Origin of the sequence: Burkholderia sp. HI2714, from assembly GCF_002223085.1 — a bacterium.
GTDB lineage: Bacteria > Pseudomonadota > Gammaproteobacteria > Burkholderiales > Burkholderiaceae > Burkholderia > Burkholderia lata_D.
The window spans coordinates 57672-115342 of the sequence record NZ_NKFM01000062.1; the positions used below are offsets into that span (position 1 = coordinate 57672).

49 protein-coding genes and 2 pseudogenes (1 of these 51 only partly in view) are annotated in these 57671 nt (G+C 66.0%); 42 read left to right on the forward strand and 9 right to left on the reverse strand.

Annotation, left to right across the window (positions count from 1 at the left end; all coding sequences use genetic code 11):
• The 5 genes and pseudogenes from CFB82_RS33980 to CFB82_RS34000 form a co-directional block, all read left to right on the forward strand.
• A pseudogene (locus CFB82_RS33980) lies at nucleotides 1–385 on the forward strand (organic hydroperoxide resistance protein) (it extends 40 nt beyond the left edge of the window).
• Nucleotides 386–442: 57 nt separating this feature from the next.
• On the forward strand, nucleotides 443–1477 hold the full coding sequence (locus CFB82_RS33985) for an alpha/beta hydrolase (RefSeq protein WP_089448962.1): 1035 nt from the start codon (nucleotides 443–445) through the stop codon (nucleotides 1475–1477).
• A 267-nt stretch (nucleotides 1478–1744) separates the two neighbouring features.
• A complete protein-coding gene (locus CFB82_RS33990; protein ID WP_089448961.1) occupies nucleotides 1745–2116 on the forward strand; it encodes a CidA/LrgA family protein in 372 nt (123 codons plus the stop codon).
• Entirely contained in the window at nucleotides 2113–2847 is a 735-nt protein-coding gene (locus CFB82_RS33995; protein WP_089448960.1) for an LrgB family protein, read from the forward strand. Before CFB82_RS33990 ends, CFB82_RS33995 begins: the two co-directional genes overlap by 4 nt.
• 235 nt (nucleotides 2848–3082) lie before the next feature.
• A complete protein-coding gene (locus CFB82_RS34000; RefSeq protein ID WP_089448959.1) occupies nucleotides 3083–3388 on the forward strand; it encodes a hypothetical protein in 306 nt (101 codons plus the stop codon).
• Between the two features lie 91 nt (nucleotides 3389–3479).
• On the opposite strand, the gene wrbA is transcribed toward CFB82_RS34000, so the two are convergent.
• Nucleotides 3480–4082 (reverse strand): NAD(P)H:quinone oxidoreductase, encoded by a 603-nt coding sequence (wrbA, locus tag CFB82_RS34005; RefSeq protein ID WP_089448958.1) that lies wholly within the window; start codon nucleotides 4080–4082, stop codon nucleotides 3480–3482.
• Between the two features lie 61 nt (nucleotides 4083–4143).
• Nucleotides 4144–4869, reverse strand: coding sequence for a pirin family protein (locus tag CFB82_RS34010; RefSeq protein ID WP_069249852.1), 726 nt, complete (start codon nucleotides 4867–4869; stop codon nucleotides 4144–4146).
• A 128-nt stretch (nucleotides 4870–4997) separates the two neighbouring features.
• On the opposite strand from CFB82_RS34010, the gene CFB82_RS34015 reads away from it, so the two are divergent.
• The 7 genes from CFB82_RS34015 to CFB82_RS34045 all read left to right on the forward strand — a co-directional run bounded on the left by CFB82_RS34015 (nucleotide 4998) and on the right by CFB82_RS34045 (nucleotide 13007).
• A complete protein-coding gene (locus CFB82_RS34015; RefSeq protein WP_089486814.1) occupies nucleotides 4998–5915 on the forward strand; it encodes a LysR family transcriptional regulator in 918 nt (305 codons plus the stop codon).
• Nucleotides 5916–6009: 94 nt separating this feature from the next.
• Nucleotides 6010–7131 (forward strand): Fic family protein, encoded by a 1122-nt coding sequence (locus CFB82_RS34020; protein ID WP_089486815.1) that lies wholly within the window; start codon nucleotides 6010–6012, stop codon nucleotides 7129–7131.
• A gap of 259 nt (nucleotides 7132–7390) precedes the next feature.
• A complete protein-coding gene (locus tag CFB82_RS34025; protein WP_085040323.1) occupies nucleotides 7391–7588 on the forward strand; it encodes a DUF3311 domain-containing protein in 198 nt (65 codons plus the stop codon).
• Nucleotides 7589–7672: 84 nt separating this feature from the next.
• Nucleotides 7673–9067: a sodium:solute symporter family protein gene (locus CFB82_RS34030; protein ID WP_089486816.1), complete on the forward strand. Its 1395-nt coding sequence runs from the start codon at nucleotides 7673–7675 to the stop codon at nucleotides 9065–9067.
• 36 nt (nucleotides 9068–9103) lie between these two features.
• Nucleotides 9104–10771 (forward strand): amidohydrolase, encoded by a 1668-nt coding sequence (locus CFB82_RS34035; protein ID WP_089486817.1) that lies wholly within the window; start codon nucleotides 9104–9106, stop codon nucleotides 10769–10771.
• Nucleotides 10768–11805 (forward strand): CobW family GTP-binding protein, encoded by a 1038-nt coding sequence (locus CFB82_RS34040; protein ID WP_089487021.1) that lies wholly within the window; start codon nucleotides 10768–10770, stop codon nucleotides 11803–11805. Before CFB82_RS34035 ends, CFB82_RS34040 begins: the two co-directional genes overlap by 4 nt.
• 131 nt (nucleotides 11806–11936) lie before the next feature.
• Nucleotides 11937–13007: a lysozyme inhibitor LprI family protein gene (locus tag CFB82_RS34045; RefSeq protein WP_256990589.1), complete on the forward strand. Its 1071-nt coding sequence runs from the start codon at nucleotides 11937–11939 to the stop codon at nucleotides 13005–13007.
• Nucleotides 13008–13044: 37 nt separating this feature from the next.
• Here the strand turns inward: CFB82_RS34045 and CFB82_RS34050 are convergent, their stop codons facing one another.
• Nucleotides 13045–14130, reverse strand: coding sequence for a LacI family DNA-binding transcriptional regulator (locus CFB82_RS34050; protein WP_089486818.1), 1086 nt, complete (start codon nucleotides 14128–14130; stop codon nucleotides 13045–13047).
• 241 nt (nucleotides 14131–14371) lie between these two features.
• Here CFB82_RS34050 and rbsK point away from each other — a divergent pair, with 241 nt between their 5' ends.
• Genes rbsK through CFB82_RS34065 form a run of 3 tightly spaced genes read left to right on the forward strand, consistent with a single transcriptional unit; the run spans nucleotide 14372 to nucleotide 17667 of the window.
• On the forward strand, nucleotides 14372–15298 hold the full coding sequence (gene rbsK, locus CFB82_RS34055; protein ID WP_089486819.1) for a ribokinase: 927 nt from the start codon (nucleotides 14372–14374) through the stop codon (nucleotides 15296–15298).
• Between the two features lie 60 nt (nucleotides 15299–15358).
• Nucleotides 15359–16678 (forward strand): MFS transporter, encoded by a 1320-nt coding sequence (locus CFB82_RS34060; RefSeq protein WP_089486820.1) that lies wholly within the window; start codon nucleotides 15359–15361, stop codon nucleotides 16676–16678.
• Nucleotides 16679–16722: 44 nt separating this feature from the next.
• Nucleotides 16723–17667 carry a dihydrodipicolinate synthase family protein gene (locus CFB82_RS34065; protein ID WP_089486821.1) on the forward strand — a complete coding sequence of 315 codons (945 nt, stop codon included), beginning with the start codon at nucleotides 16723–16725 and terminating at the stop codon, nucleotides 17665–17667.
• A 180-nt stretch (nucleotides 17668–17847) separates the two neighbouring features.
• On the opposite strand, the gene fliD is transcribed toward CFB82_RS34065, so the two are convergent.
• A complete protein-coding gene (gene fliD, locus CFB82_RS34070; RefSeq protein ID WP_089486822.1) occupies nucleotides 17848–19350 on the reverse strand; it encodes a flagellar filament capping protein FliD in 1503 nt (500 codons plus the stop codon).
• A 222-nt stretch (nucleotides 19351–19572) separates the two neighbouring features.
• Entirely contained in the window at nucleotides 19573–19836 is a 264-nt protein-coding gene (locus CFB82_RS42615; RefSeq protein ID WP_143751005.1) for a hypothetical protein, read from the reverse strand.
• Nucleotides 19837–20346: 510 nt separating this feature from the next.
• On the opposite strand from CFB82_RS42615, the gene CFB82_RS34075 reads away from it, so the two are divergent.
• Together CFB82_RS34075 and tssF are read left to right on the forward strand one after the other, a co-directional pair.
• The gene (locus CFB82_RS34075; RefSeq protein WP_069249841.1) at nucleotides 20347–20760 is read left to right on the forward strand and encodes a DoxX family protein; all 414 of its coding nucleotides are present in this window, start codon (nucleotides 20347–20349) and stop codon (nucleotides 20758–20760) included.
• A gap of 384 nt (nucleotides 20761–21144) precedes the next feature.
• Nucleotides 21145–23007, forward strand: a complete 1863-nt coding sequence (gene tssF, locus CFB82_RS34080; protein WP_089486823.1) for a type VI secretion system baseplate subunit TssF — start codon at nucleotides 21145–21147, stop codon at nucleotides 23005–23007.
• Nucleotides 23008–23061: 54 nt separating this feature from the next.
• Here tssF and CFB82_RS34085 read toward each other — a convergent pair whose 3' ends face one another.
• Both CFB82_RS34085 and CFB82_RS34090 read right to left on the reverse strand, forming a co-directional pair.
• Complete coding sequence (locus CFB82_RS34085) at nucleotides 23062–24498, reverse strand: hypothetical protein (protein WP_089486824.1); 1437 nt, start codon at nucleotides 24496–24498, stop codon at nucleotides 23062–23064.
• Entirely contained in the window at nucleotides 24495–24755 is a 261-nt protein-coding gene (locus CFB82_RS34090; RefSeq protein WP_089486825.1) for a PAAR domain-containing protein, read from the reverse strand. Before CFB82_RS34090 ends, CFB82_RS34085 begins: the two co-directional genes overlap by 4 nt.
• A 416-nt stretch (nucleotides 24756–25171) precedes the next feature.
• Here CFB82_RS34090 and CFB82_RS34095 point away from each other — a divergent pair, with 416 nt between their 5' ends.
• The 14 genes from CFB82_RS34095 (at nucleotide 25172) to CFB82_RS34160 (ending at nucleotide 46172) form a co-directional block, all read left to right on the forward strand.
• Nucleotides 25172–28126 carry a type VI secretion system Vgr family protein gene (locus CFB82_RS34095; RefSeq protein WP_089486826.1) on the forward strand — a complete coding sequence of 985 codons (2955 nt, stop codon included), beginning with the start codon at nucleotides 25172–25174 and terminating at the stop codon, nucleotides 28124–28126.
• A 19-nt stretch (nucleotides 28127–28145) separates the two neighbouring features.
• Complete coding sequence (locus tag CFB82_RS34100; RefSeq protein ID WP_256990592.1) at nucleotides 28146–29363, forward strand: hypothetical protein; 1218 nt, start codon at nucleotides 28146–28148, stop codon at nucleotides 29361–29363.
• A 44-nt stretch (nucleotides 29364–29407) separates the two neighbouring features.
• Entirely contained in the window at nucleotides 29408–30145 is a 738-nt protein-coding gene (locus CFB82_RS34105) for a hypothetical protein (protein ID WP_256990594.1), read from the forward strand.
• 56 nt (nucleotides 30146–30201) lie between these two features.
• The gene (locus CFB82_RS34110) at nucleotides 30202–33543 is read left to right on the forward strand and encodes a type VI secretion system Vgr family protein (protein ID WP_089486829.1); all 3342 of its coding nucleotides are present in this window, start codon (nucleotides 30202–30204) and stop codon (nucleotides 33541–33543) included.
• An 86-nt stretch (nucleotides 33544–33629) separates the two neighbouring features.
• Nucleotides 33630–34127: a hypothetical protein gene (locus tag CFB82_RS34115; RefSeq protein ID WP_089486830.1), complete on the forward strand. Its 498-nt coding sequence runs from the start codon at nucleotides 33630–33632 to the stop codon at nucleotides 34125–34127.
• Between the two features lie 155 nt (nucleotides 34128–34282).
• Entirely contained in the window at nucleotides 34283–34777 is a 495-nt protein-coding gene (locus CFB82_RS34120) for a hypothetical protein (protein WP_089487023.1), read from the forward strand.
• An 86-nt stretch (nucleotides 34778–34863) separates the two neighbouring features.
• Nucleotides 34864–37710 (forward strand): type VI secretion system Vgr family protein, encoded by a 2847-nt coding sequence (locus CFB82_RS34125; protein WP_089486831.1) that lies wholly within the window; start codon nucleotides 34864–34866, stop codon nucleotides 37708–37710.
• Between the two features lie 2 nt (nucleotides 37711–37712).
• On the forward strand, nucleotides 37713–38618 hold the full coding sequence (locus tag CFB82_RS34130) for a DUF4123 domain-containing protein (protein WP_089486832.1): 906 nt from the start codon (nucleotides 37713–37715) through the stop codon (nucleotides 38616–38618).
• Nucleotides 38618–41299 carry a T6SS effector BTH_I2691 family protein gene (locus tag CFB82_RS34135; protein ID WP_143751006.1) on the forward strand — a complete coding sequence of 894 codons (2682 nt, stop codon included), beginning with the start codon at nucleotides 38618–38620 and terminating at the stop codon, nucleotides 41297–41299. The genes CFB82_RS34130 and CFB82_RS34135 overlap by 1 nt, the downstream gene beginning before the upstream one ends.
• A gap of 2 nt (nucleotides 41300–41301) precedes the next feature.
• Complete coding sequence (locus tag CFB82_RS34140; RefSeq protein ID WP_089486834.1) at nucleotides 41302–42390, forward strand: DUF6708 domain-containing protein; 1089 nt, start codon at nucleotides 41302–41304, stop codon at nucleotides 42388–42390.
• Nucleotides 42391–42447: 57 nt separating this feature from the next.
• Nucleotides 42448–43530, forward strand: coding sequence for a DUF6708 domain-containing protein (locus tag CFB82_RS34145; RefSeq protein WP_089487024.1), 1083 nt, complete (start codon nucleotides 42448–42450; stop codon nucleotides 43528–43530).
• Between the two features lie 99 nt (nucleotides 43531–43629).
• The gene (locus CFB82_RS34150; RefSeq protein ID WP_089486835.1) at nucleotides 43630–44574 is read left to right on the forward strand and encodes a dTDP-4-dehydrorhamnose reductase family protein; all 945 of its coding nucleotides are present in this window, start codon (nucleotides 43630–43632) and stop codon (nucleotides 44572–44574) included.
• A gap of 293 nt (nucleotides 44575–44867) precedes the next feature.
• On the forward strand, nucleotides 44868–45272 hold the full coding sequence (locus CFB82_RS34155; RefSeq protein ID WP_069249839.1) for an extradiol dioxygenase: 405 nt from the start codon (nucleotides 44868–44870) through the stop codon (nucleotides 45270–45272).
• 189 nt (nucleotides 45273–45461) lie between these two features.
• Nucleotides 45462–46172, forward strand: coding sequence for an SDR family oxidoreductase (locus CFB82_RS34160; RefSeq protein WP_039355220.1), 711 nt, complete (start codon nucleotides 45462–45464; stop codon nucleotides 46170–46172).
• A 281-nt stretch (nucleotides 46173–46453) separates the two neighbouring features.
• Here CFB82_RS34160 and CFB82_RS42620 read toward each other — a convergent pair whose 3' ends face one another.
• Entirely contained in the window at nucleotides 46454–46675 is a 222-nt protein-coding gene (locus CFB82_RS42620) for a hypothetical protein (protein ID WP_143751007.1), read from the reverse strand.
• Between the two features lie 102 nt (nucleotides 46676–46777).
• On the opposite strand from CFB82_RS42620, the gene CFB82_RS34165 reads away from it, so the two are divergent.
• The 6 genes and pseudogenes from CFB82_RS34165 (at nucleotide 46778) to CFB82_RS43480 (ending at nucleotide 51521) form a co-directional block, all read left to right on the forward strand.
• The gene (locus CFB82_RS34165; RefSeq protein ID WP_373558892.1) at nucleotides 46778–47818 is read left to right on the forward strand and encodes a polysaccharide deacetylase family protein; all 1041 of its coding nucleotides are present in this window, start codon (nucleotides 46778–46780) and stop codon (nucleotides 47816–47818) included.
• A 54-nt stretch (nucleotides 47819–47872) separates the two neighbouring features.
• Nucleotides 47873–48325: pseudogene (locus tag CFB82_RS34170) on the forward strand (LysR substrate-binding domain-containing protein); the annotation flags it as partial.
• A gap of 114 nt (nucleotides 48326–48439) precedes the next feature.
• Nucleotides 48440–49621, forward strand: coding sequence for an MFS transporter (locus CFB82_RS34175; protein WP_089486838.1), 1182 nt, complete (start codon nucleotides 48440–48442; stop codon nucleotides 49619–49621).
• Nucleotides 49622–49686: 65 nt separating this feature from the next.
• Nucleotides 49687–50244 carry an ester cyclase gene (locus CFB82_RS34180; RefSeq protein WP_069249834.1) on the forward strand — a complete coding sequence of 186 codons (558 nt, stop codon included), beginning with the start codon at nucleotides 49687–49689 and terminating at the stop codon, nucleotides 50242–50244.
• Nucleotides 50245–50367: 123 nt separating this feature from the next.
• On the forward strand, nucleotides 50368–51291 hold the full coding sequence (locus CFB82_RS34185; RefSeq protein ID WP_089486839.1) for a LysR family transcriptional regulator: 924 nt from the start codon (nucleotides 50368–50370) through the stop codon (nucleotides 51289–51291).
• Nucleotides 51292–51332: 41 nt separating this feature from the next.
• Nucleotides 51333–51521 (forward strand): hypothetical protein, encoded by a 189-nt coding sequence (locus tag CFB82_RS43480; RefSeq protein ID WP_069249832.1) that lies wholly within the window; start codon nucleotides 51333–51335, stop codon nucleotides 51519–51521.
• A gap of 100 nt (nucleotides 51522–51621) precedes the next feature.
• Here the strand turns inward: CFB82_RS43480 and CFB82_RS34195 are convergent, their stop codons facing one another.
• Entirely contained in the window at nucleotides 51622–51894 is a 273-nt protein-coding gene (locus CFB82_RS34195) for a hypothetical protein (RefSeq protein WP_089486841.1), read from the reverse strand.
• 660 nt (nucleotides 51895–52554) lie between these two features.
• On the opposite strand from CFB82_RS34195, the gene CFB82_RS34200 reads away from it, so the two are divergent.
• The 5 genes from CFB82_RS34200 (at nucleotide 52555) to CFB82_RS34225 (ending at nucleotide 57545) form a co-directional block, all read left to right on the forward strand.
• Nucleotides 52555–53127, forward strand: coding sequence for a plasmid fertility inhibition factor family protein (locus tag CFB82_RS34200; RefSeq protein ID WP_089486842.1), 573 nt, complete (start codon nucleotides 52555–52557; stop codon nucleotides 53125–53127).
• Between the two features lie 265 nt (nucleotides 53128–53392).
• Nucleotides 53393–54742, forward strand: a complete 1350-nt coding sequence (locus tag CFB82_RS34205) for a reverse transcriptase family protein (protein ID WP_089486843.1) — start codon at nucleotides 53393–53395, stop codon at nucleotides 54740–54742.
• Nucleotides 54743–55069: 327 nt separating this feature from the next.
• On the forward strand, nucleotides 55070–55399 hold the full coding sequence (locus CFB82_RS34215; protein ID WP_027792132.1) for an H-NS histone family protein: 330 nt from the start codon (nucleotides 55070–55072) through the stop codon (nucleotides 55397–55399).
• Nucleotides 55400–55694: 295 nt separating this feature from the next.
• Nucleotides 55695–56942 carry an MFS transporter gene (locus CFB82_RS34220; protein WP_089486844.1) on the forward strand — a complete coding sequence of 416 codons (1248 nt, stop codon included), beginning with the start codon at nucleotides 55695–55697 and terminating at the stop codon, nucleotides 56940–56942.
• A 51-nt stretch (nucleotides 56943–56993) separates the two neighbouring features.
• The gene (locus CFB82_RS34225; protein ID WP_089486845.1) at nucleotides 56994–57545 is read left to right on the forward strand and encodes a DNA-binding protein; all 552 of its coding nucleotides are present in this window, start codon (nucleotides 56994–56996) and stop codon (nucleotides 57543–57545) included.
• Nucleotides 57546–57671 lie beyond the last annotated feature (126 nt).

The window sequence follows — 57671 nt, forward strand, 5'->3', positions numbered from 1 at the left end:
CCACCGGCGGCCGTGACGGCCGTGCGACGGTGCCCGAAAGCGGCCTCGACCTGAAGCTGACCACGCCGCGCGAGCTCGGCGGCGCGGGCGGTGCGGGCGCGAACCCCGAGCAACTGTTCGCCGCCGGCTACAGCGCGTGCTTCATCGGCGCGATGAAGTTCGTCGCGGCGCGCGACAAGATCGCGATCCCGCGGACGCCGCGATTGAAGGCAGCGTCGGCATCGGCGCGATCCCGAACGGCTTCGGCATCGAAGTCGAACTGAAGATCTCGCTGCCGGGCCTCGATCGCGATGTCGCGCAAACGCTGATCGACCGCGCGCACGTCGTCTGCCCGTACTCGAACGCGACGCGCGGCAACATCGACGTCACGCTCACGCTCGTCTGATCAATCGCACTGCCAACAATCCATCGCCATTCAAAGATTCGACCAAGGAGTTGCACCATGAAGATCGTCAAGCCGCTGCTGATCGCCGCCGCCGTGGCAGCCGCACTGTCCACCGCACCTGCCGCGTTCGCCGCGGGCGCCGATGCCGTCGGTCCCGATGCGAAGACGAGCGCGTTCCTCGCCGCGCTGAACGGCCAGAAGGGCCCGGGCCTCGAAACGCTGAGCCCCGCGAAGGCGCGCCAGGTGCTGGTCGACGCGCAGAACGGCGTGAAGGTCGACCTGTCCGGCATCGACGTGTCCAATCGTACGATCGAGCAGGACGGCCTGTCGGTGCCGGTCACGATCGTGCGTCCGCAAGGCGTGACGGGCACGCCGCCGGTCTTCGTGTTCATCCACGGCGGCGGCTGGGTGCTCGGCGATTTCCCGACGCATGAACGCCTCGTGCGCGATCTCGTCGTGCAATCGGGCGCCGTCGCGGTGTTCGTGAACTACACGCCGTCGCCGGAAGCGCGTTACCCGGTCGCGATCAATCAGGCGTATGCGGCGACGAAATGGGTGGCCGCGCACGGCGCGGAGATCGGCGTCGACGGCAGCCGCCTCGCGGTGGTCGGCAACAGCGTCGGCGGGAACATGTCGGCTGTCGTCGCGCTGATGGCGAAGGACAAGGGCGGCCCCGCGATCCGCTTCCAGGGGCTGATGTGGCCGGTGACGGACCACAACTTCAACACGGGTTCGTACAACGCGTACCAGCAGGGCCACTTCCTGACGCGGCCGATGATGAAGTGGTTCTGGGACGCCTATACGAAGAACGAAGCGCAACGCAACGAAATCTACGCGTCGCCGCTGCGTGCGAGCCTCGCGCAGTTGAAGGGGCTGCCGCCCGCGCTGATCCAGGTCGCGCAGTTCGACGTGCTGCGTGACGAAGGCGAGGCATACGGCCGCAAGCTCGACGCCGCCGGCGTGGACGCGACGACCACGCGCTACGACGGCACGATCCATGACTTCGGCCTGCTGAACGCGCTGGCCGACGATGCGCCGACGAAGGCCGCGACGAAGGCGATGGCCAATGAAATCGCGACGCGGTTGAAGTAACGCGATCGACGGTCGTTCGAATCGGAACAACAGGACGGCGGGCACGTTGCCCGCCGTTTTTGCGTGTGCGCGTTTCGTGCATGCCCGGCAGTGGGTCGGGCAAAACGGTTGAAACGATTGAATGGCGTTCGCGCCAGCGCACGATCGCACCCGTGCCGCCGGCATTGTTGGTACGATCGCGCGTATCGTTCACGCCGGCGCCGCAAGCCGCCGGCCATCGGTCGCGCGGCCGCCCGGCAGCGCGGCCCCGTTCGGGAGAAGCGGTTCATGCTGCAGGCGTTCGCGGTCTTGCTGACCTTCCAGTGTCTCGGGGAAGGCGTGTCCTACCTGTTCGGCCTGCCGGTGCCGGGCCCGGTGATCGGCATGCTGCTGCTGTTCGGCTTCGTGATGCTGCGCCCGCAGGTGGCCGACGCGATCGAGCCCACCGCGCTCGAGCTGCTGCGCCATCTGTCGCTGCTGTTCGTGCCGGCCGGCGTCGGCATCATGGTGTCGGCCGATCGCGTGCGCGGCGATGCGGTCGCGGTCGTCTTCGCGCTGGCGGTGAGCACCACGCTCGCGATCGCGGTGACCGCGCTCGTCACGCGCGCGCTGCTGCGCCGCCAGCGGCGCGCGGGCGGTGCGGCGGAGGGCACGCAATGACGGCCTTCCCGACACTCGGCGCGATCTGGGTCTATCTCGCCGCGACCCCGCTGCTGGGCTTGACCATCACGCTGATCGCCTATCTGCTCGCGCAGGCCATCTATGCGCGGGCGCGCTTCAACCCGCTCGCGAACCCGGTGCTGATCGCGGTCGCGCTGATCGTCGTGCTGCTGACGGTCACCCACACGCCGTATCCGACGTATTTCGAAGGCGCGCAGTTCGTCCACTTCCTGCTCGGCCCCGCGACCGTCGCGCTCGCGCTGCCGCTGTACCGCCAGTGGTCGAAACTGCGCCGCGCGGCGGTGCCGCTGCTGGTCGGCCTGCTCGCGGGTTCGCTGACCGCGATCGTGTCGGCGGTCGGCATCGCGGCGCTGTTCGGCGCGTCGCACCAGACGATCGCGTCGCTTGCGCCGAAATCGGCGACGACGCCGATCGCGATGGCCGTCGCGGCCGAAATCGGCGGGATTCCGTCGCTCACCGCCGTGCTCGTGATCTCGACCGGGATTTTCGGGGCGGTGTGCGCACGCGGGATCCTCAATGCGCTGCGGGTCGACGAACCGGCCGTGCGCGGCTTCGCGCTCGGCGTCGCGTCGCACGGGATCGGCACCGCGCGTGCGTTCCAGGTCAGTGAGGAAGCCGGCGCGTTCGCCGGGCTCGGGATGGGGCTGAACGGCGTGCTGACGGCCTTCGTCGTGCCGATCCTGCTGCCGGTGCTGTCGCGCTGGATCTGAGCGCCGGCCGGGGCGGGCGCGGCCGGGTTATCGGTTTCCCTGATGGCGCCGGCGCGGCGCCGAAACGGCGGCGCATGCCGTGCGCATGTATCGTGGCCGTTATCAGGAGAATTCAGGAACGCACAGGGACAACCGAATACTGATCGGCTAACGTTGCAACGGCGCCGATGTCGCAAGCGGTCGTGTGCGCGCCGGTGTTCGACCCATTATCAACAATCGACAAGGAGATCCGGCCATGAAGCAGTCTCGCGTGGTATCGGTGGCAGTAGCAGTAACGGCGTCGTTCGGTCTGCTGTTGGCCGCCGCGCCGGCGGCATACGCGCAGGATCCGGCGTCCGCGCCGACGCAGAAGCAGCTCGACAAGGCGCAGAAGAAGGCGGCCCGCAAGGCCGCCCGGGCGCGGCATGCGTCGGACCTGAAGGCGATCGGCACGGGCAGCGGCTACCGGTTGACCAACGACCAGAGCAACTATCCGCAGAACGCCGCGCAGAAGGCGCCCGCGACGAAGGCAGCGCCGGCCGCCCCGGCATCGGGCCAGTAACGGCCGGAACCCGGGCACAGTGCGAACGGCGCCGGATCGACCGGCGCCGTTCGCGCATGTGCGGGGCTGCCCGAACGGCCGGGCCGCCGCGTTACGACGCGAGCTTGCTCGCGATTTCCGCGACGTGCTTGCCCTGGTAGCGCGCGATGTCGAGCTCGTTCGCGCTCGGCTGGCGGCTGCCGTCCGCGCCCGCGAGCGTGGTCGCGCCGTACGGCGTGCCGCCGGTGATTTCGTTCATGTTGACGAGGCCGCTGCATGCGTACGGCACACCCACGATCACCATCCCTTGATGCAGCAGCGTCGTGTGGAACGACGTGATCGTCGTTTCCTGGCCGCCGTGCTGCGTGCCGGTCGACGCGAACACGCTGCCGATCTTGCCGACGAGCGCGCCCTTCATCCACAGGCCGCCGGTCTGGTCGAGGAACGTGCGCATCTGGCCGGCCATGTTGCCGAAGCGGGTCGGCGTGCCGAAGATGATCGCATCGTAGTCGGCGAGTTCGTCCACCGTCGCGACCGGCGCGGCCTGGTCGACCTTCACGCCGATCGCGCGGGCCTGGTCGACGGGAATCGTTTCCGGCACGCGCTTGAGCGTGACCTCGACGCCGGGCACCGATTTCGCACCCTCCGCGACGTGCTGCGCCATCGTTTCGACGTGCCCGTAGGACGAGTAGTAAAGAACGAGAACCTTGGCCATGTTGCGAATCTCCGATTAAAAGGGCCCCGCGTTCAGCGGGGCCCGGTTTCCCGAACGGGCGTCATGCCCACTCGGCCGTTACTTCGACCGGACGCAGGTCGAACACCAGCACTTCGGCATCCTTCCCGTCGGCGAACGTCAGCGCCTGTTCGTCGCGGATGCGCACGCCGTCGCCTTCGCCGAGCGCCACGCCGTTGACCGTCACGCTGCCGCGTGCCACGTGCACGTAAGCAAAGCGGTTCGGCGCCAGTTCCAGCGTCGCGCGTTCATCGCCGTCGAACAGGCCCGCGTAGATCCGCGTGTCCTGCCGGATCTTCAGCGAACCGGCGTCGCCGTTCGGCGAGACGACGAGGGCGAGCTTGCCGCGCTTGTCGTCGGCCGTGACGTTCGTCTGCTGATAACGCGGCTCGGCACCCTTTTCGGCCGGCCCGACCCAGATCTGCAGGAAGTGGACCGGCAGTTCCGGCGAGTGGTTGAACTCGCTGTGACGCACGCCGGTGCCGGCGCTCATCAGCTGCACGTCGCCCGGCACGATCACCGAACCGGTGCCCATCGAGTCCTTGTGTTCCAGCGCGCCGTCGAGCACGTACGACAGGATTTCCATGTCGCGGTGCGGGTGCGTGCCGAAGCCGCGGCCCGGGGCGACGCGGTCGTCGTTGATCACCAGCAGGTCGGAGAAGCCGACTTGCTTCGGATCGTAGTAATTCGCGAACGAAAACGTATGACGGGAGCTGAGCCAGCCATGCTCCGCACGGCCACGTTGGTTTGCTGCACGGGTTTCGATCATGATTTTTGTTCCTCAAGACGCCGGACCTCGGAAGTGAGCCCGGCCGTTCGTTGAGATGAATCTTAGGTCAATCGATTTGACAAATAAATGGCTGTGGCGATAATGACTGTCGCTATGGAGTGGACAATATGGAACTCAACGATCTCAGGATCTTCGTCGCGACGGTCGATGCGGGCAGCTTTACGGCGGCGGCCGACCAGCTGATGCTGTCCAAGCAGTTCGTCAGCCGGCGCACGATGGCGCTGGAGGCGTCGCTCGGTGTGCGGCTGTTGCACCGGAACACACGCAATCTCGCGGTGACCGAATCGGGGCAGGAGTTCTATGCGCGCGCGCAGCGGATCCTCGCGGAGATCGCCGATGCCGAGCAGGCGATGTCGGTGCGCAGCACCGAGCTGCACGGGTCGCTGAAAATCAGCGCGCCGCTGTCGTTCGGGATCACGCACGTATCGCCGCTGATCGCCGAATTCCTGTCCGCGCACCCGGCCGTGCGCCTGAACCTCGACCTGACCGACCGGCGCGTCGACCTGATCGGCGAGGGCTTCGATCTCGTGCTGCGGATCGGCTCGCTCGAGGATTCGACGCTGATCGCGCGCCCGCTCGGCGCATGGCGGATGGTTGCGTGCGCGAGCCCCGCCTACCTGAAGCGGCAGGGCACGCCGCAGACGCCGGCCGATCTCGCCGGCCATACGTGCGTGCTGTACGGGCGCGAGCGGCGCATCGGCTGGGAATTCCGCGTCGACGGCGCAGCGCGCACGTTCGACGTGCAGGGGCCGCTGGTCGCGAACAACGGCGAGGTGGTGCGCGACGCGGCGATCGCGGGGCTCGGCATCGCGCTGCTGCCGGATTTCATCGTCGGCGGCGCGCTCGACAGTGGCGCGCTCGTGCCGGTGCTCGACGCGTATGCGCCGTCGCCGATCACGCTCAATGCGGTGTTTCCGCAGCATCGGGAAGGGTTCGTCACGCTGCGCACGTTCATCGGGTTTCTCGCGGAACGGCTCGGCGAGGCTGCGCCGGCGGGGAAGGGCGGAGCCGGCCGGGCGCGGTAACGGGCAGGGTTGCGGGGAATGAGGGTGCTATTCTCCGCAGAATGTGCGGAGAATATTGAGTCATGCGGTGAATCGGTGGGATAATCTCCGCATCATGAGCGGAGATTGCACCTACATCTGGGAGTCGGCCGACTGGCCTACGTGGCGCTTCGACCTCCCTGCACTGGCGACGCCACTCGCCGACGTCAGCCGTGCGCAAGGCATGCTGGCCGGGCGGCTGGCGGATGTCGGCCTGGCGTTGCGCGACGAAGCCAGCCTGGCCGCGCTGACGGAAGACGTCGTCAAGACCAGCGCCATCGAGGGCGAAAGCCTGAACGTGGCGTCGGTGCGGTCGTCGATCGCGCGCCGGCTCGGCGTCGATATCGGCGCGCTGGCGCCGGTCGATCGTCACGTCGAGGGCGTGGTCGACATGGTGCTGGACGCGACGACCCACTCGGCGGCGCCGGTCACGGATACCCGTCTGTTCGGGTGGCATGCGGCGCTGTTCCCGACCGGCTACTCGGGGATGTCGCGGATCACGGTCGGCGGCTGGCGCACCGACGCCACCGGGCCGATGCAGGTCGTGTCCGGTCCGATCGGCCGGCAGCGCGTGCATTTCGAGGCGCCGCCCGCCGCGCGCCTCGCCGGCGAGACCGCGCGCTTTCTGGCGTGGCTCAATGCCGAGCCGGTCGAGCCCTTGCTGATCCGCGCCGGCCTCGCCCACCTGTGGTTCGTCACACTCCATCCGTTCGACGACGGCAACGGCCGGATTGCGCGCGCGCTCGGGGATCTGGTCCTCGCGCGCGCCGATCGCAGCCCGCAGCGCTTCTACAGCCTGTCGGCGCAAATCCAGCGCGAGCGCAACGCGTATTACGACGTGCTGGAGCGGACGCAGCGCGGCTCGCTCGACGTCACGGAATGGCTCGCGTGGTTCCTGACCGCGCTCGGCAGGGCCATCGATCACGCGCACACGACGCTCGACGCGGTGCTGGTGAAAGCACGCTTCTGGCAACGCTGTGCCGGTTTCGCGATGAACGCACGCCAGGTCAAGGTCATGAATCGCCTGCTCGACGGCTTCGAGGGGAAGCTGACTTCCACCAAGTGGGCGGCGCTCGCGAAGTGCTCGCAAGACACCGCGCTGCGGGACATCACCGAACTCGTCGAGCACGGCATGCTGCGCCGCTCGTCGTCCGGCGGCCGGAGCACGAGTTACGAGCTGGCGCCGGTCGACGGCTGACGCCGGCCCGGGGCGTGCCGGCAAGCGTCGTCCGAGGCGGAGAGACGTCGCGTCACCGCTTCGATCGTTGCCGCGTTGACCGGGCAGCGCCGGACCGCGCCGGGTAGTGGACCACTGGCCCAAGCGATTGCCCGCATCTGGCACTATCCCGCGCCTTTTTGTCTTCGAATACTGGATTCGACGGTGGATGTCGACCACGCGACATCGGTCGCCGCCGCGTAGGCCCCTTTCGCACGAACCCGCTTTCGAGGAGACACGCATGCTCAGGTACCTGATCGGCATCGGTATTCCGTATCTCGGCGTGATCGGCGTGCTGCCCTGGGCGGCCGCGCAGGATCGCTACGTGCTGGGCGTGCCGTTCATCTTCATGTGGATCTTCGCGTGGTTCGTGCTGACGTCCGGCTGCCTGTTCGCGTGCTGGATGCTGTTCGACCGCCGCGCGAGCGGCGCCGCCTAGCGCACGCATCCGTTTCCCGCGGACCGCCGGCCGCCCGCGCTTTCCGGCGAACCCTACGCATTCCTTTCCTTCGCAGAGGTGCGCATGTCCACGGTCGTCTTCGCCGCGCTGATCGCGCTGTCGCTCTATCTCGCCATTCGATCCGGCCGTGGCCGCGGCAAGCAGAGCGTGCATGACTTCTTCGTCGCGTCGCGCCAGTTCGGCACGGCGCTCGTGTTCTTCCTGACCGCCGGCGAGATCTACAGCATCGGCACGATGGTCGGCTTCCCCGGCGGCATCTACGCGAAAGGGCCGACCTACGGCGTGTGGTTCCTCGGCTACATCCTGCTCGCCTACCCGATCGGCTATTTCGTCGGCCCGAAGATCTGGGAGGCCGGCAAGCGTCACAACGCGATCACGCTGCCCGACCTGTTCAAGGGCCATTACCGCAGCCGCGGGCTCGAGCTGGTCGTTGCGTGCGCATCGATCCTGTTCCTGATCCCGTGGGGGCAGCTGCAGTTCACCGGGCTCGTCGCGGCGCTCAAGGGGCTCGGCTGGCACGTCGAGCCGCTGTACCTGATCCTCGTGTGCGCGGCGCTCGCGTTCACCTATATCGCGATCTCCGGCGTGCGCGCGTCGGCGTACATCGCGATCCTGAAGGACATCCTGATGCTGCTCGCGATCGTCGTGACGGGCGTGGCCGTCGCGTGGCAGGTGGGCGGCGTGCATCCGGTGTTCGACGCCGCGAGCCGGCAGGTCAGCAACACGATGAGCGGATCGCAGCTGCGCTTCTCGATGAGCACGATGCTGTTCCAGTCGCTCGGCTTCTACCTGATGCCGTTCGCCGCGCAGAATTTCTTCACCGCGCGCGGGCCGGACGCGATCCGGCGCACGCAGGTCGTGATGCCGCTGTACATGCTGATGTATCCGTTCCTCGTGATCGCGTCGTACTACGCGATCACCGCGAACCTGACGCTCGCGTCGCCGAACGACGCGTTCTTCGCCGCCGTCACGCACCTGCTGCCCGGCTGGCTGATCGGCCTCGTCGCGGCCGGCGCCGCGTTGTCGGGGCTGCTCGTGCTGGCCGGCATCTGCCTCGCGATCGGGCCGATCGTCACGCGCAACCTGATGCCGAACCTGCCCGAGTCGCGCCAGAAGCGCGCGGCGAAATACGTGATCGTCGGCTACCTGCTGCTGTCGATCGCGACCACGATGCTCACGCCGAACCTGATGCTCACGCTGATCAACACCACGTACTACGGCGTCACGCAGTTCCTGCCGGGCGTGCTGATCCTGCTCGCGGGGCGCCGGGTGCGGCCCGTCGCCGTCGGGGCCGGGATGATCTGCGGCCAGGTGCTCGCGATGATCTTCTACGTGTTCCATGTCGACTTCGGCGGCATCAATCTCGGCCTCGTGTGTCTCGTCGTCAACGTGCTCGTCGTCGCGGCCGTGCATGCGATGCTGCATGGCCGTCCCGTGAAGCAATACGCCGTATCCTGATGCATCGGCGTTCCGCCGCAAGGAGAACCGCATCCCATGCCAGCATCCGCAACCCCGGCCGCGCCCGTGACGGTGTTCACGGCGCGCCGCATCCTGACGATGAACCCGGCGCAGCCGTCGGCCACGCACGTCGCCGTGCGCGACGGCCGCATCCTCGCGGTCGGCGATGCCGCCGACGCCGCCACGTGGCACGCGCGGTTCGGCGCGTGCACGACCGACGACACGCTGCGTGACAAGGTGCTGATGCCGGGGCTCGTCGAAGGGCATTGCCACCTGATGGAAGGCGCGATGTGGGACGCCGTGTACGTCGGCTACTACGACCGGCGCGGCCCCGACGGCACGCTGTGGCCGGGGCTCCGCTCGCTCGACGCGGTGCTCGAACGGCTCGCGGAAGCCGAGCGCGCGATGACCGACGACGGGCCGCTGCTCGCGTGGGGCTTCGATCCGATCTTCTTCGGCACCGCGCGGCTGACCGCGCACGAACTCGATCGCGTGTCAGCGCAGCGGCCGATCGCGATCCTGCATGCGAGCGTGCACCTGATGAACGTGAACGGCGCGATGCTCGCGCGCGCCGGCATCGACGAGGACACCGACATCGACGGCGTGACGCGTGATGCCGACGGCCGCCCGACCGGCGAGCTGCAGGAGTTCGCGGCGATGCTGCCGGTGTATCAGACGATCGGCGGCAAGCTCGCGATTTCCGCGAGCGAGAAACCGCATGCCGTCTGGAACTTCGGGCGCGTCGCGCAGCTCGCGGGCGTGACGACGGCCACCGATCTCGTCAACGATCTGTCGGCCGACGGCAACCGCACGCTGCTCGAGGTCACCGCCGATCCCGATTACCCGGTGCGGATCGTGCCGGCGTTCGCGCTGCAGCGCAATCCGGCGCGCTTGGCCGACAGCGTGCTGGCGGAGATCGAGCGCAATACCGACAAGCTGCATTTCGGGCCGGTGAAGTTCATCGTCGACGGCTCGATCCAGGGCTTCACCGCGCGCGTGCGCTGGCCCGGTTACGCGGGCGGGCAGCCGAACGGGCTGTGGCTGATTCCGCCCGCCCAGCTCGTCGACGTGTTCGAGCCGTTTCATCGCGCGGGGCTGCAACTGCACGTGCATACCAACGGCGACGAAGCGACCGACGTCGTGCTCGACGCGATGGCGACGCTGCTCGCGCGCCATCCGCGTCCCGATCATCGCCATACGCTGCAGCATTGCCAGATGGCGGACGTCGCGCAGTTGAAGCGCGTTCGCGCGCTCGGGATGTGCGTGAACTTCTTTGCGAATCATCTGTACTACTGGGGTGACGCGCATTACAGCCAGACCATCGGCCCCGATCGTGCGAACCGGATGGATGCGGCCGGCTCGGCACAGCGGCTCGGCATTCCGTTCGCCTTGCATTCGGATGCGCCGATCACGCCGCTGAATCCGCTGTTCACCGCATGGTGCGCGGTGCAGCGCGAGACGGCGTCCGGGCGCGTGCTCGGCGAAGGCGAGCGACTGACGGTCGACGATGCACTGCATGCGATCACGCTCGGCGCGGCCTATACGTTGCGGATGGATCATCTCGTCGGCAGCATCGAGATCGGCAAGTTCGCGGATTTCGCGGTGCTCGACGATGATCCGTCGGTCTGCGCACCCGCACGATTGAAGGAACTCGCCGTGTGGGGCACCGTGCTCGGCGGGCGCGTGTTCCGGTCGCCGCGATGAGCACGCAGGCCGACGCTGTCCTGCCCGCTGCGGCCGCGCGCGCACCGATCGACCTCGCGGTGATCGGCGGCTATCTCGGCGCGGGCAAGACGACGGTTGTCAACGCGATCCTGCAGGCCCCGCATGGCCGGCGCATCGCTGTGCTCGTCAACGATTTCGGCGCGGTGAACATCGATGCGCGGCTCGTGCGGGCGCGCGGCGACGACGTGATCGAACTCGACAACGGCTGCATCTGCTGCACGATCGGCGGCGCGCTCGTCGATGCACTGACACGCGTCGCGACGCGCGACGTGCGGCCCGACCTGCTGCTCGTCGAAGCGAGCGGCGTGGCCGATCCCGCGAAGATCGCGCAGATCGGGCTGCTGAACGGTGCATTTCGGCTGACGTCGGTGCTCGTTGTCGCCGATGCGCTCGCGTGGCGCGACACGCTCGCCGATACGCTCGTCGGCGCGATGGCGCAGCGCCAGCTCGACGGCGCGGGCGCGATCGTCGTGACCAAGCTCGACTGCGTTGCGCCGGAACGGCGCGACGCGGTGCTCGACGACGTGCGCGCGTGTGCGCCGACCGACATCGTCGTCGCCGCGCGCCATGGCGAGATTCCGCTCGCGCTGCTGTTCGACGCGGCGGTGCCCGATCGCGGCGCGATGTCGTCGGGTTTCGCGCGTTCGCACCGCGCGATCGGACGTGACGCGATGCCGGCGTTCGCGAGCGTCACCGTCGGCGCGCCGGACGTGCTCGACAAGGCGCGGCTGCGTGTGTGGCTGAAGGCGTTGCCGCGCACGATCCTGCGCGCGAAGGGCATCGTGCGCGTGACCGATGCGCAGGGCACGGTCGCCACGCGCGTGTGCCAGGTCGCCGCGCGGCGCATCCGGTTCTCGTCGATGGAAGACGAAGGGTTGGCCCCGCACGAAGGAGACGGCGTGATGGTGTTCATCGGGTTCATCGATGCCGCCGTGGAAGCCGCATTGCGCGACGGCATCGTGCAATGCAGCGTGGGTACGGGAACGGTTGCGCTGACATCGACCATCGATTGATCGGCGCCGCGCATTCGGGTTAGGCTTCGGCGAGCAACGGCATGCGCCGCATGCCGGGCCGGGCGTTTTTACCTCGAATGCCGCGTGCAGGTAGCTTCTACAGGCGCGCGATCCTGCGACGAGTCAAGCCGATGACCATCCAGAACCAAAAGAATGCGCGCGGGCAAACCGCGACTCCCGCACGTGATGCATCACATGCGTGTTTGCGATCCATCGCAGCCGCCGCGTTGCTGACACTGCTGCCGCTCGCCGCGCATGCCGCGGGCTTCGACTGCGCGAAAGCTGCTTCGCCAACCGAGAAGGCGATCTGCGCGGACGCCGCGCTGTCGAAGCTCGACGGCGATCTCGCGGCGGCGTGGAAGCAGGCGCTCGCAAAGGGCGGCGATACGGCCGCGCTGAAAGCCGCGCAGCTGAAGTGGCTCAAACAGCGCGACCGGTGCGGCGGCGACAGGCAGTGCCTCGGCGATCGCTACCGCGAACGGCTCGCGAGCCTGAACGGCAAGCCGCTGGCCGCCGACCGCTGGCAGCAGACGTGGTACATGACGAGTGACAATCCGTCGTTCGGCGGCGTGCTGACGTTCACCGGCACGGCGCCGCGCCTGCATTTCGAGCTGGGCGGCAACAACGGCGCGAATACGGGCGGCCTCGATGGCGACGTCGTGCTGCACGGCGACAGCGGCACCTACCGCAAGGACAAATGCCGGCTCGATTTCGAACGGAATGGCGGGCGCATCGGCGTCACGCAGCACGGCGCGGATGTCGATTGCGGTGCGGGTTCGGGTGTTGTCTACGGCGGCCAGTATGTGACCGCGTCGCAGTTCCAGGCCAAACCGGCGGCCGACCTGCTGAGCCTCAAGGTCGTCGACGACGCGACGCAGAACGCGACCGCGCACAAGCTGCTCGGCGCCGATTACCAGACGCTCGTCGACAACGTCAATTACAGCGCCGACGAGAAGGATCTCGACGGGCTGAACGCGCACGTGAATTCGTACTGGGTGCGCGGCATCGCGACGACGAATGCCGCGATCGTGATGCGCCGCGGCAACGACCTGTGGATCGGGCTGCTTGTGTTCGACGCGAAGAACGCTGTCCGGATGCGCTATTACACGAACGTGCCGGCGTGGAAGAAAAACGTGCCGAAGACCATCCAGGCGTGGCACGACAATCTCGACAAGACGCTGCCGGTCGACGTGATGCAGTGACGGGCAAGCCGGGCAGCCGAAGCCGCCCGGTGCGTCTTTATTTTTTACGTCCTGGCCGAACCTGCGCCGGCGCCGCAGCCGATTCACGCATGCGCAACTCCGGCAGCACCGCATGACCGGGCCCCGTTGCGCCGTTTTCGAGCGCGTCGAGCAAGGCCCGCGCGGCCTGGCGCCCGATCGCGTTGGTGTCGACCCACATCGTCGTCAGCGGCGGCTGGATCTCGCGCGCGAGCGCGATGTCGTCGAACCCGGTGATCGACAATTGCGCGGGCACGTCGATGCCGAGCGCCTGCGCCTCGAGCAACGCGCCCAGTGCGAGCGCGTCGTTGCCGCAGATCACGGCCGTCGGCCGCGTGGCCGCGTCGCTGTCGGCGATCGCGCGCAGGCTCGCCCGCCCGAACGCGATCGTGGCCGCACCTTCGTGCTGATGGACGGGACGCACCGCGAGCCCGCGCGCGGCCAGCGTGTCGTGAATGCCGCGCAGGCGGGCCTGCACGCGGTCGTTGTCGGCGGACGGCTGCATGATGATCGCGAAATCGCGATGGCCGAGATCGAGCAGGTGGGTGGTGAGCCGCGCGAACGCCGCGCGGTTGTCGAAGCCGATGCAGCAGTGCGGGCTGTCGTCGCGATACGCATAAGTGACGACGTACGGCACGCGGTGCATCGCAAGCAGTTCGAATAGTTCCGGCGGATACGCTTCGCCGACGAGCGACACGGCTTCCACGCCGCGCGACAGCATCGCACGCACCTGGTCCAGCGCCTGCGCGGGATCGTAGTTCGAGCAGCCGAGGAACAGCGTGATGCCGTGCTCGGCCATGACCGTCTGCATGCCCGCGACTTGCGATGCGAACACCTGGTCGTCGAGCGTCGGAATGATCGCGCCCGTGATGTGGGTACGCGTGGACGCGAGTGCACGACCCGCTGCATTCGGAATCCAGTTCAGCGTGCGCGCCGCATCGCGCACGCGCTGCTGAACGTCGGCGGAGACCTTGCCGGGATCGTTGTACACGCGCGAAACGGTCGCGGTCGATACGCCGGCCAGCTTCGCGACGTCGCCGAGCACCGAGCGGCCGCTGCCGCGACGCGCGCGGGGGACACCGGCGCGGGACGGGGGCGAGCTCATCGGCTGTCTCCAGGCATAGCGGCGATGGCGGCGCTACGAGTTGTCAAATGCGTCAATGTTTACCCTCGATTCGTGGTGGCGCCGCTTGCATTCTCGCTCGAGCCTGTGAGAATGTAAGCGCTATCTTGACGTACTTTCGTATGATGTCAGACCCATATTCTATCCATATCGTGAAATTTTCATCGACGACGGCCATTCCGGCCTTTTTGTCCGTCGCAAATGTAAGCGATTACATCTGGAAATGAGCTACGCCTATCCCCCGCGCATCGCCGTCGTCGGCAGCGTGAACATCGACCTCGTCACACGTGCGCCGCGCCTGCCGGTGCCGGGCGAGACGCTGCTCGGCACCGATTTCCATACCGTCCATGGCGGCAAGGGGGCGAACCAGGCGGTCGCCGCTGCGCGCCTGGGTGCGTCGGTCGCGATGATCGGCTGCGTCGGCGACGACGCGTTCGGTGCGCGCCTGCACGACGCGCTGGCGGCCGAGGGCATCGACTTGACGCACCTGGACCGGATCGGCGGCACCGCGACCGGGGTGGCCACGATCACGGTCGGCGAGGGCGGCGCGAACAGCATCGTCGTCGTGCCCGGCGCGAATGCGCATCTCGATGCCGACCGGATCGACGCCGCGCGCGAAGCGATCGCCGGGGCGGCGATGCTCGTGAGCCAGCTCGAAGTGCCGGTCGCTACCGTGGCGCGCGCCATCGCCTGTGCCTCCGCACACCACACGCCGGTGCTGCTCAATCCCGCGCCCGCGCAGCCGCTGTTCGACGCGCTGCTCGCACGGGTCGACTACCTCGTCGTCAACGAAACCGAAGCCGAGTCGCTGACCGGCATCGCCGTCGGCGACGATGCGTCCGCCTTGCGCGCCGCCGATGCGCTGTGCGCGAAGGGCGTGGGCAACGTGCTGGTCACGCTCGGCGCGCGCGGCGTGTGCTGGCGCGGCGGTGCGGGCAACGGGCGCCTGCGGGCGATGTCGGTGGTCGCCGTCGATACGACCGCGGCCGGCGACACCTTCGTCGGCGGGTTCGCGGCCGCTCGCGCGGGCGGTGCGTCGATGGACGACGCGATCGGCTTCGGCCAGCGCGCGGCCGCGATCAGCGTGACGCGCTACGGCGCGCAGACCTCGATTCCGACGCACGACGAAGTGGCGCGCCTGGAATGCTGAATTCCGCATCAGACGGACAGGCCGGAACCGGCCCATATCACTGACATGGAGACAACCGCAATGAACGAAACCCCGACCGTTCCGCCTGCACCGCCGCGTATCCGGCGCGGGCAACGCATCGCGCTCGCGCTGTTGATGGTGAGCGGCATCGTCAACTACCTCGATCGCGGCACGCTGGCCGTCGCGAGCTCGGCGATCCGCGCTGATCTCGGCCTGTCGCTCGCGCAGATGGGGCTGCTGCTGTCGGCCTTCTCGTGGAGCTATGCGCTGTGCCAGTTCCCGGTCGGCGGGCTGGTCGACCGCATCGGGCCGCGCCGGCTGCTCGGGATCGGCCTGATCGTGTGGTCGATCGCGCAAGCGGCGGGCGGCATCGTATCGACCTTCGGCTGGTTCATCGTCGCGCGCATCGTGCTCGGCATCGGCGAGGCGCCGCAGTTCCCGTCGGCCGCGCGGGTGGTGAGCAACTGGTTTCCGCTGCGTGCGCGCGGCACGCCGACCGGCATCTTCAACGCCGCGTCGCCGCTCGGCACCGCGCTCGCGCCGTTGCTGCTGTCGATCCTCGTCGCGTCGCTCGACTGGCGCTGGGCGTTCATCGCGACGGGCGCAGCCGGTCTCGTCGTCGCCGTCGTCTGGTTCGCGCTGTATCGCGATCCGGTGCGCGCGCAACTGACTGCCACCGAGCGCAATTACCTCGACGCCGACGCGCAAAGCGCGGTGGCGGCGCCGAAACTGACGTTCGCCGAATGGCGCGGCCTGTTCTCGCACGGCACGACCTGGGGGATGCTGATCGGCTATTTCGGTTCCGTGTACCTGAACTGGGTGTACCTCACCTGGCTGCCGGGCTACCTGACGATGGAACGGCACATGAGCCTGATCCGCACCGGCTTTGCCGCGTCGGTACCGTTCCTGTGCGGATTCGTCGGCTCGCTGCTGGCCGGCTGGCTGTCGGACCTCGTCACGCGCCGCAGCCGTTCGCCGGTGGTGAGCCGGCGCAATGCGGTGGTGGTCGCGATGCTCGGGATGGTCGCGTTCACGATTCCCGCCGCGCTCGTACAGAGCAACACGGTGGCGCTTGCGTGCATTTCGGTCGTGATCTTTCTCGCCAACGCGGCGTCGGCCTGCTCGTGGGCGCTCGCGACGGCAGCCGCGCCGCCGAGCCGCATCGCGTCGCTCGGCGCGATCCAGAATTTCGGCGGTTTCATCGGCGGCGCGCTCGCGCCGATCCTGACGGGCATCATTGCGCAGAAGTGGTCGTTCGTGCCGGCGCTGCTGGCGGCCGCGGCGATCGCCTTCGCCGGTGCAATGGCCTACCTGCTGCTGGTGCGCAAGCCGATTCCCGAGCAGGCCGCGAACGCCGCGCCCGGGCCGTTGCCGGCCTGAGCACGCGGTATGCGCCACGCATTCACTGAAGCAAGGAGAAACAGATGCAACACCCGCAGCAATCGAACGTGACCATCGAGGGCATCGTCCCGGTGATGCTGACGCCGTTCGACGACGCCGGCGCGATCGACTACGCCGGGCTCGAGCGGCTCATCGAATGGTATCTGGCGCACGGCGCCGATGCGTTGTTCGCGGTCGCGCAGTCGAGCGAGATGCAGTTCCTGAGCCTGGCCGAACGCGCGGAACTCGCGCGCTTCGTGGTCGAGCGGGTGGCCGGGCGCGTGCCCGTCGTCGCGTCCGGGCACATCAGCGACGATCTCGACGCGCAGGTCGAGGAGCTGTGCGCGGCGGCCGAATCGGGCGCGCAGGGCGTCGTGCTCGTGACCAATCGCCTCGATCCGCAGCGCAAGGGGAGTGCCGCGCTGCTCGACCATCTGCACCGGCTGCTCGCGCGCTTGCCGTCGGACCTGCCGCTCGGGCTGTACGAATGTCCGGCGCCTTACCGGCGGTTGCTGTCGGATGACGAACTGCGCGCGTGCATCGATACGGGCCGCTTCGTGATGCTCAAGGACGTGAGCTGCGACCTGGAGACGGTGAAGCGGCGGGTCGCGCTCGCCGAGAGCTCGCCGCTGAAGATCCTCAACGCGAACGCCGCGATTGCGTGGGATGCGATGAAGGCGGGTTCCGCCGGCTTCAACGGCGTGTTCACGAACTTCCATCCGGACCTGTACCGGTGGTTGCGCACGCAAGGGGCGTCGAATCCGGCGCTGGCCGACGAGCTGTCGACGTTCCTCGTCGTCTCGGCGGTGTCGGAGGCGCTCGGGTACCCGGCGCTCGCGAAGCTCTATCACCAGCGAATCGGCACCTTCGCGTCGATCCGTTGCCGCGTGATCGACTACGACGTGCGCGAGCGATTCTGGGCGCTCGATGCGGTGCTCGACAAGATCGTGGCTGGCACCGAGCATTTCCGGAGGCGGATCGCCGCGTAATCGTGCGTGCGTTGCCGTCCGAGGTTGACGGTGCGAGACGGGGAACCGAACCCGGCGCAGGCTCGCGCACTGCCGGGCGTGAGTGAGGTTTCCAGGCGGGACACCATGCGCGACGGCGCGAGCCGGTCGGCCCATTGGCCGGCCGCCGCCACCACGATCGTCGGTCGGCCCGGACGCTCGTCACTTTCTCGCCAGCGTGCCGCTGCTGTTGGCACCGCCGAACAGCCGCGTCAGGTACTGCTGGTTCGAGTTCATCTTGGCCATCAGCGCGTTGAGTGCCGTGAACTGCGTCTGGTACTGCTTGGTCAGTTGCGCGGCGTAGTCGGCCAGATTCGTCTGTTGTTGCGTGATGCGTTTCAGGTCGGCGCCCAGCGCGTTCGTGCGCAGGTCGATCATCCCGCCCCGCTTCGTGAAGGTCGCGATCCGGTCGGTCAGTTGCTTGCCTATCCCGTTCGTCGAATTGAACAGGTGCGCGACCCCCGACGGGTTGTTGGTCAGCGCACTGTCGAGCTTCGCGCTGTCGGCCCTCAGCGTGCCGTCCTTCTCGAGTGAGACGCCGATCGCCGTCAGGTTCGTGTGCCCGTCGCCGTTCTTGTTGGGAACGCCGCGCGCGATGATCGACGCGAGCGAGTTGCGGATCGTGAGCAGCGTCGAATCGCCGATCAGCGGACCCTGCGCGCTCGCCCCTGGCGTGTAGCTCGACAGCGCGCCCGTCGTCTTGACGACGGCGTTGTACAGGTTCACGAAATTCGTGATCGCGGCCGCCTGCGACTTCGTGTCGGGGCTGACCGTCAGCGTCTGCGTATCGGTTGCGCTGACCGCAGCCGCCGACAAGTTCAGCGTGACGCCGTTCAGCACGCCCGACACCGTGTTGCTCGCGCTCGTCGACGCGATGCCGCTGACCGTGAACTTCGCGTCCTGCGCGACGGCGCTTTGCCGCCACGCGGCCGCGCTGTTCGCCGAGTCGATCTTCGACGGGCCGCCCGTCGTGTCGGCCGTCGACGTGACGCCGAGGTTCGACAGCCCGTTGTCGTTGGCCACGTTGCCGACCGCGACGCTGACCGTGCTCGCCGAGCCCGTCTTCGACGACGCGAGCACGAGGTGCGCGCCGTCGGTGCCGTTGATGACCGTCGCGCTGATCCCCGGGTTGTTCGTTGCCGAGTTGATCGCGGCCGCGATGCCTGGCAGCGTGTTGTTCGTGCCGTTGACGTCGACTTTGAACGACTGGCTGCCGAGCGACAGCGTCAGTGTGCCGGTGCCGAGCGCCTTCTTCCCGTCGAAGCCCGACGAAGCCAGCGCCTGCGCGGTCGCGATCTGCGTGACGCCGACCGTGTAGGTGCCCGCAACCGCGCCTGCACTCGGCGTCGCGGTCAGGCCCTTGCCGCTCGCGACCGCGGTGAACGTCGACTGCAGCCCGCCATTCGCCAGCGTGGCGAGGCCCGCCTCGAGCGCGCCCAGCGCGGACGACAGCGCGCCGAATGCGGAAATCTGTGTGGTGCCGGTCTGCTGCGACGCGGCGAGCGCTGCGGCCCGGCCGGCCGTCTTCGCGTTCACCAGCGTCGTGACGAGCGAGCCGACATCCATCGACGGATTGCCGGTCGAGCCGTTGATGATCGATTGCGCCGCCTGTTGCAGCAGGCTGTTCGTGTTCGCGCTGCTGTTCACAGGCATGTTCGTTGCCATGGGGGGCTCCGGTTGAAAAGCGATCCCGTGACGAGCGGCTGTCGACGGCCTGCAGCGATGCGCCTGCGGGCCGTGTCCGGAGCGACGCGTTCCGGAAGTCATGGGGTTGTCGGGAAAACGTAAGGTCGTGCGCTATCGTATATTTAAATCCGCATTAATTAGTAATTTTTTGTAATGATTTTTGGGGAATGTGTAGATGGAAATGCGGTGGTGGAGTGGGGGTTAAAGGTTTTGGATTTTTTGCCGTAAGCGCATCATTTTGATTTTATTTATTAATGGATTTTGACTGGAATTGAAAGCTTGCAGAGAGCGTGAATGTTTGATCAGTTTTTCGCTTGCTCGGCTAAACACCGGATCGATCGACAGTGCGCGGAAGGCGTTCTTCCCGACGGCTTTCGGGCCGAAATCCTTGCCCGCGCGACGGAATCCGCCGCGGACGACATCAACCCGCTTGCCCGTGAAACATTTTCGTTTGCCAATACGCATTTCCAGTCCAGACGTCTTTTTTCCGGAACAGGGGGGCTTCGTCGATTGGAAAGAGAGTCGAGTTTAAAAATTAATTCACAGATGGCAGATTTGTACACGTAACATATCGTCGAATAGCGATTGCAATACTTCGATGTGGCCTATGAGGATACGGAAGCCGGATATGAATGGGCGGTTTTCATGTCCTTGCAACATAAGGGCAGATCCATTTGATCGGATTCATGGCTGCCGCGTGGCGGCCTTGTTTCGCTCGATTGTCCACTTAATTGTGACAGCGAATCTTGTTTTGACGGATTGATGATTTCCGGGGAGACAGTAGACTGCACCCGTGCTTCGCCAGAACCGATCCGGAGCGCGCCAGGAGCGGCGCGACCAGGCGGATTCTTCGGCGGCGGGCCAGCCGGCTTGCTGTCCGAGTGTGCGAGGAGTGGTTCGTTGCCGACCTGGCGCGCCGATTCGGCGCGTATTCGGCACCGGACGCATCAAACCGTCAATTCAAGGGTGATTGCCATGCGTTACGTTTCACTGGAGTCGAAGAAGGACGAGCTGCTGCTGGCGGCTCGCGTGCTGTTGATGATCCTGTTCGTGCTGTTCGGCTGGCAGAAGCTGAACGGCTTCTCGGGCACGGTCGCGTACATGGCGTCGACGGGGAACCCGGCGCCCGAACTGGCAGCCGCGATCGCGGTGGCGGTCGAGCTGGCCGGTGGCCTGCTGATCGCGATCGGCTTCTACACGCGTCCGCTCGCACTCGTGTTCGCGGCTTATACGCTCGCGACCGCGTTGATCGGCCATCGCTACTGGGCATTGCAGGGGATGGAGCAATACATGGCGATGATCAACTTCTACAAGAACGTGAGCATCATCGGCGGGTTGCTGTTGCTCGCGCTGACCGGGCCGGGGCGGTATTCGCTCGACCGGAAGTAAGGCGGGCGAAGTTTCCGTTCGGGTTCGCGAGCCCGGCGCACGAGCGTGCGCCGGGCTTTGTCGTGGCGGGTGGGCGCGCGACGTGCGGCGGTTCGCGGGTGCTTGCGGCGCGCTGACTGCGTTGCCAAACGAACAGGTTCCGGACATGATTGCACGTGCACAGTGACGCTGTTCATGCCGCATTGCCTGGCGTGCTTTCGCGTCGCGTTTCGCTATCTCGCGCGCGTCTCGCGCCGCTATTCGGGGGTTTCCGGTGACGCGCAAGAGGCTGCAGAGCAGGCGCAATGCTGTGTTCGATGCGCATCGGTACCGGCCGGGCCCACGTACGCGGCGTCTCGCATCGATCATCTGCTTCAGCGCGCTGCCGACGGAGAACGACGACGTATGAGCCCGGAAGACCTGCTGCCCTATTACGAACGGGAACTCACCTTCCTGCGCCAGTACGTGCGTGAATTTGCCGCGCACTATCCGAAGATCGCGAGCCGGCTGTCGCTGACCGGCGGGATGGACAGCGGCAGCATGGATCTTCACGTCGAACGTCTGGTCGAGTCGTTCGCGTTGATGGCTGCACGTACGGCGCGCAGCATCGACGACGACTATCCGCGGTTTACCGAGGCGTTGTTCGAGACGCTGTACCCGCACTACCTGCGTGCGTTTCCGTCATGCTCGATCGCGCACTTCGAGATGGACAGCGGCCGGGCGGCCCAGATGTCGGCCGCCGTTACCGTGCCGCGCGGTACGCAGCTGTACAGCCGGCCGCTGCGCGGATCCAAGATATTGTTCCGGACTGCGTATGACGTCACGCTTTCGCCGCTGCAACTGACAGCAGCGCAGTTCCGCTCCATTGCCGACGTGCCGCGCGCGTTGCGCCTGCCCGCGGGCGCGACGGCGCTGATCTCGCTGACGTTTGCGATTCAATCCGCCCATCCGTCGATCGCCGAACTGAATGTGGAGTCGGTCCGGCTCTATACGCAAGGCACACCCGTATTCACAGCGGTGCTTCGCGACGCGCTGTCGATGAAAGCGCTGCGCGCTTATGTCGAGCCGGCGCATGGCGGCCGGTGGATCGAACTCGACGGTACGCCTTGCACCGTGGCAGGTATGGATTGCGCGGACAGTCTCGTCCCGTATCCCGAGTCGGCGGCCTCGGCCTACCTGCTGCTGACGGAGTTTTTCGCGTACCCGGAAAAATTCGGCTTCTTCGACTGCGATCTGCGTCAGGCCGGCCGTCTGGGTGGCCGGCAGTTCACCATTCATGTCGTGTTGAAGGACATGCCGGCCGAATCGGCTGCCGCGCAGGCGCTGGCGACACTCGACGAGCGTCACCTGGTGCTCGGCTGCACACCGGTCGTCAACCTGTTCGATGCGGTGGGCAAGCTGGGCGAGCGCTCGAGCACGTCGGATGCCGCCGACGCATACGCGCTGGAGGCCGACGAACAGAGCGCCCATGCATGCGCGATCTATTCGGTGGATTCGGTCGCTCAGGTGAAGGCGTTACCACAAGGCAACCAGGCCGAGGCGCTCGATCCGCTGCACTCGCTGCGCCATGGGCGGCATGGGGATGCGGAGACGCTCTACTGGCAAGCTGGCCTCGCTCGCCGCGCGACGCCGGGCAGTCCCGGCGCGGACGCGACGCTGACGTTCGTGAGCGGCGCGCTCGCGCACCGGCCGCCGCCGGCGGCGCTCGCCATCCGGCTCACCTGCAGCAATGGCGATCTGCCCGAGCGCCTGGATTACGGTTCGCCGATGGGCGACCTGATGATGGAGGGCGGCAGCCTTGCGCGGCGGATTGCATTGCTGCACCGGCCAACCCGGCCGTTGCATCCGCGGCACGAGCGCGGCGCGCAGTGGCGACTGATTTCGCAACTGTCGCTCAATGCCGTGTCGTTGACGGGTGGCGCGGGCCCTGTCCGGGAATTGCTCGCGCTGCACGATCTGCAGCGGTCGGCCGCGTCGGTCCGTTTGATCGACGGCGTGGTGAAACTGACGCAGCACGCGGTGACGGCGTGGGTGACCGAGCGACACTTCGCGGGCATCGTTCGCGGCATCGAGCTTCATCTGACCGTCGACGAAGACGCGTTCGCCGGCATGGGCACCGGCATTCATGCATTTGTGCAGATCATGGACAGGCTGCTGCGCCTGCATGTGACAACGAGCAGTTTCACCCAGCTGATCGTCTTCTCAAGCCGTACCGGCGACATGTTGCTGCGCTGCTCGCGCTGCGCCGGCAACGGATTCCTGACTTGAGCGCGCCGGCCCACTCTCGCCGGTGCGGCCACGCATGACGAACGCGCGCGGCCGTCACGCGGGCGGCGAGGCGCCGTCCGCGTCGGGTGCCATGTGATGGCTGACGACGAGGGCGCCGCGCATCAGCGGGCCGCTGATCGAAGCGACCAGGGTCGGCCGTTGCGCGTCGGCTGCGTGCGCGCCGGCCGCGGCGATCAGGCCGAGCGCCAGCGCGCCGCCGCTCTCGCCGTTCGCGATGCCGAGGTGGCTGCAACGCAGCCGGACGTCGGGGTCGTCGGGCCACGTGCGCGCGGCGGCATCGCCGATCTCGGTGCGACGGCTGCTGCGCTGATCCGCGTCGCTCACGAGCGCGCAGCCGGCGATGGCCGGTTCGGCGTCCGTCATTCGACCGACCGCCTGTCGAAGCAGCCCGGCAACCGTTTCGCCGTGGGCTTGCCCGGTCGACGGGCGGTGTTCGGCGGTCACGAGCCGATGAATCCGTGGCGTGTCCGGCATGCCGGCAGCCGGCGGCAGTGCGAGCAGGAGCGCGCACGCACCTTCGCCGAGTACCTGCCCGTCGGGCCGGTTGTGCGCAAACAGCCGGCCGGCGTGGTCGAGCGCGTTCACCGTCGGTTGGCTTAACGTCGAGTCGCATGCGAGCACGAGATGCCGGGTCGTCGCGTGCGTCCGGTGAAGCTCGACATTCAGTGCATCGAGCGCGGCGAGTGCGTCGACCGGGTGCGCAACGAAAGCGACCTGTGCGGGCTCGACCGAGGGCCGCCAGTGCCCGCGTTCGAGGTGTCGGTCGAGCCAGGCCGCGAGTGTCGGCGCATCGGCGCGCCAGCGCTCGGGCAGCAGAAGATGTAGCGCGAATGGCGGTGCCGCGCTCCGCGACGTATCGCCTGGTGCCGTGACAGGGGTGGTGGCATGGCGCGCCATCAGCTCGTCGATCGCCTCGGCGGCCAGCAGCATCGCACGGCGCTGCTCGTCGCTTTCGCTCGGCATGACGTCGAGCGCCAGCATGCCGTCATCGGGATCGTCGTGCCAGATCGACGCGGCGGTACCGGCGAACACCTTCGTGCCGTCAAGCCGCTGCAGCGTCGGGTGCAGCCCGACGACCCGACCGTCGCGGGCAAGCGCGAGCACGTCCGCGACATGCATGCCTGCCGGCAGGCGCACGCTGGCGTCGAGCAATGCCAACGTCCACCTGAGCGACGGATCTTCGCCTGATGTCTCGGCCGGGGCGCTGCCAGCCTGCGGCCCGGGTTTCGGCGCCGGGCCGGGCACGGGAGCAAAACCCTTGCGGATGCTGGCCACCCCGATGACGAGCAACAGCGGTATCCCGACGCCGGCCATGAACAGTTCCTTGGCGCTCGGCACGTGGGCGGTCGCTTTCCAGTACGCGGCGGCCATCAGCCAGATCACGACGAACGCGGCGGCCACCCGGATCGCGGTCAGAAGCGGCGATCGCCCGCCGGGACGATCCGCAGCAGAGTCGGGCGCGGTGCTCATTCGCTGCCGGTATTCGACTGGCTGGCAATCAGTATTGCGCCGCACTTCGTCTTGTGACCGTCCCGTGCGACCGCGCGATTCTCGATAATCGCCGTGTCGTCGCCTTCATCGATGTAATTGACGCCGTGAAGCGGGCAGGTAACCGTGTCGTTGCGACGCGCAATGCCCTTGCCGTCGATTTTGGCGATGCCTGACGCACTGGTCACGACGCCGCCATGACTGTGCATGTCACCGAGAACGATAAACGGGCGCGTCATATAGAGGCCTCCTGCTATTTCGAATGTGCCGATTCGGGTGATCGGTATTTAATTCGCGGTTTCGGCAACCGAATGACGAGTGTCGGTAATTCATTCCGCTCGGCAGCCGCCGTCGCCGCCGATTGGACGGCACATGCCGGATCGGTGGCGGAAATCAGATCAGGGTTGGTGCGCCATTCTATCCGAGTTCCCATTCCCGGTTGGCACTTGCTATCAGGCTGATGATATTCTATTGGCCGAAGCGCCCTAAAATAGGGCTATATCAATTGGCGCAGAGTAATTTTAAATTTTTGTGTCATTTTAAAAACGAATGCCGGGCCGGCTTCATTGGTATTCGTCATCGCGCTTTCGAGAGGGCAGGTTTATTGCACCGCGGCGCATTTAATAGAAAAACGTAACAGGTGAGAGAGACCCGCATGGATGTCAACTCGAAACTGCCGTCTCTATTCAGTGCTTCAAATCGTCTTCACGTACTCGACGGGCCGGGTCCGATCTCGTCCTTGCAGATCGAACGCTGGAGCGGTCGTGAAGCGCTTTCGGAGATCTATCGCTGGGACATCTATGCGCTCGCCACCGATCCCGGGCTCGATCTCGACGCAATGGTCGGGCAGCGCGTCATCATCACCACCACGCTGGCGAACGGATCGACCACGACCCGCAGCGGCCTCGTGGCCGAAGCCGGATGCGTCGGCTATGACGGCACGCTGGCCCGCTACCACCTGCAACTGGTGCCATGGCTGGAGGCACTCGCGCATGGCCGCGATCAGCGCACGTTCGTGAACCGGACGGTCGCCGAGGTGCTCGACACCGTATTCGCTGCCTACCGCGGTACCGCCCGCTGGCGCTTCACTGCCGATGCCAATCAGCGCATCGACGCGCTCGGGCCGTGCGAATACCGCGTGCAGTACCGGACCCACACGCACCTCGACTTCGTCCGCCACGTGCTGGCGGAAGCCGGCCTGGGCTTCTGTTTCGTCGAGGACGAGGACGCACCGGCAGGCCATGCGCTGCTCGTCTTCGACGACAGCGCGCAACTTCCCGAGGACGATACCTCGCGGCGTGTCGGCGGCCTGCCGCTTCGCCTGAACGGCATGGCGGTTGGTACGGGCGACGTGATACTGGGCATGGGCCAGGTCGTGTCGCTGACCGCCGACCGGCTGACGCTGATCAGCAGCGACTATCGCAGCAACCAGTCGGTGACGGCGACGGCGAACCTGGGCAATCCGGCCGGTGGCCGGGAACTGTACGACGACGTCGGGCCGGAGGCGTTCACGACGCTGCGCGCGGCCGAGTACACGGCGCGACGGCAGGCCGATGCGATCCTGTCCGAGGCGCGGTGCTGGGCGGGCTGCAGCACGCTGCATACGGCGCGGGCCGGCCGGGCACTGCGCGTCGCGAACGCGCCGTGGCGACAGGGGCGCGACGCGGCGGAATCGCCCGACACCTTTCTCCTCACCGAGGTCACGCACGTCGGGATCAACAACCTGCCGCGCACCGTCATGGACGCGCTTCAGCAGACGCTCGGCCCGCTGCCGCCGGACGATCTCGACCCGCGCGTGCTGAAGGAAGCGGGTACCGGCGGTTACGCGAACCGTTTCACGAGTGTGCCGCGCGAGCAGGTCTGGCGTCCCACCCTCGAGGACGGAACGGGACAGCGGCTGAATCCCGTGCCGACGGCGCTGGGCGCGCAATCCGCGATCGTCGTCGGGCCGCGGGGCGAATCGCAGCCAGGCGCCACCGGCCCGGTTCACACGGACGCGCAGGGCCGGTTGAAGCTGCGCTACCACTGGCAGGCGGACGGCGACACGGGGGTGTTCGCGACGCGCGCGATGCAGCGACTGGCCGGCGACGGCCATGGCCTGCAGCAGACGCAGCGGATCGGCCACGAAGTGCTGGTGCAGTTCATGAACGGCCTCGTGCATCGGCCGGTGATCCTGGGCGGCCTGTTCAATGGCCGCGGCGAAGGCGGCGAATCGCCGACGCCGGGCGGCGAGGCGGGCCAGCCGCTCGACGAGTCGATCTACGCAAAGGCGGCCGATCATGCGCCGAGTGCGCAGGGCAACCAGGTTGGCGGTTACAGCCCGGCGTGGCACGGCGGCGGGGTGGGCGCGCAGCGGCACAACCACGCGGGCGCGCTGTCCGGTTTCAAGAGCCAGGGATTCGACGCGCAGGGCCACAATCAACTGGTGACGGACGACAGCGATGGCATGGGACGCCTCCAGATGGCGACGACGCACGCCGCGACCCAGCTCAACCTCGGCCACCTGCGCCACCAGGCGGACAACTATCTCGGCAGTTTCCGCGGCCAGGGCGTCGAGTTGCGTTCGGATGCCTATGGCGCCGTGCGCGCGGCGCGCGGCGTCCTGATCTCGAGCTATGCGCCGGATCCGGCGCAACCCGCCGGCGACGTCACGGCGCTGAAGTCGTTGCTGGCGCAACAGCTGGCACTGGCGCGCACCTTCGACAAGGCGGCCGACACGCACCGCACGTTGCCGCTTGCCGCGCAGCGCGGCGTGCGCCAGGCGGGCCAGTCGTCGCTCGACGGCGAGGCCGCACCGCTCGACGCGCTGTCGCGCAGCCTGGCGACCACGGTGAGCGCGAAAGGGTTCGAGCAGGCCACGGCCGACGCCGTGCAACGCGGCACCGGCAACGCGCTGCCGCATACCGGCGACGCGTTGCTTGGCATCGCCGCGCGCGGCGGCCAGGGGCTGTTCGCGGGCCAGGCGCTGCAGTGGGCCGCGGGCGAGACGCTGACGGTCGGCAGCGGCGGCGATACCAACCTGGCGGTCGGCCGGTCGCTGCGGGTTCACAGCGGCCAGGGCATCGGCTGGCTGGCGGGCGCGAACGGGACGGGCGCGGCGAGCGACGCCGGCCTCAGCCTGATTTCGGGCAAGGACAACCTGGACCTGCAGGCGCAGCACGGCACGCTGGCACTGCGCGCGAAGGACGACCTGACGGTGGCCGCGACGAAGAGCGACGTCGAACTGGCCGCCGGGCAGGCACTGCGGCTCGCGGTGAGCGGCGGCGCGTCGCTGCGGATCGAAGGCGGCAACGTCACCTTCGAGTGCCCGGGCAACCTGACGGTTCACGCGGCCGATCATCAGTTCCAGGGGCCGACCGACCTGGACAAGGCGAAAGGCGCGTGGGGCGATCACGGCCTCTACAACGAGTATTACTGGCTGCGCGACGCACAGACGGGCAGTGCGGTGACGGGGCTGCCCTACCGGATGGTCGGCGCGGACGGCGATGCGCTGGCTGCACGCAGCAGCGCCAGCGACGGGCGGACGGCCACCTATTCGACGAAGGCCGCGGCGAAGCCGATCCGGGTCGAATACACCGGCAACGAGGACATCGATCATGGCTGGAGCTGATACGGTCGACGTCCCGAAGGTGCTGACCCAGACCGACAGCACGCCGATGGCGCAACAGGACGGGCATCCGGTCGCGGTCGAGCTGGTCAGGCTCGTGGAATACACGGTCAATATCCGTTCGTTTCACCCGAACAAGAAGTTCGAGCGGCTGGGGTTCCGCTTTCACGGCGATACGCGCGGCTTTTCGCTGGACGAGAGCTTTCATCCGAGCTACCTGGCGCGCCAGACCGGCAAGGCGACGTCACGCGTGTGGCAGCTGTATTCGTGCAATCTGGCGGCAGGCAGCAAGGACAAGTTCCAGGACCGGCTGAGGCGCTCGAAGTACACGGCGTCCAACACGTCGTCGGGGCCCTGGTGGGCCTCCGACGGTGCGGAGCCCTATACGGAGAAGAAATACCAGCCCGATGGAACCGCCGATGCGAACGCGTTCGAGCAGGCGCACGCGGGGGAACAGATTGCCGAAGTGACGTCGTGGTACGGGGGCAAGAATTTTGCGTTCCTGGGCTCGCGGCTGGACTGGAATACGCTTCACACGACCGTCGTGCCCACGCTCGATACGCGTGGACATCTGTGGATCAGGGTCGAGCGCGTGCGCCGCTGGATGGACATCTGCATGCTGGTCTATGGCGACGGATTCCCCAACTGCGAATCGTTCATCGAGGATCCCGCGGGCAACAAGCTGTTCCTGGGGACCCACGTGCGGATCGGCACGCCCGCTACCCATCTCGCCGGCGACAACAAGCGCATCATGTTTGCCAACGTCTTGCGGGTGGAACTGACGCTCGACGGCAACTTCGGATCGAAACTGTGGATCTTCACGCAGGCGCTTGGCGGCACACCCGACCGGCGCGACGACTACCCTGCGATCGGCGACATCAAGACCGCGCCGGGCACGCCCACGCGCCGCATGAGCGACCCGGATCCGTCGGGATGGTCCGGCGTGCCGGGCGACGGGCCGCCGGTCATCCTGCCGGGCATGGACGTCGTCGCGTGGCCGGCCGATCCGCTCAGCAAGATCGGCGACGGCGTGAGCGGCGGGCTGGGCGCGCCGTTGCATATTTCCGCCTACGAGGACGTCGGTGCCGTCTGGCAACGTCTGCAGGACAGCTTCAAGCGGCCCCCGGCCACCCGTGACACGACCGTGCAGGCCTGGAATGACTATCACCTTCATCGAAACCCCAACGAGGGCCGCGCGCCCGACAGCGAAGACCTGGATCCCAAGCTATGGAAGAAGTAGTGCCACCGCCGTCGTCTCGGCGTCGCGTGAGGTGGCGCTACGTCGTGTTGCTTGCCGTCGCGCTGCTCGCGGCGATCGTGTCCGGACTGGATAGGAGTCGGCGCATGCCATTGATCTATGTGATTCCCGAAGGCTATGTGGGCCCGGTGGTCGCCTTGTTCGACCAGCCCGACGGTGTCGAGCCGGCTCATGTGAAGGACGGGCTCGAGGTGCGGGTGCCCGAGAACGGCATCGTCAAGATAAAGGGCAACCCGAAACTCGGGCATTCGGAGGCGTTCCCGAAGAGCACGGTGGTGTTCGAGCTGGACAAGCGCGACGGCAGCCGCGAGGTGCTTCAGGAAGCGATCAACCCGTGGCAGGACTACGACCGGAACGACGATCCGCACTGGAAAGTCGGCATTCGCGATGCGCAGGGGAATCTGCGCACCATCGCCGTTTCCGACCGCAAGGATGGCTTCGTGTTCGATGATTTTCCGGAGTCGGATCGCCGCCGCGTCATGGTGTTCTGGCACGAGTCGTGCCAGGACCGCGTGTTCGGTCCGGAGTCGGAGGCGTATCTTGCCGGCGAAAAGTCCGCCGAGGAACTGCACGTTCCGCCGTGCGGCGAGTTTGTCGTGGGCGCCTTCGATCACATCCGGCAGTGGCCGGAATGGATGTTCCTGCGCGGCAAGGGCAAGCAGGAGAAATCGGGAGTCAGGAATCCTACGTACAGCTCGATCCAGGAGCTGGTCGACGAGGCGAACGCGCGGGTTGCCAGAAAGAAGGCCGAGGCGATCAACTGAGCGATTCAGCGTGACCGGCACCGGGCCTCGCGGCCGGTGTGACGCAAGAGGACGACATGGACATTGCTGCTGCACTGAAGGGCTATTCGCAGGCGACCCGCCAGATCCAGCTCGATACCGCGATGCCGGGCGCATTCGCGGTCGAGCGGTTTCATGGCCGGGAAGCGATGGACGAGTCCTTCCGTTTCGAGATCGACGTGCTGTCCAGCACGCCGTTCCTCGACCTGCATCCGCTGCTCGGCACGGCGATCCGCCTGCGTCTTGCGACCGGCGCGGGCGAGCGCTGCTGGAACGGTTACGTCGTGCGGGCCGCGTACAGCGACAGCGACGGCGAGATCACGCGTTACCGGCTGACGATGGCCTCCTGGCTCGAATTGCTCCGGCTTCGCCGCAACTGCCTGTATTTCGTCGGCCTCGATACCGAAGGCATCTGCGAGCGCGTGTTCGGCGACTATCCGGAGGCGCGTTGGCGCTGCGAACTGAAGGAGCCGTTGCGCACCTTCGATCTGCGTGGCCAGTATCGCGAAACCGACTTCGACTTCGTGATGCGCCAGTTGTCCGAGGCCGGCCTGTCGTTTCGTATCGAGCATGCGCAGGACGCCGGCGAGAAGCCGTCCGGCAACCATACCGTCGTGGTGTTCGACCGGCGCGCCGAACAGCCCGAAGGCAGCACCGTCGCCTATCACCGGCAGGACGTGGGCGACCCCGACGGCGTAATGACCCATTTCACCACGCGTCACCAGTTGGTCCCGGATCGCGTGACCGCCGCGAGCTGGAAATCCGGCAATCTCGTTGCGCTCGCCGGGCATGCGCAGGGCGAGGCCGATCGCGATGCACCCGCGATGCCCGCGCGCGAAGTGCTGGACGCGCAGCGTGCCGGCCGCTTCGAAACGTCGGATCAGGCGCAGCGCTACGCGTCGCAGCGTCTCGACGCGCTGCGCCTGTCGAAGCGGATCCACTATGGCGCCGGCTCGTCGCGCACGCTGGAGATCGGCAAGGTTCACACGCTGACCGGCTATTCGGACGGGGCGGTGTCGTTCGTCCCGCTGACACTCGAGCACGAGGCGGTCAACAATCTCGGCGCCGATATCGCGCAACTGCTCGAGCACGGCGAACTCGAGCAGGGGCGCTATCGCAACCGCTTTGCCGCGGTGCCGCCCGGCGTGCCGATCGTGCCGCCTTACCGCGATCGCCCGATCGTGCACGGTGTGCAGACCGCCACCGTCGTCGGCGAACTGTCGAGCCGGGTGAGCAGCACGCGCGATCATCAGGTGCGCGTGCAGTTTCCGTGGATGCGTGGCACGGCGCCGCTGCCTGGCGGGCTGACCGACACCGCGAGCCGGTCGAACCCGCAGGGGCACGCGCCCGGCGACCATCGGTCCGGCGTGCTCGCGCGCATCGCCGAACAGGCGGCGGGCCCGAACTTCGGCCACAGCTTTACGCCGCGCGTCGGTGCGGAAGTCGTGATCGGCTTCGACTCTGGAAATATCGACGTGCCGGTCGTGCTGGGCCAGCTTTACGGCGGCCGAGTGCAACCCCCGTTCGCAGCCGGTGAAGGCAGCAGCGCGAATCACGCGGGCGTGTTGACCGGCATGCAGACGCAGGCGCTCGACGGCACGGCGGGTAGCCGCTGGGTGATGGACGACTCGTCGGGCCAGTTGCGTCACGAACTGTCCAACAGCGTCGCGAACAGCCGACTGGCGCAAGGCTATCTGATCGATCAGCAGGGCGCGGTTCGCGGGGCCTATCGCGGTGAAGGGTTCGATCTCGCGACCGAAGGATGGGGCGTCGTGCGGGCGGGCGAGGGGGTGCTGGTGTCGGGCACCGCGCGCACGGGAGCGGCTTCCACGCAGATGGATGTGGGAGAAAGCGTTGCCCAGCTGAAGCAGGCCGTGAAAACCGCACAGGGCCTCGACGAATCGGCGGCACGCGCGACCGCCGGCCGGCTGACGGCGAACGCCGCGCAGGCGGATTTCCTGAAGGCGATCGATCCCGCGCAGGACGGCAGGTACACGGGCGCGGTGAACGGGCAGAGCGCGACCAAGCAGCCTGCCGGCGGAGCAGGCGGCAGCGGGGATCCGGTCGAGCGTTTCGCGGTGCCCGCCGTCGTGCTGGAGTCGCCCCAGAACGTCGTGATGAGTACCGGCAACAGCGCAGTGTCGTATGCGGAGAAGCACGTGCATCTGACCGCACAGGGCGATGCGCATCTCGCTGCCGGCGCGACGGTCGCCGGTGCGTCCGGCGATGCGGCGAGCGTGTACGCGGCCGCGGGCGGCATCAAGGCCGTGGCCGGCCACGGGCCGGTCAGCGTCGAGGCGCATGCATCGTCGATGCAGATCCTGGCCGACCAGTCGGTGCGCATCACGTCGTCGGACGACCGGATCGACGTGCTCGCGAAGGATGCGATCGTGCTTCAGCAGGGGCCGAGCCGGATCACGCTGAAGGGCGCGGACATCCTGGTCGAGACGCCCGGATCGTTTGCCGTCAAGGCGGGTGCCCATCCGTTCATGGGGCCGGGCGCGCAGTCGCCGGTGCTGCCGGCGCTCCCGATACCCGTGCCGCTCGCGCTCTATGACGAACAACTGCGATTCGTCAACGAGGACGGCGTGCCGCTATCGAAAGTCGCCTATCAGTTGAAGCTGGCCGACGGCACCACGGCGTCGGGCGTGACCGATGACGCGGGCAAGACCGAGCGCGTGGCGTCGGCGAGCCCGCTGGGGATCCTGTCGGCGCTGCTGACTCCGACCCAGATGGTGGACTGCTGCGGACGCACGTCGGGCACGCCGCCGCCGCCGGTCGAGGTCAAGATCAAGGGCGTGCAGACGAACCAGTTTCAGTTGGGCGAATCGGAGCAGACGGTGACGGTCAAGGGACACGATCGGCCGTTGACGGCGGGCGAGATCGAGATGGCCCGGACCGTCTTCAAGGACAGCATCGATTACGACAAAGTGCGGGTGCACCGGGGGAGTTACTTCTGGTTCGACATGCAGCGCAAGCGAACCGCGGTGACTCCTAACGGGCACATGTATTTTCGCGACGAGGACTTTCTCGAGGACTTCTCCGCCGCATCGGTGGCGGTTGGCGACATGGCGTGGTTCATGCACGAGATGACGCACGTCTGGCAATACCAGCTCGGATATTCGGTGCGCTGGCACGGGCTCACCGTCACCATTCGCGGCGAGAGTGCCTATCAGTACACCATCACACCTCAGAACGTTGTTCACGACTACAACATGGAACAGCAGGGAAATCTGGTCGCGGATTATTACGCAATTCACGTGCTCAAGACATACCAGGCGGTCATTCACCGCGGATACGTCGGCGCACCGGAAGAACTCAACTGGGTGCTCGCGCCATTGCTACGGGATCCGAAGAATACGGACAATTTGCCGAAGTAGCGAGACAGGCGCCGTCGCGCGGTGGTGATGTTTGAATGCCTGATCAACTCGAGTGGCTTCGGTGCCACGATGAATGGATTCGAAGCATGAGGAAAATTTTGCTAAGCAGTGCGGTGGCATGCATATCGAGCCTGGTTTTTACCTCCTGTGCGGTCGCCACGTCGCACGGTCCGATTCGCCTGGACATCAGGCAGATCGACGGAAAACCGGCTGCTTGCCTGCCGGCAAGTGACGACACGGGTTCCGACCCGATTCAGATCCGTGGGGTCGGTGTGACGAGACAAACCGGCCCGGTCAGTCCCGTTGTCACGTATTGGGCGCTGGAGGTTCCGGAGAGTGCGCCACCGGTTTATCTGAAGCGAGGCGAGTGTCTCGTCTATGGCCAGACCGTGGCCGGGGCGGTTGTGCGTGCGGCGCCGAGGGCGCTGGACATCAACAAGTTCTACAGCATCTCGATCTTACCGGGGGGGGACTATGGCCCGGTGTACGGCTCGGCGTTTTGCGTGATCAGGCAAGCGGGGGGCGGTGTCCGCATTGCGACGCCGGGGCAGGAAGGGAACCCGTGCGCGCCGGCAGGACACTGAGCGGTGCAATGGGCTCCGAGTCGTGGCGTACCGGCCGCGGATGATGACGTGGCCACGGTTGTGCCAGGCGCCGTAGCCGGGCGTTGATCATGGTGATGTCGGGCCACCGCGAGTGCTCGATCATGTTGTTGAGCCGTTCCGGGAGGATCCAGGGAATGCAGACACGCTTGCGAAGCAGCGCGCTGGGCTTGCTCGCGTCGCTGTCTTGCCTGTCGCGCGCGATGGCAACGTCGCAGGCGCCCGTCGAACTGGAGATCAGGCAGATCGACGGGAACCCCGCCGCCTGCCTGCCGGTGAGCGGCGAACGGGCAGAAAGCGTCATCCGGATCCGCTCCGTGGGTGTCGCCAGACCGACCGGACCGGCGAGTCCCGATGTGACTTACTGGTGGTTCGAGATGCCGGCCGAGGCCGGGCCCGTCTACCTGAAGCGCGGCGAATGCCTGGTGTATGGACAGAAGGTGAAAGGTGCAATCGTGCGTACGCCGCCCAAACCACTGGATCTCGACCGGACCTACTACGTCTCGATCATTCCGGGCGGGGATGCCGGCCCGGTCTATGGCGCGGCGTTCTGTACGCTCAAGCAGGCAGGTGGAGGTGTGCATATCGCAGTGCCCGAGCGAGACCGGAATCCATGTGCCGGCGCTCACTGACCGGCTTGCGGGAGCGGGCAGTCGTACGTTGGCCACGACACGAGGCGTAGCGAACCGCGCCCGTCGTACCTGAGGCAAACCCATTCATGTCGACAAATATGGACGTTCTGAAAAAACTCGCTGGAGACTGGTCGCAATATGACCGGTTTCTCTGGGTCACCACGCCGCTGGGTCCGAACGCGCTGGTCGCCGAGAGTCTGCTCGGGTGGGAGTCGGTCGATCACGGCGGTTACCGGTTCCAGTTGACGGCCTTGTCCGGGAACGCGGCGTTGCCGCTGGAGCGCCTGATCGGTGCGACGATCCTGATCGAATGGCGGGCGCGTGAAGGCAGCGACGTCCGCCGTCCCGTTCACGGTCACATCATTGCGGCGGAGCGGATCGGCTACAACGGCGGGCTGGCCCGCTTCCGTCTCGAGGTCGAGCCGTGGCTCTCGGTGCTCCGTCAGCGCGTCGATCACTACAATTTCATGAACGCCAGCGTGCTCGACATCAGCGAGCAGATTTTCGGCTATCACACCGCGGGCGCCGTGGTGCCGGCGTGGCGCTGGGCGCTGGGCGATCCCGCCCGATACCGCAAGCGCAGCCTGACCACCCAGGCCGGCGAATCCGACTTCGATTTCCTGCAGCGGCTGTGGGCCGAAGAGGGCATCTTCTACTGGTTCGAGCATGCCGGTGACGCTCATGCGTCCAGCCTCGGCAAGCACACGCTCGTGCTCGCCGACTCGAACCAGTCATTCATGCCGGACAAGCCGGAGGTCATCGGCTTCCACCAGACGAGCGACGGCGATCCGGCGGGCAACATCCAGCATTTCACGACCGCGCGTCGCTGGCGTATCGGCCGGGTCGCACGCGCCAGCTGGGATCACCGCACGTTGTCGACGCGGTTGACCGGCGCGCAGGCCGACGGCGTCGCGATGGCCGGCGAAGATCGTGACGTCGCCGGCCCTTATGCGTTCCAGACCGCGGCGCTCGGTGACCAGCGCGCGCGCCAGCAACTCGACGCGCAACGCGTCGCCGCGTCGTGCAGCGAGGGGCGCAGCACCTGCATGGCGCTCCATCCGGGCATGCGCTTCGCGATGAGCGGGCATCCGGCGCTGAAGGTGTCGGATGCGTTCGTGTGCCTGCGCGTTCAGCACAGCGTGCGTGCCAACGTCGATGCGGATGTTCACGCCGCGATCGCACAGACGCTCGGCGACATACCGCCGATGCTGGATGCCGACGTGAACGAATACGGCGTGGCGCATGCGCTGCATGCCGCGCTCGGCAGCGGGACGCACGATGGCGCGCCGCTGGTGAGCAACGAAGCGGTCTATGCGAACAGCTTCGTCGCGCTGCCGGCCGGACAGACGTACCGGCCGCTGATCGACGGGGGGCACGGTGCGCGCTCGCATCCCGTGGCGGCCGTACAGGGCGCGCAAACGGCGATCGTCGTGGGTGCGGGCGATCCGGTTCACACCGATCGCGATCACCGGGTCCGGATCCAGCACCATGCGCAGCGCGGGCCGAAGGCGGCGAGCCTCGTGGATCACCCGCACGTGGCCAACGCGCCTGGCGACCGCAATGCCGGCACATGGACGCGCGTGCTGACGCCGGTCGGCGGCGACAACTGGGGCGGCGTGAGCGTGCCCCGTGTCGGGCAGGAGGTGTGGACCGAATGGCTCGAAGGGCAACCCGACCGGCCGGTGGTGGTGGGTTCGCTGTACAACGGGCAGGGCAACGCCGATGCGCAGCACAACGCGCAAGCGGGCGGTCCGGCCAGCAGTACCGGCAACGCGGCCGCGTGGTTCGCAGGCAACGGCCACCCCGCGGCACTGACGGGCATCAAGACGCAGGACCTGAAACTGAGCCAGCAAGGAACGGGCGGCTATCGCCAGTTCCTGCTCGACGACACGGCCGGCGAGACGAGCGCCCGTCTTTATACGACGGACCACAACAGCGGGTTGACGCTGGGTCATCTCAAGCAGATCCAGGACAACCAGCGGCAGGCCGATCGCGGGTATGGCATCGAGTTGACGACCGACGCGGCTGCCGCGTTGCGCGGCGGCTCGGGCATGCTGGTCAGCGCAGCGCGCGGCGTCAGCCAGATGGATGCGAGCGCGTCGCGCGAGGTGCTGACACAGAACCGCCAGCTGCTCGACGGTCTTGCGGAAGCGGCGCGCGCGCAAGGTGCCGAGCCGGCACAGCCCGCCGCGGGCGTCGGCGCCGGGCAGGATGACACGGGGCATGCAATGGCGGGGCCCGGCACGTCGCCGCAATCGGCTGCCGTGACCGGATTGCAGCAGAGCGAGCAGGCGCTCGCCGCGACGCGCGACGGCCGAACGTCCGCCCAGGCCGGCGGCGGCAGCGGCAGTGCAGCGGCATGGTCGCATCCGCATGTCGTCGCACACGGCGCGGACGGTCTCGCCGCCGTGACGCCCGGCAGCCAGGTCTGGGTGTCGGGAACGGAGACGGTGCTGAGCGCCGGCCAGGATCTGCAATGGACGGCCAAAGGCAAGACAACCCTGGCGGCGACGCACGGCATCGCGTTCTATACACAGGGCAACGCCGCGGGCGAGCGGCCGGTCGCCGGGCAAGGCATCGCGTTGCACGCGGCCTCCGGCGCGGTGCGCCTGCACGCACAGAATGCGGGCACGCTTGGCGCGGCCGCACAGCAGGCGGTCGTGTTGTCGAGCAGCCAGGGCGCGGCGAACCTGCAGGCACCGAAGCGTCTGCTGCTGAATGCCGCGAAGGCGTACCTGAAGATGGAGGGCGGCAATATCGAGGTCGGCGCGCCGGGGCGGGTGGAGTTCAAGTCGGCGCAGCGCGAACTGACAGGGCCGCGAGGCGCGGGCGGGCAAACCTCGCTGGGCAGCAGCAGCGCGAAGGATTGCCAGTTGCGCCTGTCGGGCGCGGCCGCGAGCCACGACAGTGTCGTCATGCTGCCGGCGGGCTGACGATGGAACGCATCGACTTCGACCGCCACGCGCTCGATGCGCGCCACTTCCTGCTGCTCGACCCGCTGCAGGGTGAAGAGGACGCGATGCTGTCGTGGCAAGACTTCCCGTTGCGTGCGCTGGCGCCGCCGGGATTCGAAGCGCAGTCGCGGCAGTTGCCGTTTCTGCTGGCCTGGCAGGATTTGAGCGACACGCAGCGCACGCAGGCGTTGCGCTTGCTGACTGATCGCGACGAGGCGATCGCCGCATCGCCGTGTGTCGGGCTGCTGCAATCCGACGCGGTATCGGCCTATGTGCGTGCGCATCTGCGGCAATTGCTCGTGCCGCATTTCCCGGACGGCGGGCGCGGCGTGTTCCGCTTCTACGACCCGGTTGTATTCCTGCATCTGGGCTGGATGCTCGACGCCGGCCAGCGGTCGGTGCTGTTCGGCCCGGTGTCGGTCTGGATGTTTCCGTCGGGCGGCGCGTGGTTCGCGCAATCGACGCCGTCGCAAGGAACGCACCACGTGCGGTTCGCGCCGGGCGAGGCGGTGTGGCGTCGCATCGCGCGGATCGGTACGGTGCACGCCGCGCTGGAAACCGAGCCCGCGTGGCGTGTCGAGCCGGTGCTGTACGGGTCGCAGGTCGAAGCATGGCTCGTCAGGGCCGAAGCGCATGGCCTGAGCGAGCGCGACGACGTCGTGGCGTTTGCACGGCACGGAATGTTGAAACATCCAGGATTCGATACGCACCCCGAAGTCATTGCAATGTTGCAGCAATGCGCGGGGCACCCCACCCGTTACCGGCGTCTCACGTCGCTCTGGAGCGATGACGACTGGCAGGCCATCGTTCGGGATCTGGAGCGAGCGGCCGATGCGAGACGTGTTGCGCCGGCGAATACCGATCACTCGACGCAAGGAGCGAGTTGATGACGACACCCTGCCCCTTCTGTGAAAAGAAAGGCTTGCCGATCCTGCCGATCCGCTATGGCATCGCGCCGACGAAGACGTTCGGGAGCTACAGGGTCACGCACCAGCCGCCCGACGCGACTGCGCTGCTCGGGCCCGCGGAGGTGCCGCTGAGCGTCAGCGAAACCGTCTATACGGGGCGCACGTTGCGCCCGGGCTACCTGTACCTGTACTACGAGACGCACGCTCACTGGGAAGCGTACGCCGTCGATGAATCAGGAATCCTGTCGATCGTGCCGCTCGTCGACGACAAGCCGCCTGGTGGCGACCGTTTCCACGAGAGCTGCAAGCGCGATGCGACCAAGCTGGCCAATGCGTCGGTGGTCACGATCCAGGATCCCGCCAGCGCGGGCAAGGTGTGGTTCGGGTTTTCCGACGCGTGGTGGACCAAGGCGATTCGCGACAATAATGTGAAATTGTCCGCGGACAAGCGCAGCAAATTCATGCGTCTCGTCGATATCGGCGCCTGGTACAACCAAGGCCAGCCCGGGGCGCCGCAACCTGCTCACGCGTTCCAGATTTACCAGGTCGACATGATCGTTGCCGAATATGCGATGAAGCTCGTGGACGAGGTCAGCGCGTTGCGGTGGAGCCCATTTCTGTGCCGCGACATCCTGTCCGCCACGACGCTCAAGACGGTATGCGACGGGTTGGCGCCCGCGAAGGGGCTGGTGCTGGCGCTCCAGGATCCGGCCGGCATCGCGCAGGAAATTCCGGCGTACATGAACGCGCGATGGGAGGGGTTCTCGGAACAGTGGAAACGGCCGACCGACCTGGATACCAACCTGACGAACCTGCAGGCCGCGGTCGAACGTCAGGCCGAGATGGATCTGTACAACAGCCGGGTCCGGAAATCGCAGGAGGATTACAACGAGTTGGTCAATAGCGGCGGGACGGCTTTTCTGCTGGAAAGCTATCGCAAGCAAATGCAGCCGCTGCTCGACGAGGCCAGGAAAGTGAAATTCACGGCGGCCGACCTCGAGCACGCGCGCAATGAGGCATGGGGCAAGTACGACAAGCTGATCAATCCCAACCTGCGCAAGACGTATCGGCAGCAGTACGCAAAGGCGTCCGACGAATACGACAACCGGATCATGCGGCCGCTCGCGGAAGCCCACGTGGCATGGATGCGAAGCGCCGGGATGACGACGGTGTTCGATTACCACTTCGACGCGAAGGACATCAACACGGGGGTCGGCTTTACCGCGTTGTTTGCGGCGTGCGTGATGGGGACGGGCGGTTATGGACCGTGCGTGAAGCTCTATGACGAATGGCTGCACGGCGGCATGGCGGCTCACAACCTGATATGGCGATCGCTGTTCTTCAACCATCCCGAGCTGAAGGCCCATGCCGCTGAGGTCAGCGGGGGCGCGCAGAAGAATGACGGCAAGACGGCCGATACGGCCAACAATCTGCCGAACCCCGGCAAGTGGTCGAAGCTGTTTTCGCTGTACAAGACCGTGATCAGCAAGCTCAAGATGGCGGGGGAAAACGCGTACAAGACGATCGACAGCAAGAATACGCTGCCGGAACTGATCGTCGAACTCGGGCCGCGGATGGTGGCCGTGATCAAGGAACGCAACCCGGCGTCCGAAGATTTGAAGACGGTACTGGGGATGCACGCAGGCATGCCGGTGCAGCGGTTGCAGGTGGTGGGCACGCGGCGCGACGTGTTCAGCGCGATGCACCAGGCGCTGGAAACCCTGCAACCTGCCGCGAGCGGTCCGGACAAGGCCGATCGGGCGATGATCGTCCAGGCGAGGATGGCCATCCTGGAGGAGGAGGCGAAGAAGGCAGGGTACAGCCTCGACGAGGAAGTCAGGTCGTGGAACCTGCTGCTGGACGCCAGCGAGGCCGACAAGGACGCGTTGTATCGGCTGCCTTCCGAAGCGCAGGGCAAGCTCGCAGCCGACCGGGTATTGTCGCTCGGGAAGGCGCCGGGCGCGGAGGTGGTCACGAAGGTCTCGGTCAACAGCTATATGGGCACGGTGCTGCGCTATGCGCGATCGCCCGGCATGCTCGCGTCGGTGTCGTTGGTGTTTTCGACGCTGGGGTGGGCGACGGCAGAAGACGCGATGGGTACGGCGCTGAAGAGCGAACAGGGGCGCGTGACGTGGGCATTCAGGACTGCGACGGTCGGTTTGGTGGGCGGCACGCTGGACATGGTCAGTACCGGCATCAAGTCGTCCGGCGTGCGACGATTGCCGTTGCTCGGGCCGGTGGCCAAGAGTCTGGGTGGACGGTTTCTGAGTTTTGTAAAGGCGGGTGGTGCGGGCGCGGGGGTTGTGGCAATGTGGATTGCGGTGGGGATGGACGTCGAGAATACTCGTGAGTCGTGGCACGACGGCGAATACGGCATGTTCGCCTTATACGCAGCACGGGGCCTTATCGAAGCGGTTGTCGGGGCTGCCTTGACGCGTGCGCTGTACATCGCAATAGTCAGTAGCGCTGAAGTCCAGGCATTAGGCCCGCCAGCATGGATTGCAACGGCAATCATTCTGGCGCTGACAGTCGTGATCGACATATTCAAGGATCCACCTACGATACGATGGACCCGCAATTGTTTGTGGGGGCCGGAAAATAGCTATAGCGACGGGCCGGAAGAGCAATCCGATTTCCTTAAGGCAACTGCAGGAAAGTAAATATGAGCGACGATTCGTCGATAAAGACCTACTGGGGTCAACTGTTTAGCAAACGCTATTGGCGAGAAGTGGTGATCGGATTGCCACCGAAGGACCCGTGGGCGCCGACGGTCGACATGCTATCGTACCCGCTCGATAAAACACGACCAACATCCATCAAAGGTGATCCATTATCGATGGAAATGGTAGTGGCTCGCAACGAATCCTATATGGAAATGGCAGATGGAAACTATATGCGGCGTGGATTTGGCGGAATGGTCTATACGCTGATGTTGTTGCCGGTATTGATTATTTCATATGCTGCATTGATTGATGTAATTTTAAATTTCAAGGCCATTGATAATTTGGCGGCGGCAGTACCAGCTGCACTGTTTGCATGCACGATCGGGACACCTGTGGTTCTTTTGATCGGCTATCACTGGAAGCAGGATATGTGGGATTACACGTACAAGCCGATCCGGCTGGTGCGGTCCACGCGGAAGGTTCACGTGTTCCAGCACAACGGCCCCGACGGAGTATGGTCGCTCGACTGGGACAAGCTGGTGTTCTGCCTGAAGAAGGGCGGGTTGAACTGGGGCGTGCTCGGCTATTTGCCGGATGCGAACGGGCAAGTGACGCATGCGTTCTATATGGGCGCTGTCATGCCGGTTCATCCGAAAGGTATCGGGCCGGACGAACCGCTGCTTGCACACTGGGAATACATCCGTCGTTACATGGAGGCTGGCCCGGCAAGCGTACCGGTGCCGGATCTGCTTCTGCCCATTGAGAATCGTCGCGAGCCGTTTCTTTATGGTGTGCATCGACTGTGGCAGATGTTTGGACCGTTTGCGATATTGTTTGCTCCGCTCACGACTCTGGCAGGCCTGTTTCGCTGGTTGGCCATGCGAATGAGTCGCCTGCCGCGCTGGCCGGCGGACGTGGTCGCGCAATGTGAGGTGTCACCGGATGATGCAACCGGGCAACCCAAGAAGAAAGCGACGGACAACAGTGTCGGCGTCGCGATGGGTGTCGTGCTGATGCTGGCGCTGGACGTCGTGTTGTTCTGGCTGTTGTTTACTCGCGTATTCGAAATCGATCGCCTTTTTCCGTGAGCGTCCTGCACTCCGAGAGGCGTCGTTGATCAAGTGAATAAAAGTGCGGCCACCGAGATGAGCGAAGACGCGTCGGCAAAGGCCTACTGGGCCCAACTGTTCAGCAAGCGCTATTGGCGTGAGGTGGTGATCGGCTTGCCGGCGAAGGAACCTTGGGCACCGACGGTGGAGATGCTTGCTTACGTCCTCAATAAAGCAAAGCCCGCGAAAGTAGATTGCCAACCGGATTCGCTGGACATGGTAGTCGTACGCAATGGAACCTACATGGAAGTCGCCGACAGTCAATATGCGCGGCGTGGTTTCGGTGGAATGGTGTTTTCATTGTTTGAATTGCCAACTGCTGCCTTCTTGGCTATTCCTTTTTATGGCTTTGCAAATTACGGAGCGACACTTCCTCTGGTTTTGGCCTCCTTGCTGATTTTTCTATTGTTCATCCCCTTGTTTGTTTGGGTGGGATATCAGTGGAAGCAGGACATGTTGGGCTATACCTACAAACCGATTCGGCTGGTGCGATCGACACGCACAGTTCACGTGTTCCAGCACAGCGGCCCTGGCGGCACGTGGTCGCTCGATTGGGACAAGTTGGTGTTTTGCTTGAAGAAGAGCGGGTTGAACTGGGGCGTGCTCGGCTATTTGCCGGACGCGAACGGGCAAGTGACGCATGCGTTCTACCTGGGCGCTGTCATGCCGGTTCATCCGAAGGGTATCGGGCCGGACGAACCGTTGCTTGCACACTGGGAATACTTCCGTCGCTACATGGAGGAAGGCCCGGCGAGCGTGCCGGCTCCGGATGTGCTTTTGCCCATTGAAAACCGACGCGAACCGTTTCTTTATGGGGTGTACCGCCTGTGGCAGATGTTCGGCCCGTTCGCGGTGCTGTTCGCTCCGGTCACGACGCTGGCGGGCCTGTTCCGCTGGCTGGCCATGCGAATGAGCCGCCTGCCGCGCTGGCAGGAAGAGGTGCTCGCGCAATGTCAGGTGTCACCGGACGATGCCCCCATGCAGCCCAGGAAGAAGGCCTATAGCCGTGTATCGGTTGCGATGGGCACGGTGGTGATGCTCGCACTCGATGCGGTGTTGTTGTGGCTGCTGTTCACGCAGGTGTTCGGCGTCGATCGCCTCTTTGCGCACATTTCCTGAGATGGCAGGTACGCAGCCGACGTAGCAGGGGAGTCGACATCGGCTGCCTGTTCTTGTATAGATTGGAGGATCCCCGTTCTCCTTTCATAGATCGTTACCGTGCCGCACTCGACCGTCCTCCTCATCGGCGCCGCCGGCCTGCTCGGCCGCGCGGTGGCCGCATCCCTGGCCCGTGAATCGTCGCTGAACCTCGTCGCAACGATCCGGAGCCCGCAAGGCGCAGGCGCAAAACGCCTGGCGCTGCCCCCGGAAAACCTCGCCGAGCTCGACGTCCTCGACGAGCCAGCCCTCGAACACCTTTTCGCCACCTGCCGACCGGCCGCCGTGATCATCTGCGCGGCCGAGCGCCGCCCGGACGTCTGCGAACGCGACCCCGCCGGCGCGCGGGCGATCAACGTCACCGCCCCGGCCCGCATCGGCGCGCTCGCCGCACGCCACGGCGCATGGACGCTCGGCATCTCCACCGACTACGTCTTCGACGGCAAGGCGGCCCCGTACCGCGAGGACGCCGCACCGAACCCGCTGAACATCTACGGCCGCACGAAGCTGGAAGGCGAGGCGGCGCTGCTCGCCGCGTCGCCGCTGTCGTGCGTGTTGCGCCTGCCGCTGCTGTTCGGCCCGATCGTCGACTGGAGCGAATCGGCCGTCACGAGCCTCGTGCCGGCGATCGTCGCGTCTGCGCAGCCAGGCGCCGAAGCCGTCGGCATGGACGCATGGGCGATCCGGTACCCGACGTATACGCCGGATGTCGCGGACGTCATCCGCGACCTGACGCTGCGCCATCTCGCGGGTGCGTCGATCACGGGCCTCCGTCACTGGTCGGGCGAGGAGCCGATGACGAAGTACGACATCGCGCAGCGGATCGCGGCCGCACTCGGCATCGAAGCCGCGCTCAAGCGGATCGACCGGCCGACCGACGCGACACCGCGCCCATATGACTGCCATCTGGACGCATCGCGCGTGCGCGCCGCGGGGATCGATCACGCGACGCCGTTCGATACCGCGCTGCGCGCCGTGCTGCGCGATGCGCCGCAGGTGCTGTAGGTGCTGTAGGTGCTGTAGGATCGGGCGCCGCTCGCGGCCCGCGCACATGCGTCCATTGCGGGGGCCGCGCCACGAATGCCGTTCGAGACATTGCCGAAGTCGTGCACGCATGACGTCGCGGTGACGTCGTGTCTCGTGAATCCGCTTGCGTGCGACGAAACCGGGACCCCGAGCATCCCGCGGCCCCCCATCTTCCTGTCGTCATTGAAGATCATTCAATGGCGAAGCCAATTATCAAGACCGACCGACGTGCGACAGAATGTGTACCAGGCTTTACAGCATGGACACGAGGCATGCATTTCGACCACGCCACCATCGTTACCGATGACATTGACGGTACACGCCGCTTTTTCGATGAGGTCGTCGGCCTCGATACCGGGCCCCGACCGCCGTTCAGGGTGGATGGCTATTGGTTGTACCTCGATAGTCGCCCGATGATTCATGTCACGCGCGCTACGCTGCCTGCGCACGAAGGCCGTAGCACGCCGCGCATCGATCACATTGCGCTTCGCGTCGACACACACCGCGAATGGGCGACGTTGATCGATCGACTGTCCAGCAGTCGGATCGACTACTCGCTCAGCGAAGTACCGTTGTCCAACGAGCTGCAGTTGTTTGTGTCCATTGCGCCGGGGGTTTCCGTCGAATTCGTGACGACGCTCGGCGCCGACAAGCTGCACGGGATTCCGAACGGATGACCGGATCTGCCGAATCGTCTTGCGAAACGCATGGCGCTTGCCGACTTCGCCGGCGACAGGCGGCGACAGCGGCGATTCGGCGTGGGCGGCCGACAACCCTTGGCCGCAAGCGGTATTCAGAACATTTGACGCGTGCGGCGGGCACTGCTTCACGCTCGAGAACACGCTTTTGATCGGAGGAAACGAGCGATGCAATTCGATGGACAAAACGTGCTGGTGGTCGGCGGAAGCTCCGGGATCGGCGAAGCGGCCGCGCGGGCCTTTGCGGCGGGCGGGGCGAGCGTGACGATCGCGTCGCGCGACGCGGCCAGGCTGGCGGCGAGCGCAGCGAGGATTGGTCACGGCGTGCGAACCGGTGTGATGGATACGACCGACGACACCAGCGTACGTGCATTTTTCGATTCGGCGGGCGAATTCGACCACGTTGTCGTGTCGGCCGCGCAGACACCCACGGGTCCGATGCGTGGTCTCGCGCTCGCCGATGCGTACGCGGCGATGGACAGCAAGTTCTGGGGGGCCTATCGCGTTGCGCGGGCCGTACGCATTCGGCAGGGCGGGTCGCTCACGTTCGTGTCGGGCTTCCTGAGTGTGAGGCCGAGCAAGACCTCGGTCCTGCAAGGCGCGATCAACGCGGCACTTGAATCGCTGGCGCGGGGGCTTGCGCTCGAGCTGTCGCCCGTGCGGGTGAATACGGTATCCCCGGGCCTGATCGCGACGCCGCTCTGGTCGAAGCTCGATGCGCAGGCGCGTGACCGGATGTACGAAGGTGCTGCGGCGCGATTACCGGCCGGCCGTGTCGGTCAACCCGAGGACGTTGCGAACGCCGTGCTCTACCTCGCGTCGACCCCGTACGCGACCGGCTCGACGGTGCTGGTCGACGGTGGCGGCGCGATCGCGTAGCGGCCCGGTCGGTTGAAGTTCGAATCGCGATGCGTCGGCGGTTGTCCGTACGTGCGTGCCCGGATTCCGCGCGCCGTGTGCGTCGCCGGATGATCTCGGGCGCGCGGGTGAGCATGAGCGTCTGCGCCGCTTCCGTTTGACGGCGCTGCCGCTGTTCTGGCACCTGCCGACCATGCGATTGACCGGCGCGGCGGCGGCGGCGGGGGCGCGACGATCAATTGTTTCGGGAACCTTACTGATTTTGCAGGGCCGATCGTGTTCGGATGGTTGAAGGATCGCCATCACGATGCGACGGCGCCGACCTTGCTGCTGGCGCTGAGCGCTTCGGCAGCGATGCCGCTCACCGTCGGGTGCCGAAGGGTATCGACGCATTGAAGCGCGGTAGACCGAGCGGGTTTGCCGAATCCGGACGGAACACCGAATTTTTCGGTCTGGATTGAAAGTCTATTCATTTCAAGGCCCATTTTCGAAAAGAGACTGTTTTCCGAAAATTGGTTGTACACGCACCAATCTGCGTGACATTCCAAACTCGTTCATTCGTCATCATGCATCGCGTTGCGGTGCGAGAGACGCGCTTGCGCGTCATGAGGAGATTGTCCATGGCAATTCAAATCGATCATGTGGATCGTGACCCGGCCGAGCCGGCGCCCGACCAACCGACGCGCCGTTCCTTCCTGACCAAGGCCGGAATCGGCGCAGGCGCGTTCGCCGTCGGTGCGATGCTTCAATCCACCCAGGCCGGTGCGCAAACGGGCAGCCCTCGATCGAACCCGGTAGCCGCGCCCGTGCAGGGTGAATTCTGGCCGAACGGTGCACGGCTGGTCATTTCGATCTCGATGCAGTTCGAGGCGGGTGGACAGCCGCCGAAGGGCGCCGACAATCCGTTTCCGAAAGTCGATTTCCCGGCGAGCGTTCCCGCCGATCTTGCCGCGCAAGCGTGGTTTGCGTACGGGTATCGCGAGGGCATTCCCCGAATGCTGGATCTGTGGGATCGTCATGACGTGAAGGTGACGACGCACATGATCGGCGAGGCGGCGAAGCAGCATCCGCAGGTGGCGCGCGAAATCGTGGCGCGCGGCCACGAAGCGTCGGGCCATGGGCCGACGTGGAACTCGCAGTATGCGATGTCGCGACCGCAGGAGCGCGAATTCCTGATCCAGGCGCGATCGATGGTCGAGGCGGTGACGGGCCAACGTCCGATCGGCTACAACGCGAACTGGCTGCGACGCGGGCCGAACACGCTGTCGCTGCTGCAGGAGCTGGGCTACGTCTATCACATCGATGATACGAGCCGCGACGAGCCGTTCATCGAACAGGTCAACGGCAAGGATTTCGTCGTGATTCCGTATACGCTGCGCAATAACGACATCCTGCTGGTGGAGGGCCGGAATTACTCGCCGGACAAGTTCCTCGAACAGATCAAGTTCGATTTTGATCAGTTGTACGAGGAAGCGGGTACGCGTCGGCGCATGATGTCGATCAGCGCGCATGACCGTATCAGCGGCACGCCGCAGATGACGCGCGCATGGGATGCGTTCCTGCGTTATGCGAAGAGCCATCCGGGCGTTGCGTTCATGCGCAAGGACGACATTGCGCGGTTCGTCCTGCAAAGCCCGATTACGGTACGCGAAAGCGAGACGATCTAGCGGGCTGCCCGAGCGCCTTCGCACCGGTGCGATCGTGCGAAGGCGCTCGACGACGCTTCGCTTGTCGCCCATCGTATCGGCGAAGAGGTGCTGATCCTCTGCACGCATCCGGATTACCTGGCGGCCAATCCGACGATTCGTGCGGTTGACGATTTGCGGAACCATCGCCTCATTGCGTTTCGCATGCCGACCACGGGCCGCGATCGGCCACTCGCGTTCGTCGAACACGGGCGAACGGTCGCGCTGACCATCGAGGCCCGCTTCCACATCAACCACGGTGAAGCGCTCGCCGAAGCTGCCGCGCTAGTTCCCCGAGTTTCTCGCCAAAGCCCGCCTGCGCCGCGGCACGCTCGTGGAAGTGTTGTCGACCTGTCGCCCCGAGCCGCTACCCGTCAATCTCGTGATGCCGGGCTCGCGCACGAGGCTCGAGCGCATACGTGCGCTGATCGACGCATTGACCAGCGAAGAATGATCGGGGCGATCAGGCACGTGCCGCTCTTCTTCTGATTTTCTTGTCTGGATTGAAAATCATTCAAGACGGAGGCCAATTATCAATCGGCACGGTGGCAAGCAGAATGGCTGCACATCCACTGCGGCTTCGCCGCCTTCCCGGAGATAGCCATGCCACTTCCCATTCTCGCGCTGGCCCTGAGCGCTTTTGCGATCGGTACCACGGAATTCGTCATCATGGGCATCCTGCCCGATGTCGCGCAGTCGCTGTCCGTTTCCATCCCGTCGGCGGGGCTGCTCGTGAGCGGCTATGCGCTAGGCGTCGCCGTGGGTGCGCCGCTGCTCGCCGTTCTCACGAGCCGTATGCCGCGCAAGTGGGCGCTTTTGCTGCTGATGGGGATCTTCATCGTCGGCAATATTCTGTGCGCGGTCGCGCCGGGTTACACGAGCCTCATGATCGCCCGCGTCGTCACGTCGTTCGCGCATGGTTCGTTCTTCGGCATCGGGTCGGTCGTCGCTGCGTCGCTCGTACCGCAGGACAAGCGTGCGAGTGCCGTCGCATTGATGTTTACCGGTCTCGCGCTCGCCAACGTGCTCGGCGTGCCGCTCGGCACCTTCATCGGCCAGATGCTCGGCTGGCGTGCTGCATTCTGGTCCGTCGCCGGCGCGGGCGTGCTTGCTGCGCTGGCCCTCGTGGCGCTCGTGCCGAACACGCACGAAGCGCAATCCGCGAGCCTTGCGCACGAAGTCGGCGTGCTCAAGCACCCGCAGGTGTGGCTCGCCCTGCTGATGACCGTGCTCGGCTTCGGCGGCATGTTCGTGGTGTTCACCTATATCACCCCGGTGCTCGAGCAGGCGAGCGGATTCGCGCCGAGCGGCGTGACGAAGATTCTCGTGCTGTTCGGCATCGGTCTGGCCATCGGCAACGCGCTCGGCGGCAAGCTTGCGGATCGCGGTGTGATGCGGACGCTGACGGGCGTGTTCGTCGTGCTCGTCGCGATCATGGTGATGTTCAGTCGCACCATGCATCACCCCGTGGCATCGGTCCTGACGATCTTCGTCTGGGGCGTCGCGGCATTTGCGACGGTTCCGGGCCTGCAGATGCGCGTGCTGAGCAAGGCCGCGAGCGCACCTAACCTCGCATCGACGCTCAACATCGGCGCGTTCAACGTGGGTAATGCGATGGGTGCGTGGCTCGGCGGCATGGCGCTTTCGCGAGGGCACGCACTCGACACGCTGCCGCTCGTGGCCGCCGCCGTGACGTTGCTGGCCATCGCGGTGACCGCTTTCGCGTCCCAGCTTGATCGACGCGAGACTGCACAAGCGAATCATCCCGCCCGTTTCCCGGCCTGAATCACCCAAGTCGCACCTCTGCCGGATTCAATTCGTTCATCGAGCACACACTCAAGGAGCCTGCCATGAAAACCCGCACCGTCCTTTCCGCCGTTTCCCGCATCGCGCTGGCCGCCGCCACCGCCGCTGCCGCGTTGCCTGCCGCCGCCGCGACCGGCGACGATCTCGTACAGCCGAAAACGCTGATCGTCGACAAGAGCCTCTCGAAGCAGCAGGCCGAGCAACAGATCCGCGCGGCACGCCTTTACGATACCTTCTGGAGCACGGGCGACGAGGCCCAGGCCCGCGAGGCGCTGGCGGCCGATTTCACGGACCGCACGTTGCCCGCCGGCCGGCCGCAGGGCATCGCCGGGCCGCTGGCTGCATCGAAGGGCTTCCATCGTGCCGTGCCGGACGTCCACGCCGAAGTCGAACAGATGATCGTCGCCGGCGACCGCGTCGTCACCCATCTGCATTTCACCGGTCATTTCACGGGCACCTTCAACGGCGTGCAGGGGAAGGGGCAGGTGGTCGACTTCATCGCCACGGACATCTATCGCATTCGTGACGGCAAGATCACCGACAACTGGCATCTCGAAGACAACCTGACGTTCCTGCAACAGCTCGGCGTGGTCGCCAGGTAAGCGGGCCGGGGGCCGATCCTGCCGGTCGGCCTTTCCTTCGTCCGTCCGCATCGCGTTACCATGCCCGGGTCCCCACGGGGCATCATGCGGCACAACCCAACATTCTTTTCGCGTGACGCGACCATGGATAATCTCGGTGACATTCGCCTTTTCGTCGAAGCGGCTGGCCAAGGCAGTCTTTCGGCGGCCGGCAGAAAGCTCGGACTGTCGCCCGCAGCGGCGAGCGCCCGGCTCGTCAAGCTCGAGGGAGAACTCCACACGCAGCTGTTCGAGCGTTCGACCCGCAAGCTGCGCCTCACGGATGAAGGCCGTATGTATCTCGTCCACTGCCAGCATGCGCTGCAAACGCTGGAAGATGCGCGCGCGGCGTTGCAGGCCGGACGTGCATCGGTGAGCGGGGCGTTGCGCGTATCGGCCACCTCCGATTTCGGGCGCACCGTGCTGCGTCGATGGCTCGACGAATTCAACGAACGCCATCCGAACGTCACGCTGACGCTCGTGCTCTCGGATTCGCTGTCGCACTTGCTGCAGGACGATATCGATCTCGCAATCCGGTTCGGCGTGCCGGCGGACAGCTCGATGGTCGCCAAGCGCATGGCCGACAATCGCCGCGCGCTATGCGCGTCGCCCGACTACATCGCCGAGCACGGCATGCCGAGCCATCCCGACGATTTGCGTGAGCACCGATGCATCGTCCTTTCCTCGGCGGCCGGCGCGGCGAACAACTGGCGTTTCGCGCGCGACGGGGAGACCGCGTTGTTCACCGCGCCGCTCGACAGTTCACGTCAGACCAATGATGGTTCGCTTGCCCGCGAATGGGCGATCGAGGGGCGCGGGGTGGCGATGAAGTCGATCTGGGACATCGGCGCCGATCTTCAGGCCGGGCGGCTCAAGCTGCTCCTGCAGGAGTGGCGTTGCCCGGACGTGCCGGTGAACGCGCTTTTTCAACGAACGCTTTATATGGCGCCACGCGTGCGCACCTTGCTCGACTTCCTCGAGCAGCGGTTCTCCGAAGCTTCCGACGCACTGGCGCCGTTTCTGCGGTAGTTTCCGCGATCGGAGGCTTTCTGCGTTCGTCGGGATGGCGCGTGAAGACGTTCGATTCGGCGCTGTCGCTTCTCGATTCCGCCCATGTTCGCGACATCGCGTTCTTGATTGCGGATGTCCGCATGCCGGAGATGTCCGGCATCGAGTTGCATGGCGAACTACTGGCTGGCGGGTGCTCCGCCAGTCATCTTTCACGGCCGACGCAGCCCGCGGGCATGCCGGTGTCCTGACGCGCAGCGCCGACACCACAGCCCGCGGCGGCGCTGGATTCGGAACGTCAACCCAGCCCCGGGCTCTACGCATTGGTAATCGTCGAGCGTTTAAGGTCGATTAGCGAATGGCAAAACGGGTTGCCGGCGAGCCATTCGAGCAATTGTTTCCATAAATAAAAAGATTTCTGTTTTCCGAGTATGCCTGGTAAATAATTGAATAAACTTCCTTGGCACTGAACGAGTAGACGCCGTCGTTAATGGTCACCAGCAGGTTGCCGGTGGCGTCGGTTTCGATCTTGTCGATCTTGCCGGCTTTGCAAAGCGCCTGTGCGGACGCGCACGTGGAGGCGAGCATCAGTGCTGAAAACAGCACGGTTGCAATCTTCTTCATGACTTTCCTTTGGTATTGAATGAATTAATGCGATCTGACGACGTCGGTCACGCCCGGGAAGACGTGGCTGTCTTTCCGGATTGCTGATTCACAAGTGTCTGGAAATCAACGGTGGCCTGATAAGGGGAAACTCTGCGACCAAGCATGAATGAAGTGATTCATGCTGCGCCTCCGTATCTCGTTGATCTTTGAATCACGGTGTTGCGGCGCACAACACAGACTATTTATTTGATTTTGAGGGCGCCAATCGTATTAATTTATCGTTAATCATATTCGATAATTTTTGTTTGAATTTGATTTTATTGAATTCTGATGGCTGTTGTTTTTGTTCTTTGATTATTTCGATATTTAAATGATCAGCGACGAATATTGATTCGATGGTTGATGGTGTGGCGGGCGAAGCGCATGGGCGTTCATGAGGGTTCGAGCGTTCGGGCGCGTGGTTCGTCCGGTGCGCGAACTGCACAGCACATATCCGTCGATGCTGCAGTGGGCGCCGGTCGGGTTGATTAGTGCCGACCCGGAAAGACGCTAAACTGCGCCTGTTCCCGAACACATCGGGAGCGTCAGGACACCGGGCCCACGGATTGCAAACACGTGAGGATGTAATCGCCCATCCCCTGGCTCATTCGAACAAGTGAAGAGAGAAAGAGAGGGCCCATGCTGACACGTCTTCGTATCGGACTCGATCGCGCACGCGACCTGCGCGAAACGGGACGTCCGTCTCCCGTCCAGCCGCGGCCGCTGCCGAGCGAGCTGGTCGACCTGAGCGCACAGCGCGCGATGTGGCGCGTTTCCGTTCCGGGCCAGGCCGACTGCTACATGGCGGCAACGCCCGCCGAAACGGAGCGCTTCGTCGTACATCTCGACGCTCAAAGGTTCTACGGCCTGTGGCTCGGCACGAGCCCGGCGTTCCCGCAACTGAACTCGCAGGACTGCGTGCCGCGCCGCGTCATGCCGCTCGACAGCAAATACGCGTCGGCCGCCGCCGCGTTCCGGGCCGGCCGCCTCGAACCGGTGGCGCTGCCGCCGGTCGGCTACTGGCTCGAGGGAAGCGGGTATGAAGTCGCGATGAGCAACGGCATGACGCGCACCTTCTGGCTGCTCGCCAACCGTGTGCGATCGTTTCCGGTCAGCGTCGACAACGCGACCTGGGCCACGATGCTGAACAACATGGCCGGCGTCGGCGTCGCGCCGATCGCGTACCGCGAGCTGTTTTCCCGGCACGCGTAGGTTGCGCGTCGCGATCCGGCGCGCCGCCGCGGCGCCGGATCGCCACCCGGTTTGACACGCCGTGTTCGCGGCCATTAAAGTCGCATCGCGGGCCGGTGGGTCAAGCACATGCCCGGAACAGGCAGCCGATGTTCCAGGACTACGGGGCTACCCCGTGGATGAAATTGACACCCCGATGCGTCGCAAGGAGGACGGTTGCGCGTTGCGCAACGCGACTCCTCGCAGCACCAGTCACGTTGGCTCATCGTCCCGCCCATCTTTCTCCATGCATTCATCCCTGCGCGATACCACCCGCACGATTGCCGAGGCGATGCTCGCCGGGTCGCCCGAGCGCGGCGGCGTCATCGCGCGTATGGCTGCCGTGCTCGGCGATGCGCAGCCGTGGGCGCACGAATGTGCGGACGCCGCGCTCGCCCGCTTCGGCGCGAACTGGGACGACGTCGACATCGACGTGCTGGCGGCGGTTCTGGCCGATGCGGCCGCGTTCGTGCGCGCCTGGTATCGCGATGATCCGCCGACCGTGATCCGCGTCGTGCGGCGTCCCCCGGTCCAGCGGCCGTTGCCGGCGCCGCTCGCCGGCTGCGACGTGCCGCAATGGGCGACGCCCGGCGATCTTGCCGACTGGCTCGGCGTGAGCCCGCCGGCGCTCGACTGGCTGTCCGACCACTGGCGCGTCGACGCGCGCGGCAGCGCCACCCCGCTGCATCACTACACGTACGTGGCGCACGACAAGCGCAGCGGCGGCAGCCGCCTCGTCGAAATCCCGAAAGGCCGGCTGCGCGAAGCGCAGCGCCGCATCCTGCACGGGCTGCTCGATCGCATCGCGCCGCACGGTGCGGTACACGGTTTTCGCAAGGGGCACGGAATCGTGTCGTTCGCGGCCCCCCATGCGGATCGCGATGTCGTCGTCCGTTTCGATCTGGCGGATTTCTTCGTATCGATACGCGCCGCACGCGTGCACGCGCTGTTCGTCACGCTCGGGTATCCGGCCGAAGTCGCGCGTACGCTCACCGGGCTGTGCACCAACCGCGTGCCGTCCGCACGGCTGCTCGCGCCGGACCTGCGCGACCGGTTCGACTGGATCGGCCGCCAGCGTTATCGCGAACGGCATCTGCCGCAGGGCGCCCCGACGTCGCCGGCGCTGGCGAACCTGAGCGCGTTCCGGTTCGACATGCGGCTCGCCGCGCTCGCGCGTTCGCTCGGTGCAACCTACACGCGCTATGCCGACGATCTCGCCTTTTCCGGCGGCGGCACGCTGGCGCGCGACGTCGAACGGCTGCAGGTCCGGGTCGCCGCGATCGCGCTCGAGGAAGGCTTTGCGCTGCAACTGCGCAAGACGCGCGTGATGCGGCGCGGCGCGCGGCAGCAATTGGCCGGCGTGGTCGTCAATCGTCATCCGAACCTGGCGCGCGATGCGTTCGATCTCCTGAAGGCCATCCTGACCAACTGCATCCGGAGCGGCCCGGCGTCGCAGAATCGCGATGCGCATCCGGATTTCCGCGCGCATCTCGCCGGGCGCGTCGCGCATGCGGCCGCGCTGAACGCGGCGCGCGGCGCGAAACTGCGCGCGCTGTTCGACCGGATCGCGTGGGACACCTGCGACGTCGGCCAGTAATCGGACGTATCCGCATCGACGCCGGCCGGCACCTTCTGCAAAAACGGTGCACAGCACTGCTATCATTCGCGCCATGCCGCGCCGGTGCCAGGTGCGGCGCTTACTTGCCGCAGCCGTTCGCCGTGCCTTCGTACATGGCGGGCTGCGCGTTGCCGGCCCGGTCCTGGCTGTCATTGACTGACGCGCGACGTCGTTTAGTGCGTATCGCGCAAGCCACGCCGGCTCAGGCAACCGATTCACCCATTTGACAGCCCCCATCGGCGGAACTTCGTGGTAGGTTCCGCCATCGGAGCTTTTTGCGAAAACATGCCCAAAGAGGATGAATACATGACCCAGGCCCTGCAGGAACTCGAAGCACAACTTCGGGACCTGAATATCAAGCTGTCGGATGCGAAGCAGAAGGAGAAGCAGGCCGCGCTCGCGGCATTCAAGGAACAGGTCGAGCTTTTGGGAATTTCGCAGCAGGAAGTGCTGAGCGCGCTTGGCTACATCGTCCAGCGAAAACGCAAGGCGCCTGCCAAGTACTACGATCCGACGACCGGCCGCTCATGGTCGGGCCGCGGCCCGCGCCCGAAATGGCTCGAAGGCAAGGATCTCGATACGCTCGCCGTCGACCGCGAGGCCAAGACCTGGTGGCCCGGAGACGATCAAGGCTGAAGCCGGCCGGGCCGCCAGGCCACCCGGCGCCGTCCGGTTCGCGCGAGCGGGCCGGACGGCAACACTCCGCAAGCATGCTGCTTTTCATTCGGTGTCCGGCCTGACCGCGGCCTCGCCGGCCTCGCCGCCGACACCGGATCGCCGTTTTTCCCCCCTTCATTGCCCGCAGATTCCCGCTCGCCGTCCCGCAGCGGGTGTCGACGCGCGCGCGGACCCTCGTCGCCGGCGGGTCTGCCGGCCCGTCGGGCACCGGCACAGGCCTTAGAATGTCGCCGGACAATCGTGGCAGGACACCATGGCAGCAAACATGAAATCTTCGGCGCTCGAGGGCCCGTCGGCCCCGCGCGTGGAGCAGGTCGGCGCGTACGCGTGGAAAGCGCTGGCCGGATCGGCGATCGGCTATGCGATGGACGGCTTCGACCTGCTGATCCTCGGCTTCATGCTGCCGGCGATCACGGCGGCGCTGCATCTGACGCCCGGGCAGGGCGGCGCGCTGGTCACGTGGACGCTGATCGGCGCCGTCGCGGGCGGCATCCTGTTCGGTGCATTGAGCGATCGTTACGGGCGGGTGCGCGTGCTGACCTGGACGATCCTGCTGTTCGCGGTCTTCACCGGGCTGTGCGCGTTCGCACAGGGCTTCGAGGATCTGCTCGTGTACCGCACCATCGCGGGCATCGGGCTGGGTGGCGAGTTCGGGATCGGCATGGCGCTCGCGGCGGAAGCGTGGCCGGCCAGCAAACGCGCACGCGTGTCGTGCTATGTCGCGCTCGGCTGGCAGGCCGGTGTACTGCTGACCGCCTTGCTGACGCCGTTCCTGCTGATGCACATCGGCTGGCGCGGGATGTTCGTGGTCGGCGTGCTGCCCGCGCTGCTCGCGTGGGTGATGCGCAACAAGCTGCACGAGCCTGAAGCGTTCGTGCAGCGCGCAGCGCAGCCGAAGGCCAACGCGTTCCGCCTGCTCGTCGCGGACGGCCGCACCGCGCGCATGAGCGTCGGCATCGTGATCCTGTGTTCGGTCCAGAACTTCGGCTACTACGGGATCATGATCTGGCTGCCGACTTTCCTGTCGAAACAGATGGGCTTCTCGCTGACGAAGTCGGGGCTGTGGACGGCGGCGACGGTCGTCGGGATGATGATCGGCGTCTGGGTGTTCGGGCAACTGGCCGACCGCATCGGGCGCAAGCCGACGTTCCTGCTGTACCAGCTCGGCGCGGTCGTGACGGTCCTCGCGTATGCCCGGCTGTCGGACCCGACCGCGATGCTGTGGGCCGGTGCGCTGATGGGTATGTTCGTCAACGGGATGGTCGGCGGCTACGGGACGCTGATGTCGGAAGGCTATCCGACGGCCGCACGCGCCACCGCGCAGAACGTGCTGTGGAACATCGGCCGCGCGGTCGGCGGTTTCGGCCCGGTCGCGGTCGGCGCGCTGGCCGCGCACTACTCGTTCCAGACGGCCATCGCGCTGCTCGCCGGCCTCTACGTGCTCGACATGGTCGCGACGCTGTTCCTGATTCCCGAGCTCAAGGGCGTCGAGCTCGAATGAGCGCGGCCATCGCGCGCCACCCACCGACCAACGACTTCACTCATAACCACGATGCAACAGAAGAACAAGACGATCGGCGTGATGGGCTCCGGCAAGGAGCCGTGGCTCGCGTTTTCGGAGCCGCTTGGCACCTGGCTCGCGCAGGCCGGTTTCAACCTGCTGACGGGCGGCGGGCAGGGCGTGATGCTGGCGGTCGCGCGCGCGTTCGCCGGCGTGCCGGGGCGGGCCGGCCGGTCGATCGGCATCCTGCCGACGCAGGCCGATCCGCTCGCGGGCTTCGTCCCGCTCGACGGCTATCCGCATCCGTTCGTCGACATCCCGGTCCTCACGCCGCTGCCGCGCCGGGAGCCGGACGCCGCCCCGGATACGATCAACCGCAATTACGTGAACGTGCTGAGCAGCGACCTGATCGTTGCGCTGCCGGGCGGCCACGGCACGGCCGAGGAGATCGCGCTCGCGCGGCGCTGGCGCAAGCCGCTCATCTGCTTCGGGCCGGACGGCGCGTTTCGCGAGCTTGCGGCGGGGGCCACGTGCACGTCGTCGCTCGATGATGTGATCCGCTTCGTGGACGACGCATTCTCTGCGGAGCAGGCGCTTCGATAATTCGCGCGGCCGGTTCGGCTACGGTCGTGGCGATGCTCGCGTGGCAGGGTCGGCGCCTCGGCACGCGATGTGACCGGTTTCGATGCGACCACGTGCCGCCGGCGCGAGCAAGCCGCCGGCGGCACG

Bases quoted from the DNA above. Each gene is read 5' to 3' on its own strand.
- CFB82_RS33985 (WP_089448962.1), top strand. From the start codon at position 443: ATGAAGATCGTCAAGCCGCTGCTGATCGCCGCCGCCGTGGCAGCCGCA.
- CFB82_RS33990 (WP_089448961.1), top strand. From the start codon at position 1,745: ATGCTGCAGGCGTTCGCGGTCTTGCTGACCTTCCAGTGTCTCGGGGAA.
- CFB82_RS33995 (WP_089448960.1), top strand. From the start codon at position 2,113: ATGACGGCCTTCCCGACACTCGGCGCGATCTGGGTCTATCTCGCCGCG.
- CFB82_RS34000 (WP_089448959.1), top strand. From the start codon at position 3,083: ATGAAGCAGTCTCGCGTGGTATCGGTGGCAGTAGCAGTAACGGCGTCG.
- wrbA (WP_089448958.1), bottom strand. From the start codon at position 4,082: ATGGCCAAGGTTCTCGTTCTTTACTACTCGTCCTACGGGCACGTCGAA.
- CFB82_RS34010 (WP_069249852.1), bottom strand. From the start codon at position 4,869: ATGATCGAAACCCGTGCAGCAAACCAACGTGGCCGTGCGGAGCATGGC.
- CFB82_RS34015 (WP_089486814.1), top strand. From the start codon at position 4,998: ATGGAACTCAACGATCTCAGGATCTTCGTCGCGACGGTCGATGCGGGC.
- CFB82_RS34020 (WP_089486815.1), top strand. From the start codon at position 6,010: ATGAGCGGAGATTGCACCTACATCTGGGAGTCGGCCGACTGGCCTACG.
- CFB82_RS34025 (WP_085040323.1), top strand. From the start codon at position 7,391: ATGCTCAGGTACCTGATCGGCATCGGTATTCCGTATCTCGGCGTGATC.
- CFB82_RS34030 (WP_089486816.1), top strand. From the start codon at position 7,673: ATGTCCACGGTCGTCTTCGCCGCGCTGATCGCGCTGTCGCTCTATCTC.
- CFB82_RS34035 (WP_089486817.1), top strand. From the start codon at position 9,104: ATGCCAGCATCCGCAACCCCGGCCGCGCCCGTGACGGTGTTCACGGCG.
- CFB82_RS34040 (WP_089487021.1), top strand. From the start codon at position 10,768: ATGAGCACGCAGGCCGACGCTGTCCTGCCCGCTGCGGCCGCGCGCGCA.
- CFB82_RS34045 (WP_256990589.1), top strand. From the start codon at position 11,937: ATGACCATCCAGAACCAAAAGAATGCGCGCGGGCAAACCGCGACTCCC.
- CFB82_RS34050 (WP_089486818.1), bottom strand. From the start codon at position 14,130: ATGAGCTCGCCCCCGTCCCGCGCCGGTGTCCCCCGCGCGCGTCGCGGC.
- rbsK (WP_089486819.1), top strand. From the start codon at position 14,372: ATGAGCTACGCCTATCCCCCGCGCATCGCCGTCGTCGGCAGCGTGAAC.
- CFB82_RS34060 (WP_089486820.1), top strand. From the start codon at position 15,359: ATGAACGAAACCCCGACCGTTCCGCCTGCACCGCCGCGTATCCGGCGC.
- CFB82_RS34065 (WP_089486821.1), top strand. From the start codon at position 16,723: ATGCAACACCCGCAGCAATCGAACGTGACCATCGAGGGCATCGTCCCG.
- fliD (WP_089486822.1), bottom strand. From the start codon at position 19,350: ATGGCAACGAACATGCCTGTGAACAGCAGCGCGAACACGAACAGCCTG.
- CFB82_RS42615 (WP_143751005.1), bottom strand. From the start codon at position 19,836: ATGCGTATTGGCAAACGAAAATGTTTCACGGGCAAGCGGGTTGATGTC.
- CFB82_RS34075 (WP_069249841.1), top strand. From the start codon at position 20,347: ATGCGTTACGTTTCACTGGAGTCGAAGAAGGACGAGCTGCTGCTGGCG.
- tssF (WP_089486823.1), top strand. From the start codon at position 21,145: ATGAGCCCGGAAGACCTGCTGCCCTATTACGAACGGGAACTCACCTTC.
- CFB82_RS34085 (WP_089486824.1), bottom strand. From the start codon at position 24,498: ATGAGCACCGCGCCCGACTCTGCTGCGGATCGTCCCGGCGGGCGATCG.
- CFB82_RS34090 (WP_089486825.1), bottom strand. From the start codon at position 24,755: ATGACGCGCCCGTTTATCGTTCTCGGTGACATGCACAGTCATGGCGGC.
- CFB82_RS34095 (WP_089486826.1), top strand. From the start codon at position 25,172: ATGGATGTCAACTCGAAACTGCCGTCTCTATTCAGTGCTTCAAATCGT.
- CFB82_RS34110 (WP_089486829.1), top strand. From the start codon at position 30,202: ATGGACATTGCTGCTGCACTGAAGGGCTATTCGCAGGCGACCCGCCAG.
- CFB82_RS34115 (WP_089486830.1), top strand. From the start codon at position 33,630: ATGAGGAAAATTTTGCTAAGCAGTGCGGTGGCATGCATATCGAGCCTG.
- CFB82_RS34120 (WP_089487023.1), top strand. From the start codon at position 34,283: ATGCAGACACGCTTGCGAAGCAGCGCGCTGGGCTTGCTCGCGTCGCTG.
- CFB82_RS34125 (WP_089486831.1), top strand. From the start codon at position 34,864: ATGTCGACAAATATGGACGTTCTGAAAAAACTCGCTGGAGACTGGTCG.
- CFB82_RS34130 (WP_089486832.1), top strand. From the start codon at position 37,713: ATGGAACGCATCGACTTCGACCGCCACGCGCTCGATGCGCGCCACTTC.
- CFB82_RS34135 (WP_143751006.1), top strand. From the start codon at position 38,618: ATGACGACACCCTGCCCCTTCTGTGAAAAGAAAGGCTTGCCGATCCTG.
- CFB82_RS34140 (WP_089486834.1), top strand. From the start codon at position 41,302: ATGAGCGACGATTCGTCGATAAAGACCTACTGGGGTCAACTGTTTAGC.
- CFB82_RS34145 (WP_089487024.1), top strand. From the start codon at position 42,448: ATGAGCGAAGACGCGTCGGCAAAGGCCTACTGGGCCCAACTGTTCAGC.
- CFB82_RS34155 (WP_069249839.1), top strand. From the start codon at position 44,868: ATGCATTTCGACCACGCCACCATCGTTACCGATGACATTGACGGTACA.
- CFB82_RS34160 (WP_039355220.1), top strand. From the start codon at position 45,462: ATGCAATTCGATGGACAAAACGTGCTGGTGGTCGGCGGAAGCTCCGGG.
- CFB82_RS34175 (WP_089486838.1), top strand. From the start codon at position 48,440: ATGCCACTTCCCATTCTCGCGCTGGCCCTGAGCGCTTTTGCGATCGGT.
- CFB82_RS34180 (WP_069249834.1), top strand. From the start codon at position 49,687: ATGAAAACCCGCACCGTCCTTTCCGCCGTTTCCCGCATCGCGCTGGCC.
- CFB82_RS34185 (WP_089486839.1), top strand. From the start codon at position 50,368: ATGGATAATCTCGGTGACATTCGCCTTTTCGTCGAAGCGGCTGGCCAA.
- CFB82_RS34195 (WP_089486841.1), bottom strand. From the start codon at position 51,894: ATGAAGAAGATTGCAACCGTGCTGTTTTCAGCACTGATGCTCGCCTCC.
- CFB82_RS34200 (WP_089486842.1), top strand. From the start codon at position 52,555: ATGCTGACACGTCTTCGTATCGGACTCGATCGCGCACGCGACCTGCGC.
- CFB82_RS34205 (WP_089486843.1), top strand. From the start codon at position 53,393: ATGCATTCATCCCTGCGCGATACCACCCGCACGATTGCCGAGGCGATG.
- CFB82_RS34215 (WP_027792132.1), top strand. From the start codon at position 55,070: ATGACCCAGGCCCTGCAGGAACTCGAAGCACAACTTCGGGACCTGAAT.
- CFB82_RS34220 (WP_089486844.1), top strand. From the start codon at position 55,695: ATGGCAGCAAACATGAAATCTTCGGCGCTCGAGGGCCCGTCGGCCCCG.
- CFB82_RS34225 (WP_089486845.1), top strand. From the start codon at position 56,994: ATGCAACAGAAGAACAAGACGATCGGCGTGATGGGCTCCGGCAAGGAG.